51 protein-coding genes and 1 pseudogene (2 of these 52 cut by a window edge) are annotated in these 56,800 nt (G+C 65.1%); 25 read left to right on the plus strand and 27 right to left on the minus strand.

Annotated features, from left to right (window positions below):
• Positions 1–922, minus strand: partial view of an allantoinase PuuE gene (gene puuE / locus RMR04_RS09480; RefSeq protein WP_311914356.1) — the 5' portion only. The gene continues 500 nt to the left of window position 1, outside the view; the window shows 922 of its 1,422 coding nt (coding positions 1–922); it begins with the start codon at positions 920–922; its stop codon lies beyond the left edge, outside the window.
• Between the two features lie 5 nt (positions 923–927).
• Positions 928–1,284 (minus strand): hydroxyisourate hydrolase, encoded by a 357-nt coding sequence (gene uraH / locus RMR04_RS09485; RefSeq protein WP_311914357.1) that lies wholly within the window; start codon positions 1,282–1,284, stop codon positions 928–930.
• 217 nt (positions 1,285–1,501) lie between these two features.
• On the opposite strand from uraH, the gene RMR04_RS09490 reads away from it, so the two are divergent.
• Both RMR04_RS09490 and RMR04_RS09495 read left to right on the plus strand, forming a co-directional pair.
• Positions 1,502–2,737 carry a urate hydroxylase PuuD gene (locus RMR04_RS09490; protein WP_311914358.1) on the plus strand — a complete coding sequence of 412 codons (1,236 nt, stop codon included), beginning with the start codon at positions 1,502–1,504 and terminating at the stop codon, positions 2,735–2,737.
• Between the two features lie 172 nt (positions 2,738–2,909).
• Entirely contained in the window at positions 2,910–5,411 is a 2,502-nt protein-coding gene (locus RMR04_RS09495) for a hypothetical protein (RefSeq protein ID WP_311914360.1), read from the plus strand.
• 158 nt (positions 5,412–5,569) lie between these two features.
• Here RMR04_RS09495 and RMR04_RS09500 read toward each other — a convergent pair whose 3' ends face one another.
• Positions 5,570–6,625, minus strand: a complete 1,056-nt coding sequence (locus RMR04_RS09500; RefSeq protein WP_311914361.1) for an NAD(P)/FAD-dependent oxidoreductase — start codon at positions 6,623–6,625, stop codon at positions 5,570–5,572.
• Positions 6,626–6,741: 116 nt separating this feature from the next.
• A complete protein-coding gene (locus RMR04_RS09505) occupies positions 6,742–7,170 on the minus strand; it encodes a GlcG/HbpS family heme-binding protein (RefSeq protein WP_311914362.1) in 429 nt (142 codons plus the stop codon).
• Positions 7,171–7,387: 217 nt separating this feature from the next.
• Here RMR04_RS09505 and lysM point away from each other — a divergent pair, with 217 nt between their 5' ends.
• The 8 genes from lysM to mqo all read left to right on the plus strand — a co-directional run bounded on the left by lysM (position 7,388) and on the right by mqo (position 15,922).
• Complete coding sequence (gene lysM / locus RMR04_RS09510) at positions 7,388–7,831, plus strand: peptidoglycan-binding protein LysM (RefSeq protein ID WP_311914363.1); 444 nt, start codon at positions 7,388–7,390, stop codon at positions 7,829–7,831.
• Between the two features lie 200 nt (positions 7,832–8,031).
• Complete coding sequence (locus RMR04_RS09515; RefSeq protein ID WP_311914364.1) at positions 8,032–8,157, plus strand: hypothetical protein; 126 nt, start codon at positions 8,032–8,034, stop codon at positions 8,155–8,157.
• Between the two features lie 14 nt (positions 8,158–8,171).
• Positions 8,172–8,486 (plus strand): rhodanese-like domain-containing protein, encoded by a 315-nt coding sequence (locus tag RMR04_RS09520; RefSeq protein WP_311914366.1) that lies wholly within the window; start codon positions 8,172–8,174, stop codon positions 8,484–8,486.
• 53 nt (positions 8,487–8,539) lie between these two features.
• Positions 8,540–9,490 (plus strand): YiiG family protein, encoded by a 951-nt coding sequence (locus tag RMR04_RS09525; protein WP_311914368.1) that lies wholly within the window; start codon positions 8,540–8,542, stop codon positions 9,488–9,490.
• A gap of 105 nt (positions 9,491–9,595) precedes the next feature.
• Positions 9,596–11,905, plus strand: coding sequence for a xanthine dehydrogenase family protein molybdopterin-binding subunit (locus RMR04_RS09530; protein ID WP_311914369.1), 2,310 nt, complete (start codon positions 9,596–9,598; stop codon positions 11,903–11,905).
• 250 nt (positions 11,906–12,155) lie between these two features.
• Positions 12,156–12,587: a c-type cytochrome gene (locus RMR04_RS09535; protein ID WP_311914371.1), complete on the plus strand. Its 432-nt coding sequence runs from the start codon at positions 12,156–12,158 to the stop codon at positions 12,585–12,587.
• 284 nt (positions 12,588–12,871) lie between these two features.
• Positions 12,872–13,813, plus strand: coding sequence for a c-type cytochrome (locus tag RMR04_RS09540; RefSeq protein WP_311914372.1), 942 nt, complete (start codon positions 12,872–12,874; stop codon positions 13,811–13,813).
• Between the two features lie 417 nt (positions 13,814–14,230).
• The gene (gene mqo, locus RMR04_RS09545) at positions 14,231–15,922 is read left to right on the plus strand and encodes a malate dehydrogenase (quinone) (protein WP_410492223.1); all 1,692 of its coding nucleotides are present in this window, start codon (positions 14,231–14,233) and stop codon (positions 15,920–15,922) included.
• Between the two features lie 483 nt (positions 15,923–16,405).
• Here mqo and RMR04_RS09550 read toward each other — a convergent pair whose 3' ends face one another.
• The 4 genes from RMR04_RS09550 to RMR04_RS09565 form a co-directional block, all read right to left on the minus strand.
• On the minus strand, positions 16,406–17,026 hold the full coding sequence (locus RMR04_RS09550; RefSeq protein ID WP_092173428.1) for a helix-turn-helix domain-containing protein: 621 nt from the start codon (positions 17,024–17,026) through the stop codon (positions 16,406–16,408).
• A 135-nt stretch (positions 17,027–17,161) separates the two neighbouring features.
• Positions 17,162–18,016 (minus strand): DMT family transporter, encoded by an 855-nt coding sequence (locus RMR04_RS09555; RefSeq protein WP_311914376.1) that lies wholly within the window; start codon positions 18,014–18,016, stop codon positions 17,162–17,164.
• Between the two features lie 229 nt (positions 18,017–18,245).
• The gene (locus RMR04_RS09560) at positions 18,246–18,779 is read right to left on the minus strand and encodes an ABZJ_00895 family protein (protein WP_311914377.1); all 534 of its coding nucleotides are present in this window, start codon (positions 18,777–18,779) and stop codon (positions 18,246–18,248) included.
• A 90-nt stretch (positions 18,780–18,869) separates the two neighbouring features.
• Positions 18,870–19,649 carry an SDR family oxidoreductase gene (locus RMR04_RS09565; protein ID WP_311914379.1) on the minus strand — a complete coding sequence of 260 codons (780 nt, stop codon included), beginning with the start codon at positions 19,647–19,649 and terminating at the stop codon, positions 18,870–18,872.
• A gap of 124 nt (positions 19,650–19,773) precedes the next feature.
• Here RMR04_RS09565 and RMR04_RS09570 point away from each other — a divergent pair, with 124 nt between their 5' ends.
• The gene (locus tag RMR04_RS09570; RefSeq protein WP_311914381.1) at positions 19,774–20,604 is read left to right on the plus strand and encodes a UDP-2,3-diacylglucosamine diphosphatase; all 831 of its coding nucleotides are present in this window, start codon (positions 19,774–19,776) and stop codon (positions 20,602–20,604) included.
• Complete coding sequence (locus RMR04_RS09575; protein WP_311914383.1) at positions 20,604–21,716, plus strand: glycosyltransferase family 4 protein; 1,113 nt, start codon at positions 20,604–20,606, stop codon at positions 21,714–21,716. Before RMR04_RS09570 ends, RMR04_RS09575 begins: the two co-directional genes overlap by 1 nt.
• On the opposite strand, the gene RMR04_RS09580 is transcribed toward RMR04_RS09575, so the two are convergent.
• Positions 21,655–23,445 carry a cation:proton antiporter domain-containing protein gene (locus RMR04_RS09580; protein WP_311914385.1) on the minus strand — a complete coding sequence of 597 codons (1,791 nt, stop codon included), beginning with the start codon at positions 23,443–23,445 and terminating at the stop codon, positions 21,655–21,657. The two genes, RMR04_RS09575 and RMR04_RS09580, sit on opposite strands and share 62 nt — an antisense overlap.
• A 213-nt stretch (positions 23,446–23,658) precedes the next feature.
• Between RMR04_RS09580 and RMR04_RS09585 the strand changes: the two genes are divergently transcribed.
• Positions 23,659–24,504 (plus strand): AAA family ATPase, encoded by an 846-nt coding sequence (locus RMR04_RS09585; protein ID WP_103717150.1) that lies wholly within the window; start codon positions 23,659–23,661, stop codon positions 24,502–24,504.
• 131 nt (positions 24,505–24,635) lie between these two features.
• On the opposite strand, the gene RMR04_RS09590 is transcribed toward RMR04_RS09585, so the two are convergent.
• The gene (locus tag RMR04_RS09590; RefSeq protein ID WP_311914389.1) at positions 24,636–25,229 is read right to left on the minus strand and encodes a hypothetical protein; all 594 of its coding nucleotides are present in this window, start codon (positions 25,227–25,229) and stop codon (positions 24,636–24,638) included.
• Between the two features lie 123 nt (positions 25,230–25,352).
• Here RMR04_RS09590 and RMR04_RS09595 point away from each other — a divergent pair, with 123 nt between their 5' ends.
• Positions 25,353–25,886 (plus strand): DUF2975 domain-containing protein, encoded by a 534-nt coding sequence (locus tag RMR04_RS09595; protein WP_311914391.1) that lies wholly within the window; start codon positions 25,353–25,355, stop codon positions 25,884–25,886.
• A 10-nt stretch (positions 25,887–25,896) separates the two neighbouring features.
• Positions 25,897–26,142 (plus strand): helix-turn-helix domain-containing protein, encoded by a 246-nt coding sequence (locus RMR04_RS09600; protein WP_311914393.1) that lies wholly within the window; start codon positions 25,897–25,899, stop codon positions 26,140–26,142.
• Between the two features lie 4 nt (positions 26,143–26,146).
• Here RMR04_RS09600 and RMR04_RS09605 read toward each other — a convergent pair whose 3' ends face one another.
• Positions 26,147–27,409 carry an ABA4-like family protein gene (locus RMR04_RS09605; RefSeq protein WP_311914394.1) on the minus strand — a complete coding sequence of 421 codons (1,263 nt, stop codon included), beginning with the start codon at positions 27,407–27,409 and terminating at the stop codon, positions 26,147–26,149.
• A 102-nt stretch (positions 27,410–27,511) separates the two neighbouring features.
• On the opposite strand from RMR04_RS09605, the gene RMR04_RS09610 reads away from it, so the two are divergent.
• The 7 genes from RMR04_RS09610 (at position 27,512) to RMR04_RS09640 (ending at position 36,533) form a co-directional block, all read left to right on the plus strand.
• Positions 27,512–28,231 carry a TetR/AcrR family transcriptional regulator gene (locus tag RMR04_RS09610; RefSeq protein ID WP_311914395.1) on the plus strand — a complete coding sequence of 240 codons (720 nt, stop codon included), beginning with the start codon at positions 27,512–27,514 and terminating at the stop codon, positions 28,229–28,231.
• Between the two features lie 21 nt (positions 28,232–28,252).
• Complete coding sequence (locus RMR04_RS09615; RefSeq protein WP_311914397.1) at positions 28,253–28,768, plus strand: SixA phosphatase family protein; 516 nt, start codon at positions 28,253–28,255, stop codon at positions 28,766–28,768.
• A 184-nt stretch (positions 28,769–28,952) separates the two neighbouring features.
• Positions 28,953–30,398, plus strand: a complete 1,446-nt coding sequence (locus RMR04_RS09620; RefSeq protein WP_311914399.1) for a YcjX family GTP-binding protein — start codon at positions 28,953–28,955, stop codon at positions 30,396–30,398.
• Positions 30,399–30,426: 28 nt separating this feature from the next.
• Positions 30,427–31,437 (plus strand): YcjF family protein, encoded by a 1,011-nt coding sequence (locus RMR04_RS09625; protein ID WP_311914401.1) that lies wholly within the window; start codon positions 30,427–30,429, stop codon positions 31,435–31,437.
• A 179-nt stretch (positions 31,438–31,616) separates the two neighbouring features.
• Complete coding sequence (locus tag RMR04_RS09630; RefSeq protein ID WP_311914403.1) at positions 31,617–33,077, plus strand: flagellar hook protein FlgE; 1,461 nt, start codon at positions 31,617–31,619, stop codon at positions 33,075–33,077.
• A 58-nt stretch (positions 33,078–33,135) separates the two neighbouring features.
• Positions 33,136–35,004 carry a flagellar hook-associated protein FlgK gene (flgK, locus tag RMR04_RS09635; RefSeq protein ID WP_311914404.1) on the plus strand — a complete coding sequence of 623 codons (1,869 nt, stop codon included), beginning with the start codon at positions 33,136–33,138 and terminating at the stop codon, positions 35,002–35,004.
• An 11-nt stretch (positions 35,005–35,015) separates the two neighbouring features.
• Positions 35,016–36,533 carry a flagellin gene (locus tag RMR04_RS09640; RefSeq protein ID WP_311914406.1) on the plus strand — a complete coding sequence of 506 codons (1,518 nt, stop codon included), beginning with the start codon at positions 35,016–35,018 and terminating at the stop codon, positions 36,531–36,533.
• Positions 36,534–36,797: 264 nt separating this feature from the next.
• Here the strand turns inward: RMR04_RS09640 and flaF are convergent, their stop codons facing one another.
• The 8 genes from flaF to RMR04_RS09680 all read right to left on the minus strand — a co-directional run bounded on the left by flaF (position 36,798) and on the right by RMR04_RS09680 (position 43,279).
• A complete protein-coding gene (gene flaF / locus RMR04_RS09645) occupies positions 36,798–37,169 on the minus strand; it encodes a flagellar biosynthesis regulator FlaF (RefSeq protein WP_311914408.1) in 372 nt (123 codons plus the stop codon).
• A complete protein-coding gene (gene flbT / locus RMR04_RS09650) occupies positions 37,153–37,545 on the minus strand; it encodes a flagellar biosynthesis repressor FlbT (RefSeq protein ID WP_311914409.1) in 393 nt (130 codons plus the stop codon). The genes flaF and flbT overlap by 17 nt, the downstream gene beginning before the upstream one ends.
• Before the next feature lie 49 nt (positions 37,546–37,594).
• Positions 37,595–38,941: a flagellin N-terminal helical domain-containing protein gene (locus RMR04_RS09655; RefSeq protein WP_311914411.1), complete on the minus strand. Its 1,347-nt coding sequence runs from the start codon at positions 38,939–38,941 to the stop codon at positions 37,595–37,597.
• 232 nt (positions 38,942–39,173) lie between these two features.
• Complete coding sequence (locus RMR04_RS09660; protein ID WP_311914413.1) at positions 39,174–40,526, minus strand: flagellin N-terminal helical domain-containing protein; 1,353 nt, start codon at positions 40,524–40,526, stop codon at positions 39,174–39,176.
• Positions 40,527–40,784: 258 nt separating this feature from the next.
• Positions 40,785–41,213, minus strand: a complete 429-nt coding sequence (locus RMR04_RS09665; protein WP_311914415.1) for a hypothetical protein — start codon at positions 41,211–41,213, stop codon at positions 40,785–40,787.
• A gap of 158 nt (positions 41,214–41,371) precedes the next feature.
• Positions 41,372–41,860: a hypothetical protein gene (locus RMR04_RS09670; protein WP_311914417.1), complete on the minus strand. Its 489-nt coding sequence runs from the start codon at positions 41,858–41,860 to the stop codon at positions 41,372–41,374.
• Positions 41,847–42,215 (minus strand): rod-binding protein, encoded by a 369-nt coding sequence (locus RMR04_RS09675; RefSeq protein ID WP_311914419.1) that lies wholly within the window; start codon positions 42,213–42,215, stop codon positions 41,847–41,849. The genes RMR04_RS09670 and RMR04_RS09675 overlap by 14 nt, the downstream gene beginning before the upstream one ends.
• Positions 42,215–43,279 (minus strand): flagellar basal body P-ring protein FlgI, encoded by a 1,065-nt coding sequence (locus tag RMR04_RS09680; RefSeq protein ID WP_311915785.1) that lies wholly within the window; start codon positions 43,277–43,279, stop codon positions 42,215–42,217. Before RMR04_RS09680 ends, RMR04_RS09675 begins: the two co-directional genes overlap by 1 nt.
• Before the next feature lie 281 nt (positions 43,280–43,560).
• Between RMR04_RS09680 and RMR04_RS09685 the strand changes: the two genes are divergently transcribed.
• Entirely contained in the window at positions 43,561–43,983 is a 423-nt protein-coding gene (locus RMR04_RS09685; RefSeq protein ID WP_311915786.1) for a flagellar assembly protein FliX, read from the plus strand.
• A 74-nt stretch (positions 43,984–44,057) separates the two neighbouring features.
• Here RMR04_RS09685 and RMR04_RS09690 read toward each other — a convergent pair whose 3' ends face one another.
• The 3 genes from RMR04_RS09690 to RMR04_RS09700 all read right to left on the minus strand — a co-directional run bounded on the left by RMR04_RS09690 (position 44,058) and on the right by RMR04_RS09700 (position 46,368).
• On the minus strand, positions 44,058–44,603 hold the full coding sequence (locus RMR04_RS09690) for a 2,4'-dihydroxyacetophenone dioxygenase family protein (RefSeq protein WP_092173484.1): 546 nt from the start codon (positions 44,601–44,603) through the stop codon (positions 44,058–44,060).
• Positions 44,604–44,715: 112 nt separating this feature from the next.
• Entirely contained in the window at positions 44,716–45,450 is a 735-nt protein-coding gene (locus RMR04_RS09695) for an SDR family NAD(P)-dependent oxidoreductase (RefSeq protein WP_311914421.1), read from the minus strand.
• Between the two features lie 84 nt (positions 45,451–45,534).
• On the minus strand, positions 45,535–46,368 hold the full coding sequence (locus tag RMR04_RS09700; RefSeq protein ID WP_311914423.1) for a hypothetical protein: 834 nt from the start codon (positions 46,366–46,368) through the stop codon (positions 45,535–45,537).
• A 213-nt stretch (positions 46,369–46,581) separates the two neighbouring features.
• On the opposite strand from RMR04_RS09700, the gene RMR04_RS09705 reads away from it, so the two are divergent.
• Positions 46,582–47,796 carry an NADP-dependent isocitrate dehydrogenase gene (locus tag RMR04_RS09705; RefSeq protein WP_311914424.1) on the plus strand — a complete coding sequence of 405 codons (1,215 nt, stop codon included), beginning with the start codon at positions 46,582–46,584 and terminating at the stop codon, positions 47,794–47,796.
• A 77-nt stretch (positions 47,797–47,873) separates the two neighbouring features.
• Positions 47,874–48,335, plus strand: a complete 462-nt coding sequence (locus RMR04_RS09710) for a GFA family protein (RefSeq protein ID WP_311914425.1) — start codon at positions 47,874–47,876, stop codon at positions 48,333–48,335.
• A gap of 346 nt (positions 48,336–48,681) precedes the next feature.
• Here the strand turns inward: RMR04_RS09710 and RMR04_RS09715 are convergent, their stop codons facing one another.
• From RMR04_RS09715 to flhB, 5 genes and pseudogenes are all read right to left on the minus strand, one after another.
• Entirely contained in the window at positions 48,682–49,188 is a 507-nt protein-coding gene (locus tag RMR04_RS09715) for a hypothetical protein (RefSeq protein ID WP_311914426.1), read from the minus strand.
• Between the two features lie 144 nt (positions 49,189–49,332).
• A pseudogene (gene alaS / locus RMR04_RS09720) lies at positions 49,333–51,973 on the minus strand (alanine--tRNA ligase).
• Between the two features lie 354 nt (positions 51,974–52,327).
• Positions 52,328–53,413 carry a recombinase RecA gene (gene recA, locus RMR04_RS09725; RefSeq protein WP_069692358.1) on the minus strand — a complete coding sequence of 362 codons (1,086 nt, stop codon included), beginning with the start codon at positions 53,411–53,413 and terminating at the stop codon, positions 52,328–52,330.
• A gap of 213 nt (positions 53,414–53,626) precedes the next feature.
• Positions 53,627–56,134: a cell cycle histidine kinase CckA gene (gene cckA / locus RMR04_RS09730; RefSeq protein ID WP_311914428.1), complete on the minus strand. Its 2,508-nt coding sequence runs from the start codon at positions 56,132–56,134 to the stop codon at positions 53,627–53,629.
• A 128-nt stretch (positions 56,135–56,262) separates the two neighbouring features.
• Positions 56,263–56,800: the 3' portion of a flagellar biosynthesis protein FlhB gene (gene flhB / locus RMR04_RS09735; RefSeq protein WP_311914430.1), read on the minus strand. It continues 530 nt past the right edge of the window; the window shows 538 of its 1,068 coding nt (coding positions 531–1,068); the start codon falls outside the window, past its right edge; it ends in the stop codon at positions 56,263–56,265.

Genomic DNA, 56,800 nt, shown 5'->3' on the forward strand with positions numbered 1-56,800 from the left:
GCACATAATCGCCTGCCGGCGGGTGATGCCTGATCCAGTGGCGGGCGATCTCGAGCCGGGTCGCGACCCAGACGCGATCATGGCTCTGAACATAGTCGAGGAAGCGCGCCAGTGCCGCGGCGCGTCCGGGCCTGCCGACGAGCCGGCAATGCAGCCCGACCGACATCATCTTGGGCGCCGTCTCGCCCTCGGCATAGAGCATGTCGAACGAGTCCTTCAGATAGGCGAAGAACTGGTCGCCGGCATTGAAGCCCTGCGGCGTGGCGAAGCGCATGTCGTTGGCGTCGAGCGTATAGGGCACGGCGAGCTGCGGGCCGCTCGGGCCGGCAAGCCAATAGGGCAATTCATCGGCATAGATATCGGCCGTATAGAGGAAGCCGCCTTCCGCCATGGTGAGCGGAATCGTGTTCTGTGATGTGCGGCCCTGATAGCAGCCGAGCGGGCGCTCGCCGGTGAGTTCGGTCTGGATGCGGATGGCTTCGAGAATGTCGGCGCGTTCGCGCTCGGCCGGTACATCGCGATAGTCGATCCATTTCAGGCCGTGGGTCGCGATCTCCCAATGGGCCTCCTGCATCGATGCGACGATCTCGGGATAGCGGGCGAGCGCGCTTGCCACCGCGAAGACGGTGACCGGCATCTTCCGTTCGGTGAACATGCGCCAGAGCCGCCAATAGCCGGCGCGCGAGCCGTATTCGTAGATCGACTCCATGTTCATGTGGCGCTGGCCGGGCCAGGGCGCCGCGCCGACGATCTCGGACAGGAAAGCCTCCGAGGCCGCGTCGCCATGCAGGATGTTGTTCTCGCCGCCTTCCTCGTAGTTGATCACGAACTGCACGGCGATGCGGGCCTGGCCCGGCCAATGCGGATTGGGGGCGTCGCGGCCATAGCCCTTGAGGTCGCGCGGATAGGCGGTGTCGGTCATGAGGGTCAGCTGCCGCGGTAGGTGGAGTAGCTCCAGGGCGAGGCCAGGAGCGGGACGTGATAATGGCCTTGCGCGTCGGCGATGCCGAAGCGCAGCGGCACGATATCGAGGAAGGCGGGCTCCGGCAGGGGTGTGCCCAGCGCGCGGAAATAAGCGCCGATCGCGAAGCTCAGTTCATAGGTGCCGGTGGTCAGTCCGTCTCCGCTCAGGAGCGGCGCATCGGTGCGGCCGTCGGCATTGGTCCGCGTCTCGACGAGGCGGCGGCGCGAACCATCCGGCAGCAGGCGGTCGAGCGTGATCGCCACGCCCGGCGCCGGCCTGCCGTTGACCGTGTCCAGCACATGGGTGGAGAGGCGTCCCATTCGTCGTGATACCCTTTGCGGATGCGCGTGGCTCGGAACGAAGCTTGCCTTCGTGAAAAGGCTATCCGTCTCTCATCAAAGAGTTAGAGCAGGATCAATGCGAAAAACCGGTTCCCAGTTTTTTGCATCCTGCCCTAGTCTGGACGCATCATGAGAATTCTACCCCGGATTCGGCCCTGTCAATTGCCGGCGCGCGCAACACGAGGCCTGCTCGGCGATGCTTGACGCCTATCTCATGGAATGGGGCGGCATGCTGCTGCGCTGGCTGCATGTGATCACGGCGATCGCCTGGATCGGCTCGTCCTTCTTCTTCATCCATCTCGACGCCAGCTTGAGGCCCGCCGCCGACATTCCGCCAGGTGAGGGTGGGCGCGCTTGGCAGGTCCATGGCGGCGGCTTCTACGAGATGCGCAAATACATGGTCGCTCCGGCCGTGATGCCAGCCGAGCTGACCTGGCATAAATGGCAGAGCTACTGGACCTGGATCTCGGGCTTCTTCCTGCTGGTCTGGGTCTATTACGCGCAGTCGGAGCTCTATCTGATCGATCCGGCGGTGATGGCGCTTTCGCCGTTCGCGGCGGGTGCGATCGGCATCGCAGCGCTGGCCCTGGGCTGGCTGTTCTATGACTGGCTGTGCCGCTCGCGGCTGGGCAGGAACGACGTCGTGCTGGGCCTGCTCGGCTTCGGCTATGTCGTCGCGGCGAGCTGGGCCTTCGCCAGCGTCTTTTCCGGGCGTGGCGCCTTGATCCATACCGGCGCGCTGATGGCGACGATCATGACCGCCAATGTCTTCTTCAACATCATGCCGGGCCAACGCAAAGTGATCGCGGCGCTGACGGCGGGCGAAAAGCCCGATCCGAAATATGGCAAGGCGGCCAAGCAGCGCTCGACGCATAACAACTATATCACCCTGCCGGTGCTGTTCCTGATGCTGTCTAACCATTATCCGGTGACCTACGCCAATTCGGCGGTGATTCCAGTGCTGGTGGCGCTGATCATCGTCGCGGGCGCGTTGATCCGGCATTTCTACAATCTGCGCCATGCCGACCATGCGAAGTCACCCTGGTGGTGCTGGGGCGTCGCGATCCTGGCGCTCTGGCTTGCCTTCTGGATTGCGATGGCGTCCTCCCCGGGCGGGCGCGAGCGGCTGGGACTTTCGCCGCTGGCGGCGGCCAAACCCGTGTTGCTGGCGGGAATGGCCTTGCCGCCGGTCGAGATCAGCAACATCGTCAGCGGGCGCTGCGCCATGTGCCATGCGCCGGAGCCGTCCTGGCCCGGTATCCAGATCGCGCCCAAGGGCGTGCTGCTGCACGAGCCGGAACTCATCGCCGCCCATGCCCGCGCCATCAGGGTGCAAGCGGTGATGACGCATGCGATGCCGCCCAATAATCTCTCCGGCATGACCCAGGATGAACGCAGGGTGCTGGCCGCCTGGCTCGGGAATACCCGCTGAAACGGATGCTGGCGCTCACCAAGCCTTGACCTTGTCGCGTGGAAGCTGAACGCCTCGCCGATTTCATTCAGTTTCGGTTCACATCGACCACTGCATTTTCCTCCGCACTGACAGAATGGAGGCTGGTTCCGACACCGGGATCGTCCAGTACTGAGGGGACCGGGGGGTCCGCTTGAACACTTTTCTGAAGAAGGGCGTCAGCTATCGGCTGGCGGCCGTGGGTTTCGTTTGTGTCTGGGTGATCCTGTGCTGGCCATGGCTTTCAGGTTCCGTCACGATTCCATTCGACGCCAAGGCGCATTTCCAGGCGCAGATCCAGTTCCTGGCGCAGGCTCTGCATAGCGGCCAGTCGCCGTTCTGGACGCATAATGTCTTCGGCGGCTCCCCCCAGGTCGCCGATCCGCAATCGCTGATCTTTTCGCCCGCGATCCTGCTCGCTTTGCTGACGTCGTCGCCGAGCTTCCGCGAGGTTGATGCCTATGTGTTGGCGCATCTGCTTGCGGGCGGCCTTGCCCTGCTGATGTTCTTCCGCGACCGCAAATGGCACCCTGCCGGCGGCCTGCTCGCAGCGATCGTATTCGCTTTCGGCGCCTCGGCCGCATGGCGCGTGCAGCATGTCGGGCAGATTGCGAGCCTTGCCTTCTTCGCCATAGCCTTCTGGCTGACGGCGCGCATGCTGCAACGCTCCTCGCTGCTCTCCGGCGCGCTTGCGGGCCTCGCCGGCGGTATGATGGTGCTGGAGCCGGACCAGGTCGCGATGCTGGGCGCCTATGTGCTGATCGGCATGGTTTTGGCGCATTGGCTCTCGGGCGGCTGGGCTGCTGTCCGCACCAGCCTCGCGCCGATCACGGTGGCGAGCCTGGCCGGGATCCTGACGATTGCGCTGCCCTTGCTCTGGACCTGGCTCTTCGCGGAGGCGACGACGCGGCCGGAGATCGATTTCGTCGAGGCAGGCCGCGGCTCGCTGCACCCGGCCTCGCTGCTCACCGCCTTCGTTGCGGATCTGTTCGGCGCGCGTGATCCGGCCGTCGATTTCTGGGGTCCCTACAGCCCCGCCTGGAATGCCAAGGAGCTGTTCCTGTCGCAGAACATGGGGCAGGTCTATATCGGTGCGTTGCCGCTGCTCTTGCTGATCGCGCCCGGCCTGACGCGTGGCTGGCTCTGGGACAAGGCCATCCGGCCGCTCAGCCTGCTCTTCCTCTTCATGGTGCTGTTCGCGCTTGGCCGCTACACGCCGGCCTTCCACCTGTTCTACGAATATCTGCCGGGGGTGAAGGCCTTCCGCAGGCCGGCGGATTCGACCTTCCTGATCGGCGGGCTCGGCGCCATCCTCGCTGGCTATGTGCTGCATCGCCTGCTGTCGGAGGAGAATCTGGGCTCGCTGAAGCGCGATTTCGCGATCGGAGCCGGGGTCGTGGCGGCGGTGATCGTGCTGGCGCTCGTGGTCTCGGCCGATGAGCGGCATCTGCGCGACGCGTGGTGGCCTGCAGCGTCCTCCGCGGCGTGGTTCGCCGCGGCGCTGCTGGTGGTGGGCGTCCTGATGCGCTGGCGTGACGGCATCGGCCCGCTTGCCGCTGCCGTCCTGGTCACGGGCGTCATCGGCGCCGATCTCGGCCGCAATAATGGCCCCAATGAATCGACCGCGCTGTCGCCCGACATGTACGACGTGCTGCGTCCCGATACGCAAAACGAGACCGTCCGGACGCTGAAGCGGCTTGTTGCGCAGCCGACGGGATCGCCGCGCCGTGATCGTGTCGAACTGCTCGGCATGGGCTTCGAATGGCCCAATGTCGGCATGGTGCATGGCTTCGACCATACGCTGGGCTACAATCCCCTGCGGCTGGCTGATTTCTCCGAGGCGGTCGGTACACGCGATTCGATTGGCGACCCGAAAGAGCGCAAGTTCACGCCGCTTTTCCCGTCCTATCGCTGCCGCCTCGCCGATCTGCTCGGCCTGCGCTACATCGCGACGCCGGTGCCGATCGGCCAGGTCGATTACAAGCTCCATGACGGCGATCTCAAGCTCGTCGCGCGCACCAAGGAGGGCTACATCTACGAGAACCCCCGCGCGCTGCCGCGTGTGATGTTTGTCGGTGGCTGGCAGATGGCCGATTTCGACGGCATGAAGGCTGGCGGGCGCTGGCCGGATGTTGATCCGCATCAGGCCGTGTTGCTCGATTCCGAGCCGCCCGATGTGTTGCCGGAAGGGCCGAGCACGGCGCAAGGCGAAGTCAAGCTGGGTCGCTACCAGAACACCGAGATCGAGATCGAGGTCACGGCGACACAGGCCGGCTTCGTCGTGCTGAACGACATCTGGCATCCCTGGTGGCAGGCGCAGGTCGACGGTGTCGACACGGAGATCCTGAAGGCGAATGTGCTGTTCCGCGCCGTGCAGGTGTCGGCCGGGACGCATAAGGTCCGCTTCAGCTTCCATCCGATCGAAGGCGCGCTGGCCGAGTTCCGGGATCGCGTCGATCCGCCGCGCGATATCGAGGACGATCTGCCGGTGCCTGGGCCGCTGCAGCCGCAGATCGCGTCTGGAGATGCCGTCGGCCGCTTCCAGCCGGCGTTGGCTACGCCGTCACGCGCGACGCTGGAGACGCTGCGTCTGGGTTCTGTGCCGCAGCCTCAGATTGGCGAGCGCTCGCACATGTCCTCGACGCGGGAGTACTGAACGCGAGAGCAGGATGCGAAAAAGTGGGAACCGGTTTTTCGCATCCTGCTCTCGCTTCCAGATGAGAGACGGATTCAGATTTCAGATGGGATCACTTGGTGGTTCCATCTGAATTCATCCGGCTCTTGACGGGGCGCGTGGCCTCGTCAGGCGTCTGCTCATGCGACTCCGAGTTTCTTCTGGAGGGATGTCGAGGAGGTCGTGTACTGGAAGGTCAGTCGCTTGTCGGGATAGACGTAGCGATGGACTTTTTGGGCTGCGAGCGCGGCCTCGTGGAAGCCCGAGAGGATCAGCTTGAGCTTGCCGGGATAGGTGTTGATGTCACCGATGGCGAAGATGCCGGGCGTCGAGGTTTCGAACTTCTCGGTGTCGGCCGGGATCAGGTTCTCGTTGAGATTGAGGCCCCAATCGGCGATCGGGCCGAGCTTCATGGTCAGGCCGAAGAAGGGCAGGAGCGTATCGCAGGCGATCTCGAAGGTCTCGCCGGCATTGTCGCGGCAGATCGCAGCCTGCAGCGCCGAGCCTTCGCCCTTGAGGCCGGTGACCTGGCCGAGCTTCATGTCCATCTGGCCGGATGCGACGAGCGCGCGCATCTGCTCGACCGAATGGGGCGCGGCGCGGAAATCGTCGCGGCGATGCATCAGCGTGACGCGCCTGGCGATGGGCTGCAGGTTGAGCGTCCAGTCGAGCGCCGAGTCTCCGCCGCCGACGATCAGGATGTCGCGGCCGCGGAAGGCCTCCATCTTGCGCACGGCGTAGAAGACCGAGTTGCCTTCATAAGCGTCGATGCCGGGGATCGGCGGCTTCTTGGGCTGGAACGAGCCGCCGCCGGCGGCGACGATGACGGTCTTGGTCTCGAACACGGTGCCGGCATCGGTGGTGACGCGGAAGCGCGGAGCGTCTGCCGTGCCGATCGGCTCCAGCGCCTCGATCATCTGGTTCAAATGGAAGGTCGGGCCAAACGGCTTGATCTGCTCGACGAGGTTGTCGACCAGGCCCTGGCCGGTGACGATCGGGAAGCCGGGAATGTCGTAGATCGGCTTTTCCGGATAGAGCTCGGCGCATTGCCCGCCGACCTTGGGCAGGATGTCGACCAGATGCGCCTTGATGTCGAGCAAGCCCAGCTCGAACACCGCAAACAGCCCGCACGGACCCGCGCCGACTATCACGACATCCGTGGTGATGACCTCACCGGCAACGGCCACGTCGCTCATCTCATTTCCTTTGAAACGTTCAAAAATTCTGCAAACCGAACAGCGCCGCGCGTGCATGATGCCTCGCGCGGCGTCTGGCAAGTGTTTTCGGGGTTGCCGCGCGTTTTCGGGTGAAACTAGGCGCCAGTGTCGGCCCTGAGGCCGGCGGCGGTGATTCCGGTGACGGCGGCCGCCTCGTCATTGTCGGAGGTGTCGCCGGATATGCCGATCGCACCGAGCAGCAGGTTGTTCGTGTCGCGGATCAGCACGCCGCCGGGCACCGGCACGAGCGAGCCGCCAACCGCATGCGTTGCCGCCTCGATGAAATAGGGCCGTTCCTCCGCCATCTTGTGGAGCGCACGCGAGCCGAGGCCCATCGCGACCGAGCCATGGGCCTTGCCGAGCGCGATCTCGCCGCGCTTCAGGCTGGTGCCGTCCTGCGCCGCGAAGACCTTCTGCGCGCCGCGCGCGTCGAGGACCGCGATGGCGAGCGGCTTGAACCCGCTCTTTTCGGCGTGGCTAAGGGCGGCTGCGAGAATGGTCTGGGCCTGGGCGAGCGTCAGCATCGGGGGAACTCCGTTGGTGTCTTGAGGTGGTGGCCTGGAGCGCTTGTGCCGGCCCGTCATTGCGGGGGGAAGAGGCCGCCGCGTCAGAGCAGTTGTGCCGAAAAGGGCCTGTCAGGTGACGCAAGGAAGAGTTGTATTCGCGCAAAAATGCAACGCCTGTCTTGAACTTATCACGCTGAGAGGGCTTGATATGCCCCCCAACAGATGGAGAAGCCTCATGGGTCTGTTCAGTTTCATCAAGGATGCGGGCGCGAAGATTTTCGGCTCGACACCAGCCAAGGCCGCCACGGCGGACGAGTTGCAGAAAGAGCTGGCCGGTCATGGCTTGCCGTCCGACGTCGCGATCTCGATCGATGGCGACAAGGTCAAGGTCTCGGGCAAGGCGGTCTCGACCGAGCAGGCCGAGAAGATCATCCTGGCGCTGGGGAACACGACCGGGGTCGCCTCGGTCGAATCCGATCTCGCGGTGACCAAGGAAACCGCCGCCGCCGTGTTCTACACGGTCAAGAAGGGCGACACGCTCTGGAAGATCGCCGAAGAGCATTACGGCAAGGGCCAGGGCGCCAAATACACCGACATCGTCAAGGCCAATACGCCGCCGGTGAAAAATCCCGACCTGATCCAGCCAGGCTGGGTGCTACGGATTCCGGCGCAAGCCTGACGCGGCTCAAGGCTCGATCCGACTACGGATCCCAAGACCGGCTGCGTCCCTCAAGGCGCAGCCGCAAGACCGGCCGGAACGGCCGGCGTGGAAGCCCTGTTTGCGACCGAATCTCCATTATCTCCTGCATGGCGATATGCGCGGATCGTTTCGGCCGGGTATTCAAGCGGCGATCACCAAGCTCCGCTTGCTCCAGATCGATGCGCGCCAAGCTGTTCGATCAAGATACCTACCGTTGGCGAGTTGATCGGGAAGGCTGCATCCGGCTCGGCAGCATGGTGGCAATTCTGGCGCCCACGCTCTATCTGGTAAATCTGCTGGATTGAGCTGGAGATGTGCCTTGATCGTGAAGGATCTCGATATCGACGCCGTCAAGGCCGGGCTTGCGGATGGATCGATCCTGGTGGTCGATGTGCGCGAGCCGCATGAATTCGCGGCCGGTCATATTCCCGGCTCGACCTCGCTGCCGCTCTCGCAATTCGACCCTGCCGCCATTCCCGACGAGTCCGGCAAGCGCATCGTCTTCTCCTGCGCGGCCGGCGTGCGCTCGCTGCGCGCGCTCGAATTCGCGCAATCGGCGGGGCTCGACATCGACAGCCATTATCTCGGCGGCTTCAAGGATTGGGCGATGCAGGGCGGGCCGGTCGAGCGCTGAGGGCTTGCCGGGCCTGCGGCCTTCAAGCCCTGGCGGATGACGAGGATTCAGACATGACGGTTTCCATGTTTTTCCGCAGCGCGACCTTTGCCTTCGCGCTCCTGGCGCTGACACCTGCCGGTGTTCTGGCTCAGGGAGCCGCGACAACTGCCGCGCCAGCCGCCAACGAGGCCGACCTCCAGGCCGCCATCGCCAAGTCCAACGCCTATACCGCCCTTATGAACCGGACGTTGCGTGCGATCCAGTCCTGGGAGCGCTATGCGAGCTGGGTCGACATGAAGAAGGGGCCGACCGGCAAGGAGCGCTACATCGACTACGGGCTCTACAGCCTCTACGACGTCGCCGGCGAGATCAAACGCGCCGAGGAGGCCGTCACCCAGGCGCCGGCGCTGCCGGAGATCGACCAGACGATCAGGCGCTACATCAAGGCTTATCAGGAACTCGCGCCGCTGGTCACCAGGGCGGAGCGCTATTACGAGCGCAAGGATTATCGCGACGATAACGCCGCCGAGGGGCGCAACCTGCACATATCGATGGTGCCGGCCGCAAAAACCTTCCTCGATGAGCGCGCGACGCTCGATGCCCAGATGCGCGTCTACAAGAAAGGGCTCGATCAGCGCGAGCTCGCCGCCGTCGAGCAGCGGGAAGGTCGCTCGGTGCGCTGGCAGGTCCGCAACGTCATGATCAACGCCCGAGGGGTGATGGATCTGATGCCGAGCAATGAGAAGCCGGTCGTCGACCTCAAGGCGTTCGACGCGGCCGTGGCTGATTATGCCGGCGCGGTGCGCGAGATGGACCGATTCAAGGAGACCGAGCCCAAAGGCGCGCCCTTCATCGAAAGCCAGGCGAGTTCCTGGCTGGGCAGGCTGAGGGATTTTCGTGATAAGCTCGGCCGCGGCAAGGGCGACGTCCGGCGCGGTGCGGCCAACGACGCGAACTGGCTCGTCAGCTCCTACAACACCATGGTCTCGCTGTCGGAGACCGCGATCCGCACCATCCGCTGAGCGGGGAGCGATGCGCTGCATGCATCCCGGCGTGTTGCGTGCCGGGGTGACTGAGCCGCGTTTCTAGGCCAGTCTTTCATTCGACTTATCTGAGGATTGATGCCCATGCGTCCCATGAAATTCGGATTCGGCCAGCCCGTGCGGCGCGTCGAGGATCACCGCCTGACCACGGGCGCAGGTCGTTACACGGATGATACGGCCGTCGAGGGCGCGCTGCATGCCTTCGTGCTGCGCTCGCAATACGCGCATGCCAGGTTCACGATCCGAGACAAGGCTGCCGCCTGCAAGATGAAGGGCGTGAAGTTGATCCTGACGGGTGAGGACGTCGCCCATCTCGGCGGCATTCCCTGCAAGGGTCTGATCAAGACGATCTCGGGCGAGCCGGTCGTGCCGTTGCCGGTGCCGGTGCTGCCGACCGATACCGTGCGCCATGTCGGCGAGGCGGTCGCTTTCATCGTCGCCGAGACGCTCGACCAGGCGCGCGACGCAGCCGAGGCCATCGACATTTCCTGGGAGACGCTGCCCTCGATAACCGGCATCGCTGCTGCGCTGGAGCCCAAGGCGCCGCAGGTCTGGCCGGACCGGCCGGGCAATGTCGCCTTCGAGGCCGAGCAGGGCGACAAGGCCAAGACCGAGGCGGCTTTCGCCAAGGCCGACCGCACCGTCTCCGTCACTATCGTCAACAATCGGCTTGCCTCCAACTATATGGAGACGCGCGCCTGCATCGCCGAATACGACAAGGAGACCAAGCGCTGGACGCTGACGCTCGGCAGCCAGGGCAGCCATGGCACGCGCGACATCCTGGCGAGCTATATCCTGAAGGTCGATCCCAAGCGCATCCGCGTCGTCACGCCCGATGTCGGCGGCGGCTTCGGCACCAAGATCTTCATGTATCGCGAATACCCGCTGACCATGGTCGCGGCCGAGATGCTGAAACGCCCGGTGCGCTGGGTCTCCGACCGCACCGAGCATTTCCTCGCCGACACCCATGGCCGCGCCAATCTCGCCACGGCGACGGTCGCGCTCGACAAGAAGGGCAAGTTCATCGCCCTCAAGGTCGATCTTGCCGCCGAGATGGGCTCCTATCTCTCCCAGTACGGACCTTTCATCCCCTGGGTCGGGACCACGATGACGCCGGGCTGCTACAGCATTCCCGCCGTGCATGTTCGCTTTAGGGGCGTGCTGACGAATACGACGCCGGTCGATGCCTATCGCGGCGCGGGCCGCCCCGAGGCGGCCTATCTGATCGAGCGATTGGTCGATGCAGTCGCACGCGAGACCGGCAAGACGCCCGACGCCGTGCGCGCGCTCAACTTCGTCAAGCCAAGCGAGATGCCGCACAAGACCCAGACCGGGCCGGTCTATGATTCCGGCGAGTTCGAGGGGCATATGCGCCGCGCCATGGACGTGGCTGACTGGAAGGGCTTCAAGAGCCGCCTCAAGGCCTCGACCAAGGCCGGCAAGATCCGCGGCATCGGCCTCGCCTGCTATATCGAGGCCTGCGGCGGCGGTGGGCCGGAGAGCTCGACCGTGATCCTCGAGAAGGACGGCATGGTGACCGTGCTGATCGGGACGCAGTCGAACGGGCAGGGGCATGAGACCGCCTATTCACAGCTCGTTTCTCAGCATCTCGACATTCCGATGGACCGCATCCGCGTCATCCAGGGCGATACCGACAAGGTCGAGACGGGTTCGGGCACCGGCGGTTCACGTTCGATCCCTGTCGGCGGCGCGGCACTCGACAAGGCGACTGCGATCCTCTCCGACAATCTCAAGCAGCTTGCCTCGGAGAAGCTCGAAGCCGGCGTGGGCGATCTCGAGATCGTCGATGGCGCGGTGCGCGTCGTCGGCACCGACAAGGCGCTCGACCTCGCTGCCATCGCGGCGCTGCCGGGCGCGACCTCGGCCATGCTCAAGGTGCACCAGAGCTGGACGCCGCCGGAAGCGACTTATCCCAACGGGACGCATGTCTGCGAATTGGAGGTCGATCCCGGTACCGGAGCGACCGCGATCCTCAACTATGTCGTGGTCGACGATTTCGGCGTGACGCTGAACCCGATCATGCTGCAGGGGCAGGTTCATGGCGGTGCGGCGCAAGGCATCGGCCAGGCCCTGATGGAGGAGATCCGCTTCGATACGGAAGGCCAGATGCTGACCGCGACCTTCATGGACTATGCCCTGCCGCGCGCGGTCGACGTGCCGAGCTTCCATTTCGAGACGCGCAATGTGCGCTGCGTCACCAATGCGCTGGGTGTGAAGGGTGCGGGTGAGGCGGGCGCCATCGGGGCATGCCCGGCGGTGATGAACGCGATGGTGGATGCGCTCGACCGCGCGGCCGGCATCAAGGCGATCGACATGCCGGCGACCCCGATCAAGGTCTTCAACGCGCTGAAGCAGGCCGGGTATCCGCTGTAGAGCCCGTTCCGATCCGCTTGCATCGCAAGCTGATCGATAAAACGGTCTCCATCTCTAGGTTTAGAAATGGATTCAACGATCAGGTCGCCTCGACCTGATCGAAATCGGCTCCGGCGCAAGATTGCATTTGCTATAATGCAAATGCCAATCGCGTGAGACCGGCTTGGCGCGAGCGCTGCGCTGTTGTGATCTGGAAAGGTTCTAACCGGCGTCATCCTGAGCGCCGGACAGCCTTCGGGGATGACGACGCATGATCCGCTTTGCTCTTGCCGCCACTGCTCTGGTGCTCGGTTTTTCCGCCGTCATGGCGCAGTCCGATCCGATTGCCGAACGCAAGGCCACGATGAAGATGATCGGCGGAGCCACCGGGCTCGGCGCCAAGATCGCCAAGGGCGAGGAGGCGTTCGACGCCGCCAAGGTCCAGGGCATCTTCAAGACCTATGTCGACTCCGGCAAGAAGATGGAGACGCTGTTTCCCGACAGCTCCAAGACCGGCGACACCACCGCCGGCCCGAAGATCTGGGAAGATCAGGCGGGCTTCAAGGCGTTACAGGTCAAGTTCGAAAGCGATGCCGCGGCCGCGGCGACTGCCGCCACCGATCTCGCCTCGTTCCGCACCGCATTCGGCACCGTCACCAAGAACTGCGCCGCCTGCCACGAGACCTATCGCATCAAGAAGTGAGCGCTGTCGGTTTTTGACGGCGGCCGGTGGAGCTTTCTGCTACGCGGCGCGTTCCATGCCAGCACTGTATCGGTCTTGCTCGAACATGCGGGGTCATCCCGGATCGGCGTCGCTTCGTGACGCGTCCGGGATGACGTCGTGATTCCGAGCTAGACCGATTTCCGATCCAATCGGATCGTTCAATTGCTCTAGGCCTTTGTTTTGACGCGTTTTCTTCACGCGAACCGGTATCCACTTCGCTCGAAAACGCTCTAGACTGCGCGCAATCTCGGGAGAGGATGAGAATGCTGCTGCTGCGCCGCCTGCTGGTTACCCTCGTCGCGCTGGCGGCGCTCGGCCTTGCCGGTTTCTACGTATTGACCGACCCGCGCGTAGTGTCGCCTGCTCCGCAGATCGGTGCGCTGCCGGCGCCAGACATCGAGAACGGCAAGCTGCTCTTCGCCGCGGGCGGCTGTTCATCCTGCCACGCGACGCCCGGCCAGGACGACAAGCTCAGGCTCGGAGGCGGGCTCGCGCTGGGCTCGCCCTTCGGCACCTTCCACGCGCCCAATATCTCGCCGCATACGCGCGACGGCATCGGAAATTGGGGCGTGAAGGACTTCGTCGACGCGATGGCGACCGGCGTCTCGCCGGCCGGGCAGCATTATTATCCGGCCTTCCCCTATACCTCCTACCGGTTGATCCCGCCCAAGGCGCTGGCCGATCTCTTCGCCTATATTCGCACGCTCGCGCCCGTCGAGGGCAAGGCCGCGCCGCATGAACTGCCGTTCCCCTTCAACATCCGCCGCGTCGTCGGCGGCTGGAAGCTGCTCTTCTTCGACGGGGCCTCGTTCAAGCCCGATCCGGGCAAGAGCGAGGCATGGAATCGCGGCTTCTATCTGGTGAACGGCCCCGGCCATTGCGCTGAATGCCATTCGAGCCGCAACGCGCTGGGCGCCATCGTCCAAGCGACGCGCTTCGCCGGCGGGCCTGATCCGGAGGGCAAGGGCTGGGTTCCCAATATCACCCAGGCCGAGGACGGTCTGGGCAAATGGTCGAAGGAGGAGATCGCCGAACTGCTCAAGACCGGCTTCACGCCGAGCTTCGACAGCGTCGGCGGCTCAATGGCGGCGGTGGTGCGCAACATCGCCCAGCTTTCCGATGCCGATCGTCTGGCGATGGCGGAATATCTGAAATCGCTGGCGGCGGTGCAGGGGCCGGCGAGGCCGGGCAAGACCACGAATTGAGATCTTAGCTCGTTCTTGATACCGGGAGTTGCGCGCGACGGGGCCGAGATCACGGCAGCTTCTTGGCCGGCGTTCGATCGTACAGACGGAGCACCACCGTCTTGAGGCGAGCTGAAGCAGTCTGAAATTCCGCGCCAGCTTCGCACCTCGCTTCGCGCCTGTTCTGCAGGCGGGCTGCCCTGCGCTCCATGAAACAATCGGGTTCGAATTCGTCTCGTATTGATTTCGTCCGCAACTATGCGAGCTCGTGCCAATGCTTCCGCCGCGGCAGTTGATGCCTCATTTCGAGGCTCCGTGACAAGATCGATCAGCGCTCGGCTGCCGGTTGAGGGTCAGGTCGATATACCCTATACGCAGGCTATATCGCTATTAGCTGCCGATCAGACTCCGTTCCACGAGCTCGATCGGCGAACGTGGATGGCTACATTGAACGATACTAATGATAAAGCGCCGCCGACCGGCTCGAAGAAGGATAAGGGCCGGTTCTCGCTGACCCGTCGCCGGTTGGTAGGTTCGGCTGTGGCGGTGGGGGCCGTTGCCGCCGCAGGGATTTCGCTGACGGGCGGCCAGTACCGTGCCGCGACCGCGGACCGAAAGGTCGATGTCCTGCTGATCGGTGGCGGCATCATGAGCGCCACGCTGGCCGTGCTGCTCCATGAGCTCGAGCCGCGCTGGACCATGGAGCTGATGGAGCGTCTCGACGGCGTCGCGGGGGAGAGCTCCAACGGCTGGAACAATGCGGGCACGGGCCATTCGGCGCTTTGCGAGCTGAACTACACCCCGCAGGATGCGAAAGGGAATGTGCAGATTGCCACGGCGATCGCCGTCAACGAGCAATTTCAGATCTCGCGTCAGTTCTGGGCGCATCAATTGAAGCAGGGCGTCCTGAAGGAGCCGCGCTCATTCATCAACTCGACGCCGCATATGAATCTCGTCTGGGGCGCCGACAACGTCACCTTTCTCGAGAAGCGCTTCGAGGCGTTGAAGGCCAGCCCGCTGTTCTCAGGGATGGAGTTCACGAAGGACCCGGCGAAGATCGCCGAATGGGTCCCGATCATGATGGAGGGCCGCAAGGCTTCGATGCCGCTCGCGGCGGCGAAATCGCCACTGGGGACCGACGTCAATTTCGGCGAAATCACACGCCAGTTCACCGCGTTCCTGAAGGGCCAGCCGGAATTTCGCCTGCTCACCGGACACGAGGTCCGCTCGATCACCCGGAATGGTGATGGCACCTGGCGCGTCTCGGCATTCGACCTGAAGACCGGCAAAGCGGTGCAAACCGTCGACGCCCGCTTTGTTTTCATCGGCGCGGGCGGCACCGCGCTGCCTCTCCTGCAACTCGCGGATATTCCCGAAGCCCATGGCTATGGCGGGTTCCCGGTCGGCGGTTCCTTCCTAGTCACGGAGAAGCCCGAAATCGTCAACCGCCATCTGGCGAAGGTCTATGGCAAGGCGTCCGTCGGTTCGCCGCCGATGTCCGTCCCGCATCTCGATACGCGGATGCTCGACGGAAAGCAGGTCCTGCTTTTCGGGCCATTCGCGACCTTCTCGACCAAATTCCTGAAGAACGGCTCCTATTTCGACTTGCCGTCGTCGGTCTCGCTGGAAAACATCCGGCCGATGGTCTCCGTGGGATGGAATGAATTCGATCTGGTCCAATATCTCGCCGGCCAGCTGACGATGTCCCATAGCGGCCAAATGGATGCGCTTCGGGAATATCTGCCCCAGGCTAGGGATGAAGACTGGCGCCTCTGGCAGGCAGGGCAGCGGGTTCAAATCATCAAGAAGAGCCCCCAGGGCGGTGGCGTTCTGACCTTCGGAACCGAGATCGTGGCGGCTGCGGACGGGTCCATGGCGGCGCTGCTCGGCGCCTCCCCGGGCGCTTCGACTTCGCCTCCGATCATGATCAACCTGCTCGGCAAGGTGTTCGCGGACAAGGTCGCGACCCCTGAATGGCAGAAGAAGCTCCGCGAGATCATCCCGAGCTATGGGGTGAAGCTCAACGACAATCCCGGCATGATCGCGGAGGAGTGGGCGATGACAGAGAAGGCGCTGGAGCTCGCAATCGCCTCGCCTGCAGTTTCGGTCAAGGCCGCTGCGGGGGGCTGAACCGCGCTCCGGGTTCAGAGCCCGTTTGGGAATTCCCTCAGCCCTCATCCTGAGGAGCCTGGCCTGAAATGAAGCCAATGATTTCAATGGCTCTGTCTTGACCACCTATGCGCCGTCATCCTGGGCGAAGCGAAGCTTCGTCCCGGGATCCATCGTAGAGTTCCGGAGCCCTACGATGGATCCCGGAGCTGCGCGGCTTCGCCGCTTGTCCAGGATGACGGCGCGGGTGATAACGAGCGATCGGAAGTCTTTGATATCGCTCGGTTCGTTTCAGGCTAGGCTCTGAGGAGCCATTCCCCAGGGAATGGCGTCTCGAAGGATGCTTCAGGAGGCTCCCGAACCATTTGGACCCTCCTTCGAGACGCTGCTTCGCAGCTCCTCAGGATGAGGGCTGGAGTTTCCAAACGGTGTCTCAGGCCTGCAGCCAGCCCCGGAACGACGATGTGGCTCGACGGAAAGTCAGCCCGCTTCGGCGGGCGGGCCTTACTCCATCACCGCCGCCTTGAGGATGCACACCATCAGCGCGCTTCCCGGCTGGTCGCCGACGCAGCGGACGATGTGGCGGCGGTCGCAGCGATAGCGCAGCGTGTCGCCGGCCTTGGCGCGCTGGATGATGTCGCCGACCTCGACCTCGAACTCGCCCGAGGTGACGGAGAGCGATTCGATCGAGCCGCGCTGGTGACCTTCCGAGTCGAGCTCGCCGCCCGGCTCGGCCTGGATCTCGTACCACTGCAGCCATTCGACGGTCTTGATCCAGCCGATGATGGCGAGCCTGAGCTTGCCGTCCTCGGAGACCAGGATCGGCGTGTCGCTGCGGCTGGTCTTGTCGATGAAGGGCTCTTCCTCGCCGCTGGAGAGCACGCGCTCGATCGAGATGTCGAGCGCCTGCGACAGCCGCCAGATCGTCGCCAGCGTCGGGTTGGTCTCGTTGCGCTCGATCTGGCTGATGATCGACTTCGCCACGCCCGATTGCTCGGCGAGTTCCGAGAGCGAGAGATTATAGGCCTTGCGCAGGCGCTGAATCGTCTTTCCGAGCTGCCCGGAGACGATCTGGGCCCCGGATTCAAGCTCCCGGCCACTGCGCTCCTTGGTCTCGATGCCCATGCGTTTTGACCGTCTTACCTGTCTGTCGTTTGCGGAGGCGAACGATTGTTTGTCTGAGCGGACAATGCCCGTTCCTGATGCAAGCGGCAAGTTCCTGAAGCAAGCAGCAAGCCGAAGCTCGCGGTTGCGCCTGCGTCAGGTCGTGCGCGTCGACCCGACTTCGCGCTGCTCGCGCCGGAGCAGGCCGAGCTGTTGTTCGCGCAGGATCACATAGATGCCGGAGGTGATGACGATCGCCGCGCCGATCAGCACGGCGGTCGCCGGCCAGTCGCCGAAGACGAACCAGCCGATCGCGACCGCCCAGAGCATCGTCGAGTATTCGAAGGGCGCGATCAGGGAGGCGTCGCCATAGCGATAGGCCTGGACGAGGAAGATCTGGCCGAGGCCGCCGAGGATGCCGATCGCCAGCATCATTGCCGCATCCTGCAGGTTCGGCATGTGCCAGCCGAACATCGCGGTCGAGAGCCCGAGCGCGCTGGTCATCAGCATGAAATAGAACACGATCGCGCCGGTGCCCTCGCTGCGGGTCAATTGCCTGACCTCGATCGAGGCGAAGGCCGAGCAGCAGGCGCCTGCCAGGCCGATCGCCGCGCCGAAGGCAGGTCCCGGGGCAAGCCCCTTGCCGAGGCCGCTGATATAGGGCGAGAGCATGATCAGCACGCCGACGAAGCCGATCGTGACCGCGCTCCAGCGATAGATTCGCACGCGTTCCTTCAGGATGACGGCGGCCAGCACCACGACGGCGAGCGGCGCGGCATAGCCGATCGCGATCGAATCGGAGAGGGGCAGGAACTGCAGCGAGGCGAAGCCGCAGAACATGCCTGTCGAGCCGATGACGCCGCGCTTGAGATGGCCGCGCAGATTGCTGGTCCTCAGCGAGGCGACGACGCCGCCTTGCCAGGCGAGCCAGGTGAGCAGGGGAATCAGGGCGAAGAAGGACCGCACGAAGACGATTTCGCCCGTCGGATAACGGCTCGCGATCGATTTCACGCCGGCTGCCATCAAGGTAAAGGCGAGGGCAGAGATGAGCTTGAGGCAAATGCCGAGGAGAGGAGACAACGGACCGGCGCGGAGGGAGGGCAAGGGAGCAGGGCAAGGGAGGAGGGTCTTGTAGAAGACCGCTCCTCTTAGACCATGTCGAAGCGCCACTTCAAAGCGTCAACTCTGCAACCCTGATAGGCGGGGGGCGGGAGTCTCCGCAGGCTTGGCTGTAACGCTCTTATGAGACCCCGAGGCGCTTCAGGCTTTGCCGTGCATAGAAGCCGGCGAAGACAAACGTGACGATCCAGCTGACCACGAAGGATATCGCGGCCACGGCGAGAAAAGCCACTGGCGCGGAAATGCCGCTCCTTGCCGCCTGGGCGAGCATGGCCTTGATCGGGTTTGTCCCGCCAAGCAAAGCGTCGGCGCCGTAGAGAAACGCTAGGCCCAGGCAGAGATTGAGCACGACCACGGCCAAGCCGATCCAGGCGGCGAAGAGCGCCCGCTCGCCCGTGGTAAAGACGCGCCGATGGTCTTTCACGAAGCTTTGCACGGGGGCGGTGAGCGCGGCGATCAGAATGATGATGCCCATCGAAGAGGGCAGATCGAAATTCAGCAGGCTCGAAGCGGCAACCGAAATGACGGTGCAAAGCAAATATAGGCCGCCGAATACAATCGCATATTTGAGCATTTTCCAGTCCCCGCAGATGTTCGTTCCGGCCATTTTCCCGGGCGGCCGATAGCGAGCCGCCCAAGCGGCGTCAACGACCATGTCTTGTCTGACGCTGGTGTCCCGGCCTGATGGGCTGCCGGTCGGCGGCCATCCTCGTCTCGATGGTCGGAGGGATGGCCGAGCGGCGGCTCAGAAACTGCCCCTGAACACGCCGCCGTCGATCAGCAGGTTCTGGCCGGTGATGTAGCCGGCATGCTGGCTGGCCAGGAAGGCGCAGACATTGCCGAATTCCTCGGCCGTGCCGAAGCGCCTGGCCGGGATCTCGGCCTTGCGGGTGGCGGCGAAGTCCTCTGGCGTCATGCCCTTGATGGCAGCCATTCGCACCGTTCCGCTCTTGAGCCGGTCGGTGTCGAAGGATCCGGGCAGGACATTGTTGATGGTGACGTTGGCATGCGCCACCTCGCGCGCCACACCGGCGAGGAAGGCCGTCAACCCGGCGCGCGCCGCCGAGGAGACGTCGAGCCCTGTCAGCGGCGTCAGCACGCTCGCCGAGGTGATGTTGACGATGCGGCCGAAGCGCCGCGCGATCATGCCGTCGACGACGCGCTGAACCAGCTCCAGCGGCGTCGCCATGTTCTGGATGACGCCTTCGAGCAGCGCTTCGCGAGATACATCGCGAAACGGTTTCGGCGGAGGCCCGCCATTGTTGTTGATCAGGATGTCGGGCTCGGGTGCCGCCGTGAGCAAGGCGTCCTGCCCCGCACGTGTCGAAACGTCAGCCACCACGGCAATGACCGTCGCGCCGGTGCTGGCACGAATCTGGCTCGCGGTGGCTTCGAGCGTGGTCGCGTCGCGGCCATTGACCACGACAATGCAACCAGCCTCGGCGAGCGCTTGCGCGCAGCCGCGGCCAAGACCCTTGCTGGAGGCGCAGACGATGGCCGTGCGGCCGGAAATCCCAAGATCCATGATTTTTCTCCGGAAACTAGTTGCCTCGAAAGCGAGCCAGAGCACGGATCGCTGGTTCCGTCATCAAAGCGCAACGCAAATCAGCCAAACGCCGACAGCATCGCAACGGAATGGGCAAGCGGGCATGAGCGACGATGACGAGGCGAAGCAGGTTCGCAGCATCTTCATCTCCGATCTGCATCTTGGCACGCGCGGCGCACAGGCCGATCTCGTGCTGGAATTCCTGCGCGCCTATGACGCGCCGCAGATCTATCTGGTCGGCGACATCATCGATGGCTGGCGCCTGAAGAGCGGCTGGTATTTCCCGCAGTCGCATAACGACGTCATCCAGAAGCTGCTGCGCAAGGTGCGCAAGGGCTCGAAGCTGATCTACGTCACCGGCAATCACGACGATTTCCTGCGGGACTTCGCCGGCCTGCAGTTCGGCGGCATCACACTGGTCGACGAGATCATCCACGAGACCGCCGACGGCAAGCGCCTGCTCGTGATCCATGGCGATCTGTTCGACCTCGTCGTGCGCAACGCCAAATGGCTCGCGCTGATGGGCGACTGGGCCTACACCGTCGCGCTCGCCTGCAATACCGTCGTCAACAAGGTGCGCCGCCGGCTGCATTTGCCGCACTGGTCGCTCTCGGCCTGGGCCAAGCTCAAGGTCAAGAACGCGGTCAACTATATCGGCGAGTTCGAGACCTGCCTCGCGGCCGAGGCGCGCAGGCACCATGCCGATGGCGTGATCTGCGGGCATATCCACCACGCCGCGCATCGCGAGATTGAGGGCCTGACCTATATCAACACCGGCGATTGGGTCGAAAGCTGTACCGCCTTCGTCGAGCACCATGACGGGCGCTTCGAGATGATCCGCTGGCCGCAATACCGGCTGAAGGGCGAGGCGCCGGTGCCTGTCGTCAGCAAGCTGCGCCCGGAGCCGGCCGCCGCGCTCGTCGAGGCCGCGTGATGCGCCTGCTGATCGCGACGGATGCCTGGCGGCCCCAGATCAACGGGGTGGTCAGGTCGCTGGAGCGGATGTTCGAGGCGGGGCCGGCCTTCGGCGTGACGCCGCAGGTGCTGACGCCGGACGGTTTTCGGCAGATCGGCTTGCCGACCTATCCCGACATCAGGATCGCGCTGGCGACGCGCCGGGCGGTTGCAGCGCGGATCGCGGAGTTCAGGCCGGACCATATCCACATCGCCACGGAAGGGCCGATCGGCTGGCTGACGCGTGCCGTCTGCCTGGCCCAGAAACGGCCCTTCACGACGAGCTACCACACGCGCTTTCCGCAATATGTCGCGGCGCGCTGGCCCATTCCCGAGAGCTGGAGCTACCGCTTCCTGCGCCGGTTCCATGGCCCGGCCGAGGCGATCATGGTGTCGACGGCCTCGGTCGAGGCCGAGCTCAGGCAGCATGGTTTCGAGAAGATCGTACGCTGGGGGCGGGGCGTCGATCTCGGGCTGTTCCATCCACGCCCGGTGAGCGTACTCGACTTGCCGCGGCCGATTTTCCTCAGCGTCGGGCGCGTCGCCGTCGAGAAGAACCTCGAGGCTTTCCTCTCGCTGCGCTTGCCCGGCAGCAAGGTGGTGATCGGCGACGGGCCGGCGCGGGCCGATCTGCAGCGGGCTTATCCGGACGCGCATTTCCTCGGCACGCGCGAGGGCGAGGATCTGGCCTCGATCTATGCCTCCTCCGACGTCTTCGTGTTTCCGAGCCTGACTGACACCTTCGGCATCGTGCTGCTCGAGGCGGCGGCCAGCGGCCTTCCGGTTGCGGCCTTCCCGGTTCAGGGGCCGAGCGATGTCTTCGCCGGCAGCGGGGCTGCCGTGCTGAGCGAGGATCTCCGGGCGGCGGCGCTGGCGGCGCTGCGGATCCCGCGCGAGACCTGCCTGGAGCTCGCCTCGCATTATAGCTGGCGCCGCAGCGCCGAGCAGTTCTACGGCCATATCCAGCGGGTGGCGCAGCAATCGGGGCAGGCGCTGCGCAACGAGCCGCCCTGCGCGCCGCTGCAGAGCGTCACAACCTTCGTGAGCGCGCGTGCCGCGGAAGGGCCTGTGCCGGAGTGCCTGCGGGCTTGAGTTCGGTGCGGAACTGATCGCGCCGTTCATGGATCGAGGCGATGACGAGGCCCATCGGCACGCCTAGCCCGACCAGAGCCGCCTCCGAGAGCTGCAGACTCGCCTCGATTGTCTCTGGAACCGCATCGTTGACGCCGATCTGGTAGAGATGGCGGGCATGGCTGGCGTCGCGGGCACGGGCGACGATCACCAGATCGGGCCTGAGCGTGCGCGCTGCCAGCACGGTCGCATCGACCGCGCGCGGATTGTCGATGGTCACGATCAGCGCCGTCGCCTCGTCGAGGCCGGTGAGGCGCAGAAAGTCCAGATTCGCCGCATCGCCGTAGAAGACGGGCCGACCGGCCCGGCGCTGGGTCGCAACCAGCGCAGGGTCGAGATCGATCGCGATATAGGGCTTGCGGTGCTCCTCCAGCATCGCGCCGACGAGCCGGCCGACGCGACCGCAGCCGACGACGATGGCGCGCGCCGAACGATCGTCCGGCGGCAGCACCTTGGCCTCATCAGGCAGGGTCGCGGGCACGGCCAGCCGCAGCGACAAGGCCCGGGCCAGCCGGGCCAGGAGCGGCAGCACGACCATCGTCAGCGAGACCGCCGCCAGCACGAGACTCTCGGCATTCTGCGAGAGCAGCTTGGCCGAGACCGCGCCGCCGAACAGCACGAAGGCGAACTCGCCGCCGGGCCCGATCATGATCGCGGTTTCAAGCGCGGTCGCGCGTGACAGCTTGAAGCGGCGCGCCAGCCCGAAGACGAGCAGGGATTTCGCCGCGAACAGGCCGATCGCGATCCCCAGGATGGCGAAGGGATGGGCGGCGAGATCGGCCGGGTTCACGCCCATGCCGACGGTGAGGAAGAACACGCCGATCAGCAGCGATTTGAACGGCTCGATCGTGACCTCGATTGCGCGGCGATATTCTGTCTCGGCCAGGAGCAGGCCGGCGATGAAGGCGCCCAGCCCCATCGACAGGCCGGCTGCTGCGGCGATCAGGCCGGTTCCGAGCGCGATCAGCAGCGTCGCCGCCATGAAGCTCTCCGACGAATCGGTTGAGGCGACCAGGCGAAACAGCGGCCGCAGCGCCAGCCGGCCGATCACCACGATGGCGGCAATCGCCCCGAAGGCCTGGACCAGGGCCTGGGCGAGGCCCGCCAGCAGAGAGCCGCCATCGGCTTGCGCACCGAGCACGCTGACCAGGAAGAGCAGCGGGATGACGGCGATATCCTGGCAGAGCAGGATGGCGAAGCTGGCGCGGCCGGCCGAGGAGGTCATGCGGCGCTTGGCCGAGAGCAACTCGACGACCATGGCGGTCGATGACAAGGCGAGGCCGAAGCCGATGATAAGCGCGGCCGCCGCTGGCTGCCCAAGCCAATAGGCCACTGCGCCGATGACGCCGCCCGAGAGCGCGACCTGGCCGAGTCCCAGGCCGAAGACGAGCCGGCGCATGGTCATCAGGCGCTCGAAGGACAGCTCGAGCCCGATGACGAAGAGCAGGAAGGCGACGCCGAGTTCGGCCGGCCCAGCCAGGGCTTCCGCCTTCGCCACGGTGATGCTGCTCAGCAGCGGAACCGAGGAGGCGAGCCCGCCGAGGCCGAAAGGCCCCAGCAGCGCGCCGCAGGCCATGAAGGCGACGACCGAATTGACCTTGAATCGCTTGGCGAAGGGCACGATGACGCCGGCCGTGGCGAGCACGACGATGGCATCCTTATAGACGGAAGGGTCGACAGTTCCGGCCACGTCAGTCCTTGCGAGTCGGCGGTGAGAAGAGGCCTGGGAGCTTGCGGGTTACGCGACGGCAATACAACCGTTGGAGGCCCGCATTCATGCCGGAACTAGCCTTTGCGCATGCGGCTTTACGCCTCGTGGTTCGGGCACGACTTCACGGGAAGCGGGTTTCCGGTTTCGGCGTTCCTGGGCTAGCGTCTACGGCATCTTTCAAAGGGACCGACGATGCGTTTTGCAGGCACTGAGAATTACGTCGCGACCGAGGATCTGACGGTTGCCGTCAATGCCGCGATCCGGCTGGAGCGGCCGCTGCTGGTCAAGGGCGAACCCGGTACCGGCAAGACGGTGCTGGCGGAGGAGATCGCTGCGGCGCTGGGCGCACCGCTGATCACCTGGCACATCAAGTCGACTACCAAGGCGCAGCAGGGGCTCTACGAATATGATGCGGTCAGCCGGTTGCGCGACAGCCAGCTCGGCGATGCGCGCGTCTCCGACATCGCCAACTACATCAAGCGCGGCAAGCTCTGGGAGGCCTTCGTCTCGGCTGAGCGGCCGGTGCTGTTGATCGACGAGATCGACAAGGCCGATATCGAGTTCCCCAACGATCTGCTGCTCGAGCTCGATCGCATGGAATTCCATGTCTACGAGACCGGCGAGACGATCAAGGCGGCGCGGCGGCCGGTGATGATCATCACCTCCAACAACGAGAAGGAATTGCCCGACGCCTTCCTGCGGCGCTGCTTTTTCCATTACATCCGCTTCCCCGATGCGCAGACGATGCAGGCAATCGTCGAAGTGCATTTCCCCGGCATCAAGAAGCGGTTGATGGAGGAGGCGCTGAAGCTGTTCTTCGAGGTGCGCGAGGTTCCCGGCATCAAGAAGAAGCCTTCGACCTCGGAACTGCTCGACTGGCTCAAGCTTCTGGTCGCCGAGGAGATGACGCCCGAGATGCTGCGCGAGCGTGACCCGCGCAAGCTGATCCCGCCACTGCATGGCGCTCTGCTCAAGAACGAGCAGGACGTCTCGCTGTTCGAGAAGCTCGCCTTCATGACGCGGCGCGAGAGCCGCTGAGGCCGGCTAGAGCAGGATGCGAAAAAGTGGGTACCGGTTTTTCGCATTGATCCTGCTCTAACTTCTTGATGAGAAACGGATTCAGATTTCAGACGGAGACACTTTGTGACTCCGTCTGAAATCATCCGGCTCTAGGCGTCACAGGGCGGGATCGCCGCCGCCAGATCGACTTTCGGATCGGCGTCTCGGACGGCCTCGCGCAGATCGACATCGCGAGTGAGCAGGACATAGTCCTGGGTCTCGGATGTCTTGAGATAGCTCGTCATCTGGATCGGCTTGCCGGAAAGGTCGCCGAGCCTGCAGGCCTTTTCGGCCATCAGGGCAAGGCTGCCGCGGTTGCCGCTGTTCTGCGACCCAACGAACATCTCTTCCCGGAAGGCACCGATGCGGGCGGCATCGCCGTTGCTCAGCCTGAACACGGTGAAACGGCGTCCGGGCGCAGCTACGGCCGGAAGCTTCGCAAGCTCGCCTGCGTCCCGTACCTCTTCCAGAACGACCTTCCGTTCATGGCGGCCGCCATCCTTCGGCAAGGCTATGACCGTCATGGTGATGCCGCCGGGAAGCGGACGGATGTCGGCGGGAAGGCTGATGCCGGCCCGCAGCTCCGTGAGCTGCGTCGTTCGGATATCGATCTTCGAGAGTTTGGGCAGGGAGGTCAGCGGAACATGGCCGCAGGCGCCGGCAAGGGCGGCAGTGATCAGGGACGCAAGCAGGGAAGGGCGCATCGCAGCTCTCGTTGGTTGTCTGGATAATACGGTCTGGACATTCAAAAATTCGTCTATTAGTTTAATTTTGTCAATCGGAGGGCGAATTAAATGATGACTTCAACGGCCCCGTCGAGCACCAGTGTGAGCTTGCTCCGGCTGCGGCGCATCAGCGTCGTGGCGCGGTTCTTCAGCTATGCGGCGGCGGCACTGATGGCGTTTGGCATGGTCTGGCTGTGGCGCGATCCCGAAAGCCTCGCGAGCTATGCACACGGCACAATCGGGCTGGGTGGCGGCTCGATCGCGCCTTCGGGACGCGGCTACTGGACAGCGTTAGTGCTCGGCACGGTGCCGGCCGGCCTGTTCATCGCCGCCATGCTCAGCCTCGCCGCCTTGTTCCGGCGTTTCGGCAAGGGGCTTGTGCTGGAGGAGGAGAATGCGCGGCGGCTCGGCCGGGTCGGCTGGCTTTTCGCCGGGCTCGGCCTTGCCACGCCGGTCGCGCGCGCCCTGCAGAGTGTGGCGCTGACCTTCGACAACCCGGCTGGCCAGAAGCAGCTCGCGATCATGCTCGACCCCGGCACCTTCGGAGCGCTGGCTGCCGGAGCGGTCCTGATCGCCTTCGGTCTGGTGCTCAAGGAAGCGGTGCGGCTCGCGGACGAGAATCAGAGTTTCGTGTAGGACGGACGTGATGCCGATCGTCGTCGAACTGGATGTCATGCTGGCGCGCCGCAAGATGCGCTCGAAGGAACTCGCCCAGCGCATCGGTCTGACCGAGCAGCAGGTTTCGCAGCTGAAGTCCGGCAAGGTCCGCGGCATGCGCTTCGACACGCTGACGCGCATCTGCAGCGTGCTCGAGTGCCAGCCGGGCGATCTCCTGCGCTACGAGCCCGGCGAGGACGATCTCGCGCTCGACGGCATCGGTCCGGAGGCTTGACGGGTCAGCCCAGCCCGAGCAGCGGCTTTGCCTGCAGCGCCGCGACCAGGGCCGCCAGCGTCACGGCCGCATAGAAGCACGAGAAAGCCGCGACGGCCGCCACGCCGATCCGCGCCTGCCGTGTCAGCAGCCAGACGAGCAGTCCGAAGGCCGGGATGATCTGCAGGGCGTGCAGGCCGAGGAAATGCGCGACGCGCAGATCGCCGATCGCGAGCGACCAGCCGAAGAGCGGTACGGTCGGGTGCACGGCCGGCACGACGCCGACGAAATGGCCGGGAGCACTGCCGAGCAGGCCGCCGCTGACGAGACCGAGGATGCAGGTCGAAGCGAGCCCGATCACCAGCGACCAGCGCAAGGCCGGGGCGATGCGCTCGACGTCGCGGCGGGCGAGGCCATAGGCCAATGCGCCGGATGCGAGCGTGATCATCACCGCGCCGACGCCCATGGCGTTATAGAGCGAAGCGTCGAGCCAGGTGACCGTGTTATAGTGTGAGGCTTCGGCACGTGAGGCGCGCCAGCCGATATAGGCGACCTCGAGGAAGCCCGCTACGATCGGAGGCCAGACGGTATAACGTCCCAGCCATGAGGCGCGGAAGGCTTGGCTCGCCAGCGGCAGGAAGAGCGCCAGCGTGACGAAATACAAGACGAGCGAAGCTTCGAACTTCAAAGGCTTCAACCAGACATCCACCGCCTCGAGCGATCGCGCGTCGATGGTGTAGGCGAGCCAAGTCGGCACGATCAGGGCCGCCATGGCGAGGCTGGCGGAAGTCAGGCGCGGCTCGAAATCCAGTGCTCGCAGCCATGCCGGCAGCTTCGCCAGCGTGCGGGCAATGCGGTCCTCCCGGCTGAGCTTGACGCTCGCGTGGAGCAGCAGAAATGCGAGGAAGCCGATCGGCCCGAACAGAAAGGTCGCCAGCAGCACAGGCAGCATCAGCCAGTGCGGGATCGCCTCCTCCTGCGCCCTGCGCAGGATCCAATTGCCGAGGAAGAGGTCGAAGGCGAGATAGTGCAGCCAGCCAGCGAGCAGTAACGGTCTGGAGGCGAAGAGCCCCGCTATGCCGTCCAATGAGGAGAAATCCCCCTTCGCCTCACTCCAGAACACGGCGATCAGCACGAAGTAGCCGAGCGACAGTACCGCAGGAATCACGGCGCCAGCGAGGATCGCCGAGAGGCCGCGCCAGCGCGGCAGCAGGAGAAGGGCGAGCCAGCCCAGGATCGCCAGGAGCGAACCCAGCATGAAGGCGTCGTCGAGCGTCCCCGGCAGCATGATGTTCTCCATCTGAACGCTGTTAAGTTGCGGTGTCGTGATAAATCGCTATCTTGACGGCGTCAAGATTAATTTTGACGATGTTCAGATCGCGGGCTGGAAATGACGAAGATCGAGGCTGGCTCTGCTCGCGGCGCCTATCACCATGGCGACCTCAGGCAGGCGATGATCACTGCCGCCGAAGCTGTTCTGGCCGAGAAGGGCATGGCCGGATTCACACTGCGTGAATGCGCGCGCCGGGCGGGGGTCTCGCCGGCTGCGCCGGCGCATCATTTCGGCAACCTCACCGGCTTGCTGACGGCAATCGCGACGCTTGGCTTCGATGGCCTGTCCGACGCGATGGAGGCGGCGGCCGAGGCCGCCTCGCACCGCGCGAACGGCAACAGGATGGCTGCGATCTGTGATGCCTATCTCGCGACCGCGCTCGACAAGCCCGGGCGGTTTCGCGTCGTCTTCGGCCAGATGGGGCTGAATTGGGAGGAGCCTGCCTTCAAGCGCGCGGCCGGGCGCGCCTTCGGCATCCTGGTGCGCGAAACGCGCTGCGAACTGGGCCGCGAGAGCGGAGAGGATCTGCTCACGCACCATCCGCCGAGTTTCGCCGGCGAGCCCGACCTCGCGGCGATCCTGTTCGTCTGGTCGGTGACGCATGGCTTCACCACGCTCCTGATCGACGGCCAGCTCGATTTCCTGGCGGAAGAAGGAGGCCGCGAGGCGCTGCTCGGGCTCTATTCGCGGCAGCTCGTTGCGATCCTGATCGCGGCGTTGCGGACGCTTGCTCTGCCGCCGCCGGAAGCTCTCGCAAAACCGCGGGGGGATGGTTAGGTTGCGCTTATGCGACGCCTCATGCTTCTGCGCCATGCCAAGTCGAACTGGCCTACCGGGATGGCCGATCGTGAGCGCCCGCTCGCGACACGCGGACGCGAGGCAGCGCCGGTCATGGGACGCTATCTCGCCGAGGAGTTGCTGCTGCCCGACCTCGTGCTGATCTCGCCGGCGCGGCGCACGCTGGAGACCTGGGACCTGGTGGCGGCGATGCTGCCGGAAAAGCCGCCGAGCCATGTCGAGCCGCGCATCTACGAGGCCAAGACGGAACGCCTGCTGCACACCGCGCAGGAGGTCGATCCCGGCGTCCGAACGCTGCTGATGATCGGCCACAATCCCGGCTTCGAGGAGCTGGCCGCGATGCTGACCGGCCATGGTGACCGCTACGCCTCGGCGCGGATGAGCCAGAAATATCCGACCTGCGGGCTCGCCGTGCTGGATTTCGCGATCGAGGACTGGCGCGATCTGAGCCCGCGCGGCGGCCGGCTCGACCGTTTCGTCACGCCTGCATCCTTGGGCGAAGGCCCCGACGAGTGAGGGATGGCGCGATCCATCCACCGGAGCGGCCGTCTGACGCGACCGTCTCCGCTTCGGCCATCTTGGCTTCCGGTGCTCACGGACAGATGTCCGCTCCGCTCCGGTTCTCGACGGCCGCGCCAGCCTGCTCGCCCCGGCGGCGTATCGAGCCATCCTTGCCTCGCATGCCAGTTCGCGTTTGCTCATGAGCCAGCCTTCCTATCTCGACGAGGCCCGCAGCGCCGCGCTCGCCTTCGGCGACAGCCTGCTTGGCCTGGCGCGGCCGCGCCTGCGGCTGGGCGTCACCGGCCTGTCGCGCTCGGGCAAGACGGTCTTCACCACGGCATTGATCCAGAACCTGATCGAGGGGGCGAAGTTGCCGGTGCTGAAAGCCGCGACTGAGGGGCGGATCGCGCGGGTCAGGCTGGTGCCGCAGCCCGACCCGGATATTCCGCGCTTTCCCTATGAGGCGCATCGTGCCGCGCTGAACGGCCCCGAGCGGCGCTGGCCGGAATCGACGCGGCGTATCTCCGAATTGCGCGTCGAGATCGACTATGAGCGCGCCGCCGGCTGGTTCAAGGGACCGGCGACGCTGACCCTCGACATCGTCGACTATCCCGGCGAGTGGCTGCTCGATCTCGCCTTGATGGGCCAGGACTACAAGGCCTGGTCGACCCAGGCCGTGGCCGATGCGCGCAAGCCCCATCGCCGTGCTGTCGCCTCAGGCTGGCTTGCGGATCTGGCCGGGCGCGATCCGGCGGGGCCGGCCGATGAGCTTGCGGCGGAATCAGCGAGCATCGTTTTCAAGACCTATCTCGCGGCGCTGCGGGCCGATCCCGAGGCGGTCGCGGTGACGCCGCCGGGGCGCTTCCTGATGCCGGGCGATCTCGAGGGCTCGCCGGCGCTGACCTTCGCGCCGCTCGACTTCGGACATGACACCGAGCCTTTGCCCGGTACGCTGGCCGGGCTGATGGCCGAGCGCTTCGAGGCCTATAAGCGCGTCGTCGTGGCGCCGTTTTTCCGCGATCATTTCGCACGCCTCGACCGGCAGATCGTGCTGGTCGATGCCTTGGCTGCGCTCGATGCCGGCGCGCCGGCCCTGGCCGATCTGGAGACGGCGCTGGGACAGGCGCTGGCGGCCTTCCAGGTCGGCCGCAATTCCTGGCTGTCGAGTTGGTTCGCGCCCCGGATCGAGCGGGTGCTCTTCGTCGCGACCAAGGCCGACCATATCCACCATGCCAGCCATGACCGTCTGGCGGCGGTGATGTCGCATCTCGTGGCGCGGGCGGCTTCCCGGGCGCAAGGGGCGGGTGCGCGGGTGGAAACGATGGCGCTCGCCGCCGTGCGCGCGACGCGCGAGGTCCGGATCAAGGAAGGGCGCGACGAACTGCCCGCGATCGCTGGTGTGCCGGAGGCTGGCGAGGAGATCGGCGGGGAGATCTTCGACGGCATGGCGGAGGCGGCGATCTTTCCCGGCGAGTTGCCGGAGCGTCCCGAGGCGATCTTCGATCCAGCTGCTCGCTGGCAGATTCGCGCGCCACGCTTCCGGCCGCCTCTGGTCGCGCCCGATGCCGGCGGGCGGACGCGGCCGCCGCCGCAGATCCGGCTCGACCGCGCGCTCGAATTCCTGATCGGGGACAAGCTCGCATGAAGGAGGCCAACCCGATGGGGTTTCTGTCATGACGGGCAAGGCGCCCCGCGCGGTCCGGCTGGATCCGCAACCGCTGGAGGCGGCTGGCGCCGGCACTATCCGGGACACCAATGTCGCCATCCTGCCGGAGAGCGAGCCGTTCGAGGCCGCCGAGCCGGCGGCAGTTCCCGTGGCGCGGCGGCGTTTCTCCTGGGGCGGCGTGTTCGTCGCTGGCCTGTCAGGCTTCCTGACGCTCGCGGTCGGGGTCTGGGTGGAGAACACTGTCACCGCGCTGATGACGCAGAACCCGGTGCTCGGCTATGCGGCGCTGGTTTGCGCTGGTTTCGCCGCGCTTGCGCTCCTGGTGATGCTGGCCCGCGTCCTCAGCGACATCCTGCGCGAGCGCAAAGTCGAGGCGCTGCGCCTGCGCGCAACGGCTCTTCTCGCGGGCGGCAGCACGGACGAGGCCAAGGCGATCGCCGGGGAACTCAAGGCGCTTTACGCCTCGCGCCCCGAAACGGCGAAGGGGCGTGCCGCACTCGACGAGGCGCTGCCGCAGCTCTTCGCGGCGCGAGACGTGCTCGCCATCACTGAGCGCAGCTTGATGGCGCCGCTCGACATTGCTGCCCAGGCGCAGATCGCGCAGGCCGCGCGGCGCGTCTCGCTGGTCACGGCGGTGAGCCCGCGCGCGCTGGTCGACATCGTCTTCGTGCTCGTCGCCTGCGCAAGGCTGTTGCGCGCGATCGCCGGCATTTATGCCGGCAGGCCCGGCGCGCTCGGCCTGTTGCGGCTGGCGCGGCAGGTGCTGGGCCATCTCGTCGTCACCGGTGGCATTGCAGCCGGCGATGCCGTGATCCAGCAGGTGGTGGGGCAGGGGCTCGCGGCCAGGCTCTCCGCCAAGCTGGGCGAGGGCGTGCTGAACGGGCTTTTGACCGCCCGCATCGGGCTGGCGGCATTGGCGGTCTGCCGGCCGCTGCCATTCGTCGAGGCGCGACCGCCATCCCTATCGGATGTCGCCGGCGATCTGTCGGGCTGGCGCGGTACTGGAACGCAGAGCTGAGCGCAGCCCGGCAAATTGTGCCGGGCTGCGGCGGTTTTGCCCGGTCGAAACCGCCGCGCTACGCTTTGGAAACCATCCAAGTCTTTGACAAATAAGGCCCAAACGCATGGCACAGGCCATGCAGATCAAGCCTCGATGTTGTGGGGCGCCCATCGTGCGCCAGTCGAGGTGAGGTTGCCATGGGTGTTTTCAGTGCGTTGACGACGGCGGTGTCGGGTCTTCAGGCGCAGTCCTACGCGCTGGAAAACATTTCCGGCAACATCGCCAACTCGCGGACCGCTGGGTTCAAGCGCGTCGATACGACCTTCTCCGACCTGATCCCCGACTCGGCGCTGAACCGCCAGATTGCGGGTTCGGTGGCGGCCTATAGCCAGGCGACCACGACGATCCAGGGCGATCTTTCGGCGACCAAGATCGACACCAATGCGGCGATCAACGGCGACGGTTTCTTCGTCGTCGACCAGCGTCAGAGCGGGCTCGGCAGCAACACCACCTTCTCCAACTCAAACCTCTACACCCGCCGCGGCGATTTCGACTTCGACGCCAATGGCTATCTCGTCAATGGCGCCGGCTATTTCCTGAAGGGCCAGAAGATCGACACCGTCACGGGGCAAGTGATCGGCAGCGACCCCCAGGTGCTGCGCATCACGCAGGAGCAGTATCCGGCGAAGGCGACGACCTCGATCGAGTACAGCGCCAATATCCCGGCCTATCCGGCGACGACGCGCTCCGACAAAACCGTCCCGGGCTCCGAATTGCTTCAGCCGGCTGCCTCATACGCTACCGGAAAGGATCCGCATTCGACGACCTCGGGCGGCAACGGCGTCGTCACCGGCACCGACCTGACCAACTTCCTGGCCCAGTCGATCACTGGCGGCTCGGCAACGGTCTACGATTCCCTGGGCAAGGCGACCAGCGTCGATCTGCGCTGGGCCAAGGTGTCCAATGCCACAGCGGCCGTAGCGGCCGATCCCACCGCAATTCCTCCGATCGTAGCGTCGCCCGCCGTTCCAGATACCTGGAACCTGTTCGTGGCCGAAAACACCAGCGCCACAGGCACGACGGTGGCCTATCGCAACGCCAATGTGGACGTCACGTTCGACAGCACCGGCAAGATGACGTCGCCCGCGGGCGGCAATATCCTGCTGCCGACCATGACGATTGCCGGTACGACGATCAGTTCGACGGCGAACCCGATCAACCTCACCACCAATGGCGGCCTCAGCCTGACGCAGAATGGCGATGTCAGCGGCGAGATCAATGCCCGCAGCATCCGCCAGGACGGCTACACCGCCGGCACGCTCGACCGTGTCTCGATCTCGGCTGCGGGGCAAGTCGTCGGCACCTTCAGCAATGGTCAGGTCAAGGCGCTGGCGCAGATTGCGACCGCCCGCTTCAACGCCGGCAATGCCCTGAAGCGGCTGGATGGCGGCGCTTTCGCGGAGACGATCGAGTCCGGCGCGCCGATTGTGGGCCTGGGTACCTCGACGCTCATCGGCGGCAATGTCGAGCAGTCCAACACCGATATTGCCGACGAATTCTCGAAGATGATCGTCACCCAGCAGGCCTATTCGGCCAACACGAAGGTGATCACCACGGCGCAGGACATGCTGCGCGACGTGTTCGCCATCATCCGCTGAAGTCTCGCAAGGAGTTGACGCGGCCCAGAAGGGCCGCGGGTGACGACAGGAGTTGACGATGGGTCTCAGCACTTCCCTGAATACCGCGGTCGCCGGCCTCAACGCCACGCAGATCGGCATCGGCGTCGTTTCGCAAAACGTCTCCAATGCCGGTACGGCGGGCTATGTCCGTCGCCAGGTCTCGACCACGGACACGCTGGGCGGCAATACAGTCAGCACCGGCAGCACCGCGGTTCAGCGTCTGCTCGATGTCATCGTCCAGCGCCAGCTCTGGCAATCGACCTCCGGCGCTGCCTATACCTCGACGCGCTCCAATGCGCTGTCGAACCTCGACCAGCTCTTCGGCGCGCCAGGCAGCACGACGGCGCTGGATTCGATCTACAGCAATTTCACCAGCTCGCTGCAGTCCCTGCAGAACGATCCGTCGTCCTACAGCCTGCGCACCGGTGTTCTCGACGCCGCCACCCAGCTCGCCGGCCAGTTGAACACGCTCTCCGACGGCGTGCAGAATCTGCGGGCGCAGGCCGAGGCCGGGATCGCCGACGGCGTCACCAAGGTCAACTCGCTGCTGAATTCGCTGACCTCGATCAACGCCAGCATCGTCGGCAAGCCGAATGATACGGGTACGGCCGATCTCAAGGATCAGCGCGACCGGGTCGTCGCCGAGCTTTCTCAGTATGTGGACATCAAGACCAGCGAAGACGCGCAAGGGTCGCTGAGCATTTCGACCAGCTCGGGCACGCAGCTCTTCGATGGTCGCCCGTCGGTGAGCTTCTCCTTCGACGAGCACCAGGGAATAAGCGCGGGATCGCAGTGGAGCTCGGACCCGACGAAGCGCGGCGTCGGCACCATCACGATGACCGACAGCTCGGGTAATTCCCGGGATGCGATCGCCAACGGCACGTTCCGCTCCGGCGAGATCGGGGCCAATATCGAGTTGCGCGACAAGACCCTGGTCCAGGCCCAGGCGCAGCTCGATGAGGTCGCCGCGCAGATGTCGAGCGCGCTGTCGGACCGCGAGGTCAAGGGCACGGCCGCGACCTCGGGCGCCGCGACCGGCTTCGATGTCGACCTTACCGGGCTGCAATCGGGCAACACGGTCACGCTCGACTATCAGGTCCCGCCGAGCACGCAGACGCAGCGCTTCACCTTCGTGCGGGTCGATTCCGCCTCTTCGCTGCCCCTGCCGGCTTCCGCCAGCGGGGACTCCAACAACCGCGTCGTCGGCATCGATTTCTCCGGCGGCACGGCCTCAGTCGCGGCCCAGATCCAGGCCGCCGTGGGCACGAACTTCACGGTGTCGGGCTCGGGCTCGACGCTCACCATCCTCGATGACGGCGCGGCCGGCACGCGAAATGTCCTCGGCGTGACCGCACGGCCGACCAATTCGGTGCTGTCCTCGGCGGGCGGCGCGGCGGAGCTGCCCTTCTTCGTCGATGGCGGTCGCAGCAACGCGGCCTATACCGGCTCTTATGACAACGGCTCTCAGATCGTCGGCTATGCCGGCCGGATCGTGGTCAACCCTGCGCTGATCGCCAACCGCGCCAACCTCGTCACCTACGACACCTCGACCGCGGCGGGCGATACGACGCGGCCGCAGCTCATGCTGCAGCGACTGACGCAGAGCCAGCGCGCCTTCACCAATGCAACGGGCTTCGACGGCTCGACCGCGACCTCCAGCCAGACCATCACCTCCTTCGTCCAGCGCGTGGTCAGCTCCACCGGCCAGGCGGCGGACACGGCCAAGCGCCTCGACCAGGGGCAGCAGGTGGCGCTGGCTTCGGTGCAGAGCCGCTTCCAGGCCACCTCCCAGGTCAGCGTCGACCAGGAGATGTCGACGCTGATCGAACTCCAGACCGCTTACGCCGCCAATGCGCGCATCATCTCGACCATCAAGGAGATGATGGACGTGCTGCTGAGAGTGTGAGGACCTAGACGATGACCATCACCTCCTATGGCACAGGCGCCTACCGTTCGGCCAAGCCGAACGAATTCGTCGCGACCCGCAGCCAGTTCGACGATCTGCAGCGCCAGCTCACGACGCAGAAGCGCAGCGAGACCTATGGCGATCTCGGCATCGCACGCGGCACCAGCCTCGATCTCAACTCCAAGATTTCGGCGATCGATTCCTGGCAATCAGGCATCCAGCTCGCCACCGTCAATCTCAACCTCCAGACGCAGGCCGTCCAGAATTTCGCGACGATGACCAGCGAGACCAAGAACGACGTGCGCTCGAACAGCTATGTCGCGAGCGCCAGCGGCCGTTCGGCGCCGCAGGTCCTGGCCGAGGAAAAGTTCAAGCAGACGCTCGATCTGCTCAACACCAATGTGAACGGACGCTACCTGTTCTCCGGCCGGACCTCGGACGTCCAGCCGACAGTGAGCTATTCCGAAATGATGGATGGCGACGGGGCAGGGCGCGCCGGGCTGAAGCAGCTGGTCTCGGAGCGCAAGGCGGCCGATCTCGGCACCACGGGCCTCGGACGCCTGACGGCGGCGGGCGCGGGTACGACGGCGACGATCGCCGAGGAAAATCCGGCCCAGCCCTATGGCTTCAAGCTCGCCGGCACTTCGACGGATTCGGCTGCGCTGGTCCCCACCTATAATGCGGGCCCGCCGGCGGATATCGGCGTCAATGTCGTCGGCCAGCCTCTGCCGGGCGAGAGCCTGCACATCAAGCTCAACCTGCCCGACGGCACGCAGCAGGATGTGGTCCTGACGGCGCGCGCTACGGGAACGACCGGCAATGCCAATGATAGCTTCGAGATCGGCGCTGATGCGAATGCGACGGCTGCCAATCTGCGCGCTTCGATCACCGCCGCGCTGGGCACGCAAGCTGCGACGACGCTGTCGGCGGCCTCGACGATGGTCGCGGCCAAGAACTTTTTCGATGGCAGCGTCACCAATCCGCCATTGCGCGTGCCGGGCCCGCCCTTCGACACCGCGACCGGCGCTCCGGCGCCTGGGACCGCGGCGAACACCGTGATCTGGTATCAAGGCGATGACGGCACGGACCCCGCCCGCAGCACCGCGACGGTGCAGGTCGACAAGAACCAGGTCGTGGGCACTGGTGCGCGCGCCAATGAGGAGGCCTTCCGCGTCGGCCTTGCCCAGTTCGCCGCACTCGCGATCGAGACATTCCCCGCGACCGACACCAATTCGCAGGCGCGCTATGAGGCGCTGACTGAACGGGCGAGCAACAATCTCGGTTTTGGTGGCAGCGTGCAGAAGCCGGCCGAGATCATCACCGAACTGGGCACGGCGCAGAGTTCGCTGGCGGCGGCGAAGGACCGCAACGACACCACGAAGAACTACCTGACGACGGCTGTTTCGGGCGTCGAGAACGTCACGACCGAAGAGGTCGCCACGCAGATCCTGGCGCTGCAGAACCAATTGCAGGCGAGCTATCAGGTGACCTCGATCCTGTCGAAGCTCTCGCTGACGAACTACCTCTGAGCCAAAGCAGGTCCGTCTAGTGCTCGGAACCTCAGCGTCATCCTGGACAAGCCGCGAAGCGGCGCAGATCCGGGATCCATCGTAGAACGCATCGCCCTCCGATGGATCCCGGGACGACCTTCGGTCGCCCAGGATGACGGGCGTGGTTCTGAGCAAAGACGGCATGCTCTCAAGAGCGACGGCACAAAACGAAGCGGGCGTCGCCTTCGTAAAGGCGACGCCCGTTTTGTTTTCTGCGATGTGGAGAAGACCTGAGGAGCCGCCTCAGCGGCCGCGCAGGCCCGCGGCGATGTCGCGATTGATGTTGATCAGCACGGTGACGGCTTCAGGCGCAGGTGCAGCCGCGATCCTGAAAGTCTGGTTGAAGATGAAATTCGCCAGGGCGAGGATGTTCTGCTTGATGCCGACGGGCAGCGGGTTGTCCTCGGCGATCACGGCCGAGACCAGCAGGGTCCAGAGCTTGCGATTATAGTGCAGCGCCTCGTCGAGATCGCGCGCGCGCTCTGTCCAATCGTCGGCGATCGACTGGAGCCGCATGGCGGCCTTGATCAGCAGGGAGGCTTCGAGTTCGCGAGGAGAGACGGTGGCTTGAGCCGTCTTGGCGGCGGAGGCGTACGCGTTAAACCCGTGTTGCATTCTCGATGAGTTCCGCTTCGTAGGCGATCAGCTTTTTCGCTGCCTTCAGGGCTTTGTACAGATCGCCGCTTAAGATGCGGTTATTGATCTCATGAATATGCGGCAGAGAACTTGGCGCGGCCTGGACGAAATCGCGTACCAGCTCGAAATAGATGTCGTGCTCGCGCGTCGGATCCTGCGCGAGATACATCAGCTGGATGGCGAGGTAGATCTTCTTGGCCGGCGTATCGGCGCTGGCCGCGGTGAGAATGTCCTTCTCGCGCAGGATCGGCGCGTCGCCATCGATGAAGAAGCGCGTGCGCTGCTCGTCATTGCGGATCACCACCTGGCCGATGATGATGCGCTCATTGGGCTTGAGTTCGACCTTGAGGGCCATAGCTGTCCTGCCGTCTGGCTGCGGGAAGGGCGGTCGGGCGGCCGGGCTCTTACTGGAAGAGCCGCAGCACGCCCTGGTCGGCCTGGTTGGCGAGCGAGAGCGCCGTCTGCGAGAGCTGCTGGCGCGTGTTGAGCGCAAGCAGGCTGGCGCCTTCGGCGTTCGAGTCGGCTGCGACGAGGTTGTCGGCGCCGGTCGTCAGCGTGTTGGCCAGGTTCTTGGTGAAGTCCTGCCGGGTCTGGACGACGGAGAGGTTTGAGCCGAGCGTCGAGGAGGTCGAGCGCAGCGAGGTCAGGGCGCCGGTCAGCACGTCGGCGATATTGTTGAGGTCGGTATCGTCCTGAATATTGAACTGGCCAGTCGTGGCCGTGCCGCTGACGGCCTGGCTGATGCCAAGATTGGCTGCGGTGATCGTCTGGCCCTGAACGTCGAGCTTGGCCTGGTTGGTGCCGGTCTTCTCGTTGAAGATGATCGAGAGCTTGTCGCCGGAGAGCAGATTCTTGCCGTTGAACCCGGCGTCCCTGGCCAATTGATCGATTTGCGAGGTCAGGTCATTGAACTGGTTGATCAGGTTCGAGCGAACAGTCGAGTTGCCCGTCGCCGAAAGGCCGGTGGTCGCGTCGGCGGCCGCAAAACCGAGCAAGCCGTTCTGGCCGCCGGCTTGTGCGTCCGTCAGAGCGGCGCCAGCATTGGCGCCGGCGCCAATGCCGATCTTCAAGGTGCTGGAGCCGGCGCCGGTGACGTTGAGCTTGCCGGAATCGTCGATCGACGCCGTCGCGATGCCGGATTTGTTGATCTCGTTGACGAGGTCGCGGACCGTTGCGGTTGGACCAAGTGACGTGGAGGTGAAGGTCGTGTTGCCGGCTGTGATCGTCAGGGCAAGGTTGGTCGTGGTGTTGACGATGCCGACGTTGCCGTTGGCCGTCGAACCTGCCGGCAAGGTTCCGCTGCCGACGGCCGCGTTGTTGGTTCCCGTGGCGTCGTTGTCGACCAATGCCTTGTCGAGCGTGACATCCTTGAGGCTCTTGTTCGTGGCGACTGTTTCAGCTGTCGTTGCCAGGGCCGTTCCGACCTTGGTCGGGCGGTTGGCAGCGGCGTCGGCCTGAGCTTGCTTGATGGTGGACTGGAGCTGCTGGACCAGTTTGGCAATCGCGTCCACGCCCTGAGAGGCCGCTGTAATCGTCTGGATGCCGTTGGAAATGCCGTCCAGCAGGCCCGTCAACGCGCTGGAGCGATCGCTCAGGCCTAGTGAGGTGAAGTAGTTGACCGGGTTGTCGATGGCCGAGTTGACCTTTTTGCCCGTGGAGAGCCGGTTCTGGATCACGGACTGCTGATCGCGGGTCTGCTGAAGGGTCAGAAGATTCTGCCTGACGCCACTGGTGAGAATCGTATTGGCCATCGTTCGGTCCCCTACAGCGCGATTCAGCGCTTGCGCGGTTTGCTCTGACCGAAAAATGCTTTGTTAAGGATAATAAAACGTTAAGAGCGCGGTGTTTCCGGCGTTTCTCGTTCGCTTTGATCGCGGTCTGCGTTTCGAGGGGAGAAATGAAAAAGGCGGCGGAGCTTTCGCTCCGCCGCCTCTTGTCTTCGGCCCACATTCTGTGGGCAAGCCCGCTTCTGCGGACGAAGGATCAGAACAGACGCAGGATCGCCTGGTCGGCCTGGTTCGAGAGCGACAGGGCCGTCTGCGACAGCTGCTGGCGGGTCTGGAGAGCAAGCAGGTTGGCGGCTTCCTGGTTCGTGTCGGCGGAGACGAGGTTGTCGGCGCCGGCGGTCAGGGTGTTCGACAGGTTCTTGGTGAAGTCCTGGCGGGTCTGCACCGTCGACAGGCTGGCGCCCAGCGACGAGGAGGTCGAACGCAGCGACGAGAGTGAGCCGGTCAGCGTATCGGCCATCGTCGAAAGGGCTGAGTCGTCCTGGATGTTGAACTGACCCGTCAAAGGGCTGCCGTTGACCGCCTGGCCGATACCCAGGTTTGCCGAAGTGATCGTCTGGCCCTGAACATCGAGCTTCGACTGGTTGGATCCGGTCTTCTCGTTGAAGACGATCGAGAGCTTGTCGCCCGTCAGCAGGTTCTTGCCGTTGAAGCCTGCGTCCTTCGCCAGTTGGTCGATCTGAGAGGTCAGGTCGTTGAACTGGTTGACGAGGTTCGAACGGACAGTCGAGTTGCCGGTGGCGGTGAGGCCCGTCGAAACGGCCGCCGCGAGACCAAACGCGGCGTTTTGGCCGCCCGTCAACGCGTCGGTATTGGCGGCGGCCTGGCTCGTGCCAGCGCCGAGATTGACCGTCAGCGTGTCCGAGCCTGCGCCGGTGATGTTGAGCTTGCCGGCGTCGTCGATCGAAGCGGTGGCGATGCCCGACTTGTTGATCTCATTGACGACGTCGCGGACCGTCGAGGTGGCGGTCAGCGAGGTCGACGTATAGGTGGTATTGCCGGCCTTGATCGTCAGGTTGAAGTTGGTCGTGGCAGTGGCGATGCCAAGGTTGCCGTTGGCGGTTGAACCTGCAGGCAAGGTCCCGCTGCCGACGGCGGCGTTGTTGGTGCCGGTGCCGTCGTTGTCAACAAGCGCCTTGTCGAGAGTGACGTCACGGAGGCTCTTGCCGGTGGCGGCCGCTTCGGCGGCAGTCGCTAGGGTGGTGCTGGCGTTGGTGCCGCTCGTGGTCGGACGGTTGGCCGCGTTGTCGGCCTGGGCCTGCTTGACGGTCGACTGCAGCGACGAGATCAGCTTGGTGATGGCGTCGATGCCCTGCGAAGCGGCGGTGATGGTCTGGATGCCGTTCGAGATGCCGTCGAGATTGCTGGTGAGCTGAGCGGCGCGATCGTTCAGGCCGGCGGCGGTGAAGAAGTTGACCGGGTTATCGACCGCGGAGTTGACCTTCTTGCCGGTGGAGAGGCGGTACTGGGCGGTCGAAGCGGCGTCCTTGACGGAGGAGAGCGAGCCGAGCGCGGCGCGAACGCCAGAGGAAAGCGAAACGGTGGACATGTGACTAGTACCCTTCTGGGATGATGCCTTCTGGCGTCGCGATCATTCTGGCCGCGACACCGGGACACTCGTCCGCCAGCTCGTAACAAGCGGTAAATTTCTGCCGTCGAATTGTGCAGGAACGCGCTGAAGGCTGGGCGTGGTTAACGAGGCGTCAATTCCCTTCGCAGGGTGAAACGAGGCGCATCGATAGGCCCAAACGAAAACCGCCCGCTTGGAGGCGGGCGGTTGAAATCGGGCTTGTTCCTGGTGCTCTGGTCAGGCGGTGCGTTCGACGGTGTGCGCTGCGACCTCGCTGGCCTCGCGGGCAAGCTCGGCGAGCTGACGATTATAGACACGCAGCTTCAGCGTCGCCTCATCGGGCACCTGCTCCGTGGTCTCGCCCGTCTGCATGTTCTTCTTCTGCAGGACAAGGCTGCGCGTCAGCGGCTCGATATAGAGATGGCTCTCGATCACGTCGCGCGAGGCCTGCTCGCTTTGGCGATTGGCCGCACTGCGGTCGGCGCTGGTCTGGGTCTTGCGGTCCTGCGTCCGGATCTCGATCCTGACGGCCTCGCCCGCCGATTGCACGGTCTGCTCTGGCGGCAGATCGACCGTGACGCTGCCTTTGGCCGCGACGACGTCGGAGCGCGGAATGATGTTGACGCCGGCTACTCCCGTTACCCTCGGTGTGTTGCCAAGATCCATAGCTTTACTCCTTCTGGAGCATATCACGGCGCCGATGCGCCGCGTCCCGTAGCAAGACTGGCGCGGGACATGCCGCGCCAGCTGCGCAATATTGCAGACAAGCTTGAATCTGACGTTAGGGAATTAGGTAAATATTGATGGTTTACGTGGCGGCCGCTTCAGAGCCGCCGCGAAACCACCAAGGGTCCAGCATTGGGGCGCGCGAAGACGCCGGCACCGACCGTGGAGGCCGGGCCGTAGCCGGCGGCGCGCGAGGGCTTGCCGGCATCGGTCGCGAGATCGCGGACGATCGATTCCGAGACCGCGCGGGCCGTGGCCAGGACGAGCTGGTTGATGTCGATCAACGCCTGGAAACCGATATGAGCGAGCTTGAGCCGCGTGACCTGGTCGGGGGCAAAGCGCGCCAGCGCGACCGCGTTGAGCTTCACCTGCTCGACGCCACGCATATAGATGCCGGCGAGCTCGGCCTTGCGCGGCTCGCGCGTCATGGCCTCGGGCAGGCGCCCGGCGCGGACGAGCTCGGTTTCCTCGCCGACGATGTGTGACAAGGCGCTGAGCGCCTCGAGCACCGCCTCGATCAGCGCGCGGGCTTCGAGGGGGCTCGCGATGCGCGGGCGCTCGTCGAGAATGCGCTTAGCCACCGACATGCGACGCTCCGCTGCTCTGTGTGCTGCTCTGCTCCTGGACCTTGAGCAGGTCGCGCATGATCTGGTCGGAAAGGCCGACGCCGCCGGCCTTCTGCAGCTGCTTGGCGTATTGCTGGCTCAGCATCGACTTGTAAATGCCGCCGCCGGTGCCGTTCTCGCCGAGCGGGCCTTCGGTGCCCTCGGGGGTGGCGAGGAGGCGTTCGGTGGTCTGTTCCAAGAAGACGGTCTCGAAGTCGTCGGCCTGCTTCTTGGCCTTGACCTTGGCGGGGTCGAGCGCGTTCTTGACGCTGTCGAGAACGCTGCCGGCGGTATTCAGCGCCAGCTTTGCGGCGGGGATTGCAAGAGCAGCAGTCATCACATCACCTCGATTTCTGCCTGGAGAGCGCCGGCCGTCTTGATGGCCTGGAGAATGGAGATCAGGTCGCGCGGGCCGATGCCGAGCGCATTGAGGCCGTCGACGAGCTCGGCCAGCGTCACGCTCTCGCGGACGAGCGCCAGCTTGTTGCCGCCTTCGGTATCGACCTTGACGTTGGAACGCGGCACCACGGTGGTCTGGCCGTTGCTGAGCGGGGCAGGCTGGCTGACCTGCGCCTGCTCGCTGATCGTGACCGTCAGGTTGCCCTGCGCCACGGCGACGGTGGAGACGCGGACATCCTTGCCCATCACGATGATGCCGGAGCGCTCGTCGATGACGATGCGGGCGAGCTGGTCGGGCTCGATCTTGAGCTGCTCGATATCGGTGAGCATCCGGATCATGTTGCCTTGGAAGCGCGGCGGGATCTGGAGCACGATGGTCGAGGGATCGGTCGGCTCGGCCGCATCGCCGCCGAGGAAGTCGTTGATGGCGGCGGCTACCCGGCGCGCCGTCGTCAGATCGGGATTGCGCAGTGAGAGCCGCAGCGTCTTGAGCTTGTTCAGCGCGAAGTCGATTTCGCGCTCGACGAGGCCGCCATTGGCGATGCGCCCGACGGTCGGCACGCCGCGGGTGATCTTGCTTGCCTCGCCCTCGGCCGAGAAGCCGGCGATCGCGACCGGCCCTTGCGAGACCGCATAGACCTCGCCATCGGCGCCGAGCAGCGGCGTTGCCAGCAGTGTGCCGCCCTGCAGCGACTTGGCGTCGCCCAGCGCCGACACCGTGATGTCGAGCCGGGTGCCTTGCGTTGCGAAAGGCGGCAGGTTGGCGGTCACCATCACGGCGGCGACGTTGGCGGTGCGCATATTGGCGCCGCGCGTATTGACGCCGAGCCGCTCCAGCATCGCGGTGAGCGACTGCTTGGTGAAGGGGGCGTTGTTCAGCGTGTCGCCGGTGCCGTTGAGGCCAACGACGATGCCGTAGCCCAGGATCTGGTTGGAGCGGACGCCCTCGACGGAGGCGAGGTCCTTGATGCGGGAGAGCGCCTGCGCCGGCCCGGCCGCCATGACGAGGCCGAGCGCGAGCAGGGCCGCGACGGGTGTCAGCAGGGTGTGGAGGGCTGGCAGGCGAAACATGAATGCACCGGCAAGAGGGCAGGGATAGCGCTGATGCCTTGCGATCCCCGTGCCAGTTAGGTGCAAATCGAAAGCCTTTGTTTATCAATGTTTTGGGAATTGGCGGCATGGTCTGGGGTGGCGCATCCTTGCCGCCTTTCCTGCCGGCCCGGCAGTTTCTGCCGGGTGGTTTACCGGTTGTTAACCACGCAACGCCCTAGTCTTGTGGCACCATTTCGCGAGGCCGCCATGATCCGGATCGACCAGCGCGCGCCCGTCACCAATGCCGGCCAGGCCAATACCGCCCGGCGCAGCGGGGGGCGGCGTTCACGCTTCCAACCAAGGAAACCGCGACCACGGCGCGCGGGCAGGCTGTGAGCTCGACCAGCGGGCTCGAGACCCTCATCGCCGTACAGGCCTATGAAGAGCCCCTGGAACGCAAGAAGCGCCAGGCCAAGCGCGGGCATGACCTGCTCGATGGGCTCGACAAGCTGAAGGCAGCGCTGCTCTCGGGCCGCGTCCAGATCTCCGAGCTCGAGAATTTGAAGACGACGCTGTCGCTGCGGCGCGAGATGACCGACGACCCGCGTTTGGACGACGTGCTGGCGCATATCGAATTGCGGGCGGCGGTGGAGCTGGCCAAGCTCGGGCGGTAGCGCTCTCCGTCATTCCGGGCTCAGCGCTGACGCGCTGCCCCGGAATGACGGAGAGGTTTAAGGCGCTTGTCGTCTCAGCGGATGAACTGATCCGCGTAATCTGCTCCAAGCCCGTTGCTGGCATAATGCGCCCGGCACTTGTCGAGGCGGGTGAAGACGTCGTCATAGCCGAGGCATTTGCCGTCGGGATCGACATAGATCATCGCGCCATTGACCTGGAACATGGTGATCATCTCCTCCGTCTCGGGGTCGACCACCAGCGTGTGGGTCTCGCCCGGCGCCTCATAGACATAGGCGCCTTCGGTCGCGACCCAGTCATGTTCGAGATAGCGCCACTGGCCTTTCAGCACATAGCCATGCACCGGCTGAGGATGGCGGTGGCGCGAGAGCACGCCGGAGCGGCGCACGCGCAGCAGGTTCATCCAATAGCCGCGCGTGACGCTAAGGCAGAGCGGCCGGAACCAGACATTGTCGTCGACCGGCACCCAGACGCGTTCATCGCTGGGAATGACGTTGGGCACGATCAGCTCGGGCGGGGAATCTTTCGGCTGGGGATGGCGATAGGGCGTCCAGCGCTCGGCGTCCGAGGCGATGACGGGAATGGGGCTGACCTTGTTCATGGCGTCTCTCCGGTTCTGACATCCTGATTCAAGTCGTTGCCGACCTGATTTCGCAAAGTCCGGCATCTCATTGCGCCGGTTGGTGTTTTTGTCGTCGCGCTGTGCTTGTCGTTCAGACCGCGAGATAGCCGCCATCGACAGGCAGGATCGCACCCGTGACGAAGGCCGCCGCGTCCGAGAGCAGGAAGGCGATCGCACCGCCGACATCGCCGGGCTCGCCCCAGCGGCCCATCGGCGTGCGCGCCAGGATCGGCGCCGAGCGGGCGGCATCCTCGACCAGCGGTTTCGTCAGCTCGGTTGCGATCCAGCCCGGTGCGACCGCGTTGACGCGAATGCCCTCGGTCGCCCAGGCCGCTGCCAGCGATTTGGTGAGCTGGCCGATCGCACCCTTGGAGGCGGAGTAACCCGGCGCATAGGCCGAGCCGTGGAAGGTCAGCATAGAGGCGATGTTGACGATCGCGCCGCCTGCCTTGCCCTGCGCCTTCGCCGCCAGCTTGTCCTTTGCCGCGAGGCACATCCGCATGGTGCCGTTGAGGTTGACCTCGATCGTCATGCGGAAGGCGTCGATCTCGAACTCCTTGCCGTTGCGCTGGATCATGCCGGCGCAGTTCACCAACGCGTCGAGACGCGGGCACAGGGCAACGATGCTTGCGACCTGCGCGTCGCTGGTGACGTCGAGCCGTGCGTGGCGGATCGCGGGATGGGGCGGGGCGGCGGCAACCTCCTCCGCGGTCAATCCCGTGGCGAGAACCTCGTAGCCGGCCTGGGCGAGAGCGAGTGCTGCTCCCGCGCCGATGCCGCGCGTGCCGCCGGTGACGAGGGCGAATTTGGAAGATGCGTTGTCCATGGCGGCGTCAAGCTAAAGCGGCCGACGCAAAGGGGGAAGCTCCTGGAAGGCGGGGCAGGGCCTCGTCAATCGAGCAGGGTCTCGTCAGTCCAGATTGTATTTCAGGCGCAGCATGGCGGTGCCGCGCGTCTCGAAATCGCTCGCGACGAGCGGCATCTGCCGCGCCAGCGCGACGTCGAGGGAGGCCTCCCAGGGCAGGTCGGCGAGGGCCGCGAGATTGGCCGAGAGCTTGACTTCGGGCACGAGGGTCGAGTGCGGGCCGTCGCCGGGAGCGAAGACATAATTGCCTCCCATGCTCACTTGTGAGGTCATGGTCAGGTGCTCGAAGAGCTGGTGGCGGTAGCCGACGAGCAGATTGGCGTTCTGCTCGGGATTGCCGACGACGCCGCTGCCGCCGCCCGTCGAGATCGTCCAGATGAAGCCGGGACCGGCATTGGCGATCGGGCGGGCGAGCCGCCAGTCGATGCGGGCGTCGCGACCGCGCTCATCTCCACCAGGCGCGATCAGCTTGGTGGAGACCGAGACAATATCGGCGCCGAGCTTGAAGCCGACCGAGCGTTCCGGCAGCGCACCTGCTATGGTGCTGCGGGCGGCAAAGCCCTTGCGAATGATGTCGACGGGAATCGGCGCGCGGGCCTGGCCATGGGCGTTCGATGCGGCGATCTGCGCCGCGAGCCCGGTCAGATCGGGTTCGAGAAGAGCGGCGCTGGCGTCACTGGCGCTGTCCTGTTTGCTCTGGTCGAGTGTGTCTCCGGGAGCTTCGAAATCGAGCGCCGGCTTGGGGATCGGGATATGGGGGCTGTAGGGCAAGCCCTCATTGGCCTGCACGGCGCCTGCCGTGACGAGCATGGCTCCCACGACGCCGGCGCGCATCCAGGCGAGCGGGCCAAGGTGAAGTCTGCGATGGTGGGGATGCATGGCGGTCGCCCCTGCGCGATGACGATCAGCAGGCGAAGCTAGAACGGGACCGTGCAATTTTTGCGGCGGTGCAGCATCGCCTTCGAGGCATTCGCCCAAAAGCCGTGCTTCCCCCTTGCCCCCGAACCCGCTAGGAAGCGCGCAGCCGCCTGCCGCGTGCTTGCTGCAGGCCGGAATCGTTCCAGTCTGGCCAGCATCAGGGGTCGAAATCACATGAGCAAGATCAAGGTCGCCAACCCGGTCGTCGATATGGACGGCGATGAGATGACCCGCATCATCTGGCAGAAGATCAAGGAGACCTTGATCTTCCCCTATCTCGACCTCGAGCTGGATTATTACGATCTCTCGGTCGAGAACCGCGACGCCACTGACGACCAGGTCACCATCGACGCCGCCAACGCCACCAAGAAGCATGGCGTCGCGGTGAAATGCGCGACGATCACGCCCGATGAAGGCCGCGTGAAGGAATTCAACCTGAAGTCGATGTGGAAGTCGCCCAACGGCACGATCCGCAACATCCTCGGCGGCGTGATCTTCCGCGAGCCGATCATCTGCAAGAATGTGCCGCGCCTTGTGCCGGGCTGGACCCAGCCGATCGTCATCGGCCGCCATGCCTATGGCGACCAGTATCGCGCCACCGACTTCAAGTTCCCCGGCAAGGGCACGCTGTCGATCAAGTTCGTCGGCGAGGACGGCGCGGTGATCGAGAAGGAGGTCTTCAAGGCCCCCGACGCCGGCGTCGCCATGGCGATGTACAACCTCGACGACTCGATTCGGGATTTCGCCCGCGCTTCGTTGAATTATGGCCTGATCCGCAAATACCCGGTCTATCTCTCGACCAAGAACACTATCCTCAAGACCTATGACGGCCGCTTCAAGGATATCTTCGAGGAGATCTACCAGGCCGAGTTCAAGGCCGAATTCGACAAGCTCGGCATCACCTATGAGCACCGCCTGATCGACGACATGGTCGCCTCCGCGATGAAGTGGTCGGGCGGATATGTCTGGGCCTGCAAGAACTATGATGGCGACGTGCAGTCCGACACCGTCGCGCAGGGCTTTGGTTCGCTCGGCCTGATGACCTCGGTGCTGATGACGCCGGACGGCAAGACCGTCGAGGCCGAGGCCGCGCATGGCACGGTGACGCGCCATTATCGCGAGCACCAGAAGGGCAAGGAGACCTCGACGAACTCGATCGCTTCGATCTTCGCCTGGACGCGTGGCCTCAGCCACCGCGCCAAGCTCGACGGCAATGCCGAGCTCGCCAAGTTCGCGCTGCTGTTGGAGAAGGTCACGGTCGACACGGTCGAGGCCGGCGACATGACCAAGGACCTGGCGCTGCTGGTCGGCGCGGAGCAGAAGTGGCTTTCGACCACCGGCTTCCTCGACAAGGTCAGCGACAACCTGCGCAAGGCGATGGCCGCCTGAGGCAGGCGCCAGCGCGACTTGTCGCCGCTTTCAAGCCCGGCCAGATTGGCCGGGCTTTTTCGTGGGGACCACACATCATGGCCAAGACACAGCCTGTGACCGGTGGCTGCCAATGCGGCGCCGTGCGCTATCGGCTCGAACAGCCGCCGTCCAAGGTCTCGATCTGCTTCTGTCGGATGTGCCAGAAGGCCGTCGGCGGCTATTTCGGCGCTTTTGCGAGCTCAGCGCTCGCTGATCTTGTCTGGACCAGGGGGCAGTCCAGCATCTTCGCGTCCTCCGAGGCGGCAGAGCGCGGCTTCTGTTCGTCTTGCGGCACGCCATTGAGCTTCAGCTATCGTGGCAGCGGCCGGATTTCGGTCACCGCCGGCAGTCTCGATGATCCGGCGGGCCATCCGCCGACCCTGGCTTATGGCGTCGAGGGCCGCATGCCCTGGTTCGACGATCTCTGCCGGCTTTCCGGCACGAGCACGGAGGATGATATCCCGCCGGACGAGTTCGCCCGATACCGTTCGCGCCAGCATCCAGATCAGGAACCTTGAGCAGGCCTGGGTTTGGCTGCTCCAATCCGGCACTCACTTTCTGATGCAGCGAAAAGCGCGGGGAACCCCTCTCCTGTAAGGAGAGGGGCAGGGGTGAGGTGTCGGCCCCTGGGCCAGTTGCGTGGAAGCCTCGCAGCGTGGCAGCGGTGAGGTCACGGCCAAAGCGTCAAACGGCCGACCCCTCACCCTGCCCTCTCCCTCCGGGAGAGGGTTCCCCGCGCCCTATCAGCCGATGCCGTGGCGAGCCATGATCGGGACAGGCCGATGCAAGAGCAAAACCCTGCAGCATCAGGATGAAGGCTCGCGCAGTTTCCAGACGGGCTCTAAGCGCTGAAGGCGGTCAGTCTTATTCGACCGTGATCTCCTGCCGGGCCAGGATGCGGTGTTCGGCCAGCGGCGCGTGCATGACATAGCGTAATTCGTAAGCGCCCGGCGTCTCGGGAGCCTCCAATGTCGCCTCGCTATTTTCTGCCGGGAAGAATGAGGGGCCTGCAGCGTCTGCGGCAGCATCCTTCGGCGCGATGACGACGCGATCCTGCTCGCCATTGGGGCCGATGCCACGCGCTGGCAGGCCCTTGCCGCGCGCGACGCGGGAGGGTGCGGAGAGCGTCGCGCTGGGCGGCGTCGTAATCAGCGGCTGGCGCAGCAGGATGACCGGCGCGCCGTCGCGATCTTGGGTCAATCGCAATTCGTAGGAGCCCGCATCGCCGGGCGTCTGCAGGCTTGCGGAGGGCCGGCCGGATAATTCAGCGACGATGATGGCGCGCGTCGCGGCGTCATCGGGCCGTGCGATGGCGAGCCTTGCCGTGCCTGGAGCGTTGCTGATGGCGACGCTCAGCATCGAGCCGGCCATGACGCTTTGCGAAGCCGAGAGGCCAGGGCCGGCTGGCGCGCGAGGCCGTGTCTGCGAGCCCGCCGGCGAAGACGCCAGCAGGACGATGAGGCCCGTCAGGATAGGCCGCCGTGACCTCATCGTTTGAACAAGCGGGCGCGCGCCTCAGCCCATCGCGGCGGCGACGGCGTCGAGCGCAGCCTGCGCCTTGTCGCCGTCGGGGCCGCCTGCCTGGGCCATGTCGCGCCGGCCACCGCCGCCCTTGCCGCCAAGCTGTTCGGAGGCTGCGCGCACCAGCGCCACCGCGTCGAAGCGAGCGGTCATGTCCTCGGTGACGCCAACGACCACGCCTGCCTTGCCATCATCGGCGACGCCGACGATGACAACCACGCCGGAACCGACGCGCGTCTTGGCTTCGTCCGCCAGGCTCTTCAGATCCTTCATCTCGACGCCGGATACGGCCCGCGCGAGCAGCTTCGCGCCGGCGATCTCCTGGATGGGGTCTTCGGCAGCGCCACCGCCGCCCATGGCGAGCTTCTTGCGCGCTTCGGTTAGGTCGCGATCGAGCTTGCGGCGCTCCTCGATCAGGGCCGTAAGCCTGGTTCCGGCCTCGGAGGCCGGAACCTTCAACAGGCTGGCGAGGCCCTGCAGCAAGCGGGATTCGGAGTTCAGATGCGCGCGGGCATGGTTTCCGGTCATCGCCTCCAAGCGCCGCACGCCGGCCGCTACCGCGCTCTCGCCGACGACGCTGACGAGGCCGATATCGCCGGTGCGCGTCGCATGGGTGCCGCCGCAGAGCTCGATCGAGAACGGCTTGTCCGCAGCCGTCGTTCCCATCGCGACGACGCGGACTTCATCGCCATACTTCTCGCCGAAGAGCGCGCGCGCCCGACGCGGTCGCTTCGTCGACGCTCATCAACCGGGTCGTCACCGGCTCGTTGCGCAGCACGATCGCATTGGCGATCTCCTCGACCTCGCGCAGCTCCTCCGCCGAGATCGGCTTGGGATGCGAGAAGTCGAAACGCAGACGCTCGGGCGAGACCAGCGAGCCCTTCTGGGCGACATGGTCGCCGAGCACGAGGCGCAGCGCCTCATGCAGCAGATGGGTCGCGGAATGGTTGGCGCGGATCGCGCCGCGGCGGGCATGATCGACCAGGAGCTCGACCGCCTGGCCGCGCTTCAACTCGCCGTCCTTCACGGTGACGACGTGGGCGAAGACATCGCCGAGCTTCTTCTGGACGTCGGAAACTTCGGCGACGGTGCCAGGCGCGCGGATCGTGCCGGCGTCGCCGATCTGGCCGCCAGATTCACCGTAGAACGGCGTCTGGTTGACGATCACGAAGCCGCTCTCGCCGGATTTCAGGCTCTCGACCTCGGCATTGTCGCGGATCAGCGCCGTGACCACGCCCTCTGCGGTCTCGGTGTCATAGCCGAGGAACTCGGTTGCGCCGACGCGATCGCGCAGCGGGAACCAGAGTTTTTCGGTCGCGGCTTCGCCGGTGCCGGCCCAGGCAGCGCGCGCCTTGGCCTTCTGCTGCTGCATCGCCGCATCAAAGCCCTCGGTATCGACCGAGACGCCACGCGCGCGCAGCGCGTCCTGCGTCAGATCGAGCGGGAAGCCATAGGTATCGTAGAGCGTGAAGGCGACATCGCCCTTCAGGCTCTGGCCGGAGACCAGGTCGCGACTGGCGTCGTCGAGCAGCGTCAGGCCGCGCGCCAGCGTGGTGCGGAAGCGCCCCTCCTCGAGCTTCAGCGTCTCGGAGATCAGGCTCTCGGCGCGCAGCAGTTCGGGATAGGCGCGGCCCATCTCGCGCGTCAGCACCGGCACGAGCTTGTAGAGCAGCGGCTCCTTGGCGCCGAGCAGCTGGGCATGGCGCATGCCGCGCCGCATGATCCGGCGCAGCACATAACCGCGGCCCTCGTTCGAGGGCAGCACGCCGTCGGCGATCAGGAAGGCCGAGCAGCGCAGATGGTCGGCGATGACACGGTGGCTTGCCTTCATCGGCCCGTCGGAGGGGACGTTGGTCAGGTCGGCGATGGCGCCGATCAGGGCCGCGAACAGGTCGATGGCGTAGTTGTCATGCGTGCCCTGGAGCACGGCGGCGATGCGCTCCAGGCCCATGCCGGTGTCGATCGAGGGGCGCGGCAGCTCGGTCCTGATGCCACCCGCCGCCTCTTCATATTGCATGAAAACGAGATTCCAGATCTCGATGAAGCGGTCGCCATCCTCGTCGGGCGAGCCCGGAGGACCACCGGGAATATGGTCGCCATGGTCGTAGAAGATCTCGGAGCAGGGGCCGCAGGGACCGGTGTCGCCCATGCGCCAGAAATTATCTGAGGTCGGGATGCGGATGATCCGCGAATCCGGGAGCCCGGCGATCTTCTTCCAGAGCGCATGCGCCTCGTCGTCCTCGGAATAGACGGTGACGGTCAGCTTGTCCTTGGGCAGGCCGAATTCGCGCGTGATCAGGGTCCAGGCGTGAGTGATCGCCTGTTCCTTGAAATAGTCGCCGAAGGAGAAGTTCCCCAGCATCTCGAAGAAGGTGTGGTGGCGGGCGGTGTAGCCGACATTGTCGAGGTCGTTGTGCTTACCGCCGGCGCGCACGCATTTCTGCGCCGTGGTGGCGCGAGCATAGGGGCGCTTTTCCTGGCCGGTGAAGACGTTCTTGAACTGCACCATGCCCGAATTGGCGAACATCAGCGTCGGATCGTTGCGCGGCACGAGCGGGCTCGAGGCGACGACCTCATGGCCGGCCGACTTGAAATAATCGAGGAAGGTGGACCGGATCTCGTTGACGCCGCTCATCGCAATTGGAAACTCTGGTTCAGGACGGGGCCGGGGCGCTTCCCGGCGACATCAGCGTTCTAGTCAGGCGGCTTGCCCCTGTCGAGAGAGCCGAAGCGCGAGATGTTGTCCCAACGCCTTGACTGCAAACGAAACCTTGGTCGTAAACGAAGCCTTGGCCGCAAACGAAGCCTTGGCCGCAAACGAAAACGGGCGGCCCGATCGGCCGCCCGCTGAGATCTCCGTTTCGCCTGGCTTTGGTCTTGCCGCGGCTTGCCCCGAAAAGCGGTTCCCGCTTTTCGGGCTCTCATCTCAGAGTGAGAGCAGGATCAATGCGAAAAAACGATGCCCGCTTTCTCGCAGCCCGTTTTGAGCTCAGGCCTCTCCCTCGTCGAGATCGTCGTCGGTCGGGGTCGCCTGGTCGAGGATGCGCTCGGCGACGAGGCCGGAATTCTGGCGGATCGTCGCCTCGATCTTGGCCGCCACATCCGGATTGGCCTTGAGGAAAGCCTTGGCATTCTCGCGGCCCTGGCCGAGGCGCTGGCTGTCGAAGGAGAACCAGGCGCCGGACTTTTCGACCATGCCGGCCTTGACGCCGAGATCGACCAGTTCGCCGACCTTGGAGATACCCTCGCCGAACATGATGTCGAACTCGACCTGCTTGAAGGGCGGGGCGACCTTGTTCTTCACGACCTTGACGCGGACCTGGTTGCCGGTCGCTTCCTCGCGATCCTTCAGTGTCGAGATGCGCCGGATATCGAGGCGCACCGAGGCGTAGAATTTCAGCGCGTTGCCGCCGGTCGTGGTCTCGGGCGAGCCATACATCACGCCGATCTTCATGCGGATCTGGTTGATGAAGATGACCATGCAGTTCGAGCGCGAGATCGAGGCTGTCAGCTTGCGCAACGCCTGGCTCATCAGGCGGGCCTGCAGGCCGGGCTGGACATCGCCCATCTCGCCCTCGATTTCGGCGCGCGGGGTCAATGCGGCGACCGAGTCGATCACCAGCACGTCGATTGCGCCGGAACGCACCAGCGTGTCGGTAATCTCCAGCGCCTGTTCGCCGGTGTCGGGCTGCGAGATCAGCAGATCGTCGAGGTTGACCCCGAGCTTGCGGGCATAGACCGGATCAAGCGCATGCTCGGCGTCGACGAAGGCGCAGACGCCACCCTTCTTCTGGGCCTCGGCGATGGTGTGGAGTGCCAGCGTCGTCTTGCCGGAGGATTCAGGCCCGTAGATCTCGATGACGCGACCGCGCGGCAGGCCGCCGACGCCGAGCGCGATGTCGAGACCCAGCGAACCCGTCGAAACCGTCTCGATCTCGATCGCCTGCTGGTTCTTGCCCAGGCGCATGATCGAGCCCTTGCCGAAGGCACGTTCGATCTGCGAGAGCGCTGCGTCCAGCGCCTTGGCCTTGTCCATCGAGGAGCCTTCCACGAGCTTGAGATTCGCCTGATTCACGGGTTGCGCTCCTTATGGCAGGGGCGCGACCACATCTCAATGCGCGCCATGGTGTTATCTGATCATGGTTTGTTCTCATAGGCAAGTTCTTTTTTTGTTCTCACGGTCCGCCGCGTCTTCGGGGCTTGCCCAATCGGTCGCCAGCGGGACTTCAGACCGTAAATCCAGGCCGGCTTCGGCGTGGCGTTGCATTGACGTTGCAACCTGTCCCGCTCACGCCATCGCCGCCTTCACCGTTTCGACCAGCTGCTTCATCGTGAAGGGTTTTGGCAGGAACTGGAAGTCCTCGCCCTCGGGCAGGTTCTTGCGGAAGGCTTCCTCGGCGTAGCCGGAGACGAAGACGACCTTGGTCGCAGGGTTGCGCTGGCGCAGTTCGCCGAGCAGGGTCGGGCCGTCCATTTCCGGCATCACCACGTCGGAGACGACGAGATCAATGCGGCCGTCATGCTTCATGAAGATGTCGAGCGCCTCGACGCCCGAGGCCGCCTCGTGGACCGTGTAGCCGCGCGAGACCAGCATGCGGGCGTTGAGCGCGCGGACCGCATCCTCATCCTCGACCAGCAGGATGACGCCAGCGCCGGTATGGTCGGCGGCGAGCTTCTTGGGCGCCTCCTTGGCAGCGGCTTCGGCCGCGATCTCCTCGGCGCTCGGCACATGCCTGGGTAGGAAGATGCGGAAGGTCGTGCCCCGGCCGACGGCGGAATCGCAGAAGACGAAGCCGCCGGTCTGCTTGACGATGCCATAGACCATGGAGAGGCCCAGGCCCGTGCCCTTGCCGACCTCCTTGGTGGTGAAGAAGGGCTCGAAGATCTTGTCGAGATGCTCGGGCGAGATGCCGGTGCCGGTGTCCTCGACCTCGAGCAGCACATAGTCGTCGGCCGGCAAGGCGGCATGGCCGAAGCCCGCCGCATCGGCTGCCGCGACATTGCGCGTGCGCACCGTCAGCTTGCCGCCATCGGGCATGGCGTCGCGGGCGTTGACCGCGAGATTGACGATGACCTGTTCGAGCTGGCCGAGATCGGCCTTGACCGGCCAGAGGTCACGGCCCTGGCGGACGTCGAGCCCGACCTTGTCGGCGACCACGCGCTTCAGCATCAGCGAGAGGTCGGAGAGCACGTCGCCGAGTTCGAGCACCTGCGGACGCAGCGTCTGCCGGCGCGAGAAGGCGAGCAATTGCCGCACCAGAGCCGCCGCGCGATAGGCGTTCTGCTTGATCTGCATGATGTCGGGGAAGGAGGGGTCCGTCGGCCGGTGGCTGGCGAGCAGGAACTCCGAGGCGTTGATGATGACCTGCAGCACATTGTTGAAGTCATGCGCGATGCCGCCGGCGAGCTGGCCCACCGCCTGCATCTTGCCGGCCTGGTCCATATTGTCCTTGAGCTTGCGCTCGTCGGTGGTCTCCAGCGCGTAGATGATGGCGCGTTCGCCGTCGCCATCCTCCGTGGCTGCCACGGGGGAGAGGTAGAGCCTGGCCGAGCGTCCATCCTCGCCCGCAAGCGTCACGTCGAGCGGGGCGATGTCGGCGCGGCCATCCATCGCGTCCGACAAGGCGCGCTCGAGCTCGGCCGTGCTTGGCGTGACCAGGTCCTGGATCGCGGCCGGCTGGGGGCCGGCCTGCGTCAAGCGCGTGAACGCGGCGTTGGAGCGCAGGATGGCGCCGGCCTTGTCGACGGTGGCGATCGCCATCGGCGTGGAATGGAAGAAGCGGGCGAAGCGGACCTCGGCGTCGCTGCGGCCGTCGGAGCCGGCCTCGCCGGAGGTGCGGTTCAGCACCAGCGTGCGCGAGGGGCCGGCGCGGCCGTCGCTGCCGAACGCGACCTGATGATGCAGCCTGACGGGCAGCGGCACGCCGTTGCGGCGCTTGAGGTCGACATCGAGCACCTCGGTGCGGACATCGCCGGGCAGGCCGCGAATGGCCTGGACGAGGGCAGCCGCGTTGGGCGTCGCGATGTCGTCGAGATGCAGGCCGCCGGAGCCGAAGCGGGCGAGATCGAAATCGAGCCAGCCGGAGAGGGTGGCATTGAGATAGGAGACCTCGCCATCGGCATCGATCGAAACGAAACCGGCCGGCGCATGGTCGAGATAGTCGATCGCGTGCTGTAGCTCCTGGAAGGCGTTCTCCTGGCGCTCGCGCTCGGGCGTTACGTCCGAGACGCTCCAGAGCGTGGCTGCCCTGCTATCGCGGTGCACGGAGGAGACGCGGATGCGGTACCAGCCGACGCCGCCGCGCCCGTCGAGCGCGGGCTCGAGCCGGACCTCCTCGATGAGGCGACGGTTTTCGCGTGCTGCAGTGGCGAGGCGGTAGATCGCCTCCGAGACGTCGGCGCGGCCGGTGAAGAGGCGCTCGACCGGGCGGATGTCGCTGGCGCCGCGGGCGCCGGCCAAAGCGAGATAGGCCTCGTTGGCATAAACGATGCGGTTCTCGCCCTCGGTGACGACGACGCCGTCCTCGGCGCCGTCGACTATGGCCTTGGTCAAGTCGTTGCGGGCGGCGCGGCCGGAGAACTGGATGAGGCCGATGGCGAAGGCGAAGAGGCCGAAGACGCCGACGACAGAGAGCAGCGCCAGCAATCCGAGGATCAGCGGCTGCGCCCATTCATTGGCGATGAAGCCGAGCGCGATCGCGGCGCCGACGAGCAGCCCCGCGACGAGCAGGATGACGCCGATATGGCCGGGCTTGTCGGAGCGATCGATCGCAGTGGTCGCCGTGGTTCCGCTCATTGCGGTTTGGTCCGTTCCATTGACACCGCAGCGGTGGTCCTGCGACCGGCCGATGCGCGCTCAGCCTGTCTTGCGCGTTTAAGCCCATCTTGCGCGCCAGCCTACCTTGCGCGCCAAGCTCTTGCGAGTTAGGCGCGCCGGCCCTTCAGGCGCAAGATGTAACCGATCACTTCGGCGACGGCCTTGTAGTGTTCGACAGGAATCTCTTCGTCGATCTCGACGGTTGCGTAAAGCGCCCGGGCCAAAGGCGGGTTCTCGATGATCGGCACACTGTGCTGGCCCGCGACCTCGCGGATCCTGAGCGCGACAGCATCGACGCCCTTGGCGAGGCAGAGCGGCGCGCCCATGCCGGGTTCGTATTGCAGAGCGACGGCGAAGTGGGTCGGGTTGGTGATGATCACGGTCGCCTTGGGAACGGCGGCCATCATGCGCTTGCGCACGCGCTGGGCGCGGATCTGGCGCAGCTTCGCCTTGACCTCGGGATTGCCTTCCGAGTTCTTGTACTCGTCCTTGAGCTCCTGCTTGGTCATCTTCTGGCGCTGGTACCAGGAGTAGCGCTGATAGCCGAAATCGCCGATCGCGATCACCGCGAACAAAGCGAGCGCGCTCGCCATCAGCTTGATCGTCAAGGCCAGCGTCGCCGGCAGCAGCGCCGAGACGTCCATC

Origin of the sequence: Bosea sp. 685, from assembly GCF_031884435.1 — a bacterium.
Classification (GTDB): Bacteria; Pseudomonadota; Alphaproteobacteria; order Rhizobiales; family Beijerinckiaceae; genus Allobosea.

Excerpts from the sequence above, each read along its gene's own strand:
- RMR04_RS09535 (WP_311914371.1), top strand. The coding sequence starts at position 12,156 with ATGATCCGCTTTGCTCTTGCCGCCACTGCTCTGGTGCTCGGTTTTTCC.
- RMR04_RS09710 (WP_311914425.1), top strand. The coding sequence starts at position 47,874 with ATGGCCAAGACACAGCCTGTGACCGGTGGCTGCCAATGCGGCGCCGTG.
- RMR04_RS09700 (WP_311914423.1), bottom strand. The coding sequence starts at position 46,368 with ATGCATCCCCACCATCGCAGACTTCACCTTGGCCCGCTCGCCTGGATG.
- RMR04_RS09500 (WP_311914361.1), bottom strand. The coding sequence starts at position 6,625 with ATGAGCGACGTGGCCGTTGCCGGTGAGGTCATCACCACGGATGTCGTG.
- flbT (WP_311914409.1), bottom strand. The coding sequence starts at position 37,545 with ATGGCCCTCAAGGTCGAACTCAAGCCCAATGAGCGCATCATCATCGGC.
- RMR04_RS09575 (WP_311914383.1), top strand. The coding sequence starts at position 20,604 with ATGCGCCTGCTGATCGCGACGGATGCCTGGCGGCCCCAGATCAACGGG.
- RMR04_RS09570 (WP_311914381.1), top strand. The coding sequence starts at position 19,774 with ATGAGCGACGATGACGAGGCGAAGCAGGTTCGCAGCATCTTCATCTCC.
- RMR04_RS09620 (WP_311914399.1), top strand. The coding sequence starts at position 28,953 with ATGAGCCAGCCTTCCTATCTCGACGAGGCCCGCAGCGCCGCGCTCGCC.
- RMR04_RS09605 (WP_311914394.1), bottom strand. The coding sequence starts at position 27,409 with ATGCTGCCGGGGACGCTCGACGACGCCTTCATGCTGGGTTCGCTCCTG.
- RMR04_RS09615 (WP_311914397.1), top strand. The coding sequence starts at position 28,253 with ATGCTTCTGCGCCATGCCAAGTCGAACTGGCCTACCGGGATGGCCGAT.
- RMR04_RS09630 (WP_311914403.1), top strand. The coding sequence starts at position 31,617 with ATGGGTGTTTTCAGTGCGTTGACGACGGCGGTGTCGGGTCTTCAGGCG.
- RMR04_RS09670 (WP_311914417.1), bottom strand. The coding sequence starts at position 41,860 with ATGTCGGTGGCTAAGCGCATTCTCGACGAGCGCCCGCGCATCGCGAGC.
- mqo (WP_410492223.1), top strand. The coding sequence starts at position 14,231 with ATGGCTACATTGAACGATACTAATGATAAAGCGCCGCCGACCGGCTCG.
- RMR04_RS09625 (WP_311914401.1), top strand. The coding sequence starts at position 30,427 with ATGACGGGCAAGGCGCCCCGCGCGGTCCGGCTGGATCCGCAACCGCTG.
- cckA (WP_311914428.1), bottom strand. The coding sequence starts at position 56,134 with ATGAGCGGAACCACGGCGACCACTGCGATCGATCGCTCCGACAAGCCC.
- RMR04_RS09705 (WP_311914424.1), top strand. The coding sequence starts at position 46,582 with ATGAGCAAGATCAAGGTCGCCAACCCGGTCGTCGATATGGACGGCGAT.
- RMR04_RS09585 (WP_103717150.1), top strand. The coding sequence starts at position 23,659 with ATGCGTTTTGCAGGCACTGAGAATTACGTCGCGACCGAGGATCTGACG.
- RMR04_RS09525 (WP_311914368.1), top strand. The coding sequence starts at position 8,540 with ATGACGGTTTCCATGTTTTTCCGCAGCGCGACCTTTGCCTTCGCGCTC.
- RMR04_RS09695 (WP_311914421.1), bottom strand. The coding sequence starts at position 45,450 with ATGGACAACGCATCTTCCAAATTCGCCCTCGTCACCGGCGGCACGCGC.
- RMR04_RS09590 (WP_311914389.1), bottom strand. The coding sequence starts at position 25,229 with ATGCGCCCTTCCCTGCTTGCGTCCCTGATCACTGCCGCCCTTGCCGGC.
- RMR04_RS09560 (WP_311914377.1), bottom strand. The coding sequence starts at position 18,779 with ATGGTCGTTGACGCCGCTTGGGCGGCTCGCTATCGGCCGCCCGGGAAA.
- RMR04_RS09675 (WP_311914419.1), bottom strand. The coding sequence starts at position 42,215 with ATGACTGCTGCTCTTGCAATCCCCGCCGCAAAGCTGGCGCTGAATACC.
- RMR04_RS09505 (WP_311914362.1), bottom strand. The coding sequence starts at position 7,170 with ATGCTGACGCTCGCCCAGGCCCAGACCATTCTCGCAGCCGCCCTTAGC.
- RMR04_RS09640 (WP_311914406.1), top strand. The coding sequence starts at position 35,016 with ATGACCATCACCTCCTATGGCACAGGCGCCTACCGTTCGGCCAAGCCG.
- RMR04_RS09515 (WP_311914364.1), top strand. The coding sequence starts at position 8,032 with ATGCGCGCCAAGCTGTTCGATCAAGATACCTACCGTTGGCGAGTTGAT.
- RMR04_RS09490 (WP_311914358.1), top strand. The coding sequence starts at position 1,502 with ATGCTTGACGCCTATCTCATGGAATGGGGCGGCATGCTGCTGCGCTGG.
- RMR04_RS09565 (WP_311914379.1), bottom strand. The coding sequence starts at position 19,649 with ATGGATCTTGGGATTTCCGGCCGCACGGCCATCGTCTGCGCCTCCAGC.
- lysM (WP_311914363.1), top strand. The coding sequence starts at position 7,388 with ATGGGTCTGTTCAGTTTCATCAAGGATGCGGGCGCGAAGATTTTCGGC.
- flgK (WP_311914404.1), top strand. The coding sequence starts at position 33,136 with ATGGGTCTCAGCACTTCCCTGAATACCGCGGTCGCCGGCCTCAACGCC.
- RMR04_RS09540 (WP_311914372.1), top strand. The coding sequence starts at position 12,872 with ATGCTGCTGCTGCGCCGCCTGCTGGTTACCCTCGTCGCGCTGGCGGCG.
- uraH (WP_311914357.1), bottom strand. The coding sequence starts at position 1,284 with ATGGGACGCCTCTCCACCCATGTGCTGGACACGGTCAACGGCAGGCCG.
- RMR04_RS09690 (WP_092173484.1), bottom strand. The coding sequence starts at position 44,603 with ATGAACAAGGTCAGCCCCATTCCCGTCATCGCCTCGGACGCCGAGCGC.
- RMR04_RS09610 (WP_311914395.1), top strand. The coding sequence starts at position 27,512 with ATGACGAAGATCGAGGCTGGCTCTGCTCGCGGCGCCTATCACCATGGC.
- RMR04_RS09550 (WP_092173428.1), bottom strand. The coding sequence starts at position 17,026 with ATGGGCATCGAGACCAAGGAGCGCAGTGGCCGGGAGCTTGAATCCGGG.
- RMR04_RS09600 (WP_311914393.1), top strand. The coding sequence starts at position 25,897 with ATGCCGATCGTCGTCGAACTGGATGTCATGCTGGCGCGCCGCAAGATG.
- flaF (WP_311914408.1), bottom strand. The coding sequence starts at position 37,169 with ATGCAACACGGGTTTAACGCGTACGCCTCCGCCGCCAAGACGGCTCAA.
- RMR04_RS09530 (WP_311914369.1), top strand. The coding sequence starts at position 9,596 with ATGCGTCCCATGAAATTCGGATTCGGCCAGCCCGTGCGGCGCGTCGAG.
- RMR04_RS09655 (WP_311914411.1), bottom strand. The coding sequence starts at position 38,941 with ATGGCCAATACGATTCTCACCAGTGGCGTCAGGCAGAATCTTCTGACC.
- RMR04_RS09665 (WP_311914415.1), bottom strand. The coding sequence starts at position 41,213 with ATGGATCTTGGCAACACACCGAGGGTAACGGGAGTAGCCGGCGTCAAC.
- RMR04_RS09660 (WP_311914413.1), bottom strand. The coding sequence starts at position 40,526 with ATGTCCACCGTTTCGCTTTCCTCTGGCGTTCGCGCCGCGCTCGGCTCG.
- RMR04_RS09680 (WP_311915785.1), bottom strand. The coding sequence starts at position 43,279 with ATGGCGGCCGGGCCGGCGCAGGCGCTCTCCCGCATCAAGGACCTCGCC.
- RMR04_RS09715 (WP_311914426.1), bottom strand. The coding sequence starts at position 49,188 with ATGGCCGGCTCGATGCTGAGCGTCGCCATCAGCAACGCTCCAGGCACG.